This is a genomic window from Modestobacter sp. VKM Ac-2979 (assembly GCF_026967995.1).
Lineage (GTDB): Bacteria > Actinomycetota > Actinomycetes > Mycobacteriales > Geodermatophilaceae > Modestobacter.
This window is the reverse complement of sequence record NZ_JAPVBO010000003.1, coordinates 451,355-507,386: the sequence shown is the minus strand read 5'-3', so window position 1 is coordinate 507,386 and position 56,032 is coordinate 451,355. Positions and strand designations below refer to the sequence as shown.

The 56,032-nt window shown below is 68.0% G+C and carries 48 protein-coding genes, 8 pseudogenes, 1 riboswitch and 1 other annotated feature (1 of these 58 only partly in view); of the genes and pseudogenes, 29 read left to right on the top strand and 27 right to left on the bottom strand.

The genetic code is table 11. The features are described from left to right. Positions 1–1,387: the 5' portion of an ABC transporter substrate-binding protein gene (locus tag O2W15_RS11230; protein WP_269179483.1), read on the bottom strand. The gene continues 224 nt to the left of window position 1, outside the view; only the first 1,387 of its 1,611 coding nucleotides appear in the window; its start codon is at positions 1,385–1,387; its stop codon lies off the left edge, out of view. A 31-nt stretch (positions 1,388–1,418) separates the two neighbouring features. Further along, positions 1,419–1,604, bottom strand: a riboswitch (cobalamin riboswitch). Between the two features lie 216 nt (positions 1,605–1,820). Here O2W15_RS11230 and O2W15_RS24045 point away from each other — a divergent pair. Further along, a pseudogene (locus tag O2W15_RS24045) lies at positions 1,821–1,919 on the top strand (IS5/IS1182 family transposase); the annotation flags it as partial. A gap of 276 nt (positions 1,920–2,195) precedes the next feature. On the opposite strand, the gene O2W15_RS11225 reads toward O2W15_RS24045, so the two are convergent. Further along, positions 2,196–2,489: a DUF2218 domain-containing protein gene (locus tag O2W15_RS11225; protein ID WP_269179482.1), complete on the bottom strand. Its 294-nt coding sequence runs from the start codon at positions 2,487–2,489 to the stop codon at positions 2,196–2,198. Further along, entirely contained in the window at positions 2,486–3,124 is a 639-nt protein-coding gene (locus O2W15_RS11220) for a PadR family transcriptional regulator (protein ID WP_269179481.1), read from the bottom strand. The genes O2W15_RS11225 and O2W15_RS11220 overlap by 4 nt, the downstream gene beginning before the upstream one ends. Before the next feature lie 78 nt (positions 3,125–3,202). Between O2W15_RS11220 and O2W15_RS24040 the strand changes: the two genes are divergently transcribed. Continuing rightward, positions 3,203–3,778, top strand: a complete 576-nt coding sequence (locus O2W15_RS24040) for an SDR family NAD(P)-dependent oxidoreductase (RefSeq protein ID WP_442928880.1) — start codon at positions 3,203–3,205, stop codon at positions 3,776–3,778. Here O2W15_RS24040 and O2W15_RS24035 read toward each other — a convergent pair. The 5 genes and pseudogenes from O2W15_RS24035 to O2W15_RS11195 all read right to left on the bottom strand — a co-directional run. After that, positions 3,769–3,813 (bottom strand): annotated as a pseudogene (locus tag O2W15_RS24035) (hypothetical protein); the annotation flags it as partial. The gene O2W15_RS24040 and the pseudogene O2W15_RS24035 sit on opposite strands and share 10 nt — an antisense overlap. Before the next feature lie 184 nt (positions 3,814–3,997). Beyond that, positions 3,998–5,287, bottom strand: coding sequence for an Nramp family divalent metal transporter (locus O2W15_RS11210; protein ID WP_269179480.1), 1,290 nt, complete (start codon positions 5,285–5,287; stop codon positions 3,998–4,000). Between the two features lie 74 nt (positions 5,288–5,361). Next, complete coding sequence (locus tag O2W15_RS11205) at positions 5,362–5,649, bottom strand: hypothetical protein (RefSeq protein WP_269179479.1); 288 nt, start codon at positions 5,647–5,649, stop codon at positions 5,362–5,364. Next, on the bottom strand, positions 5,646–6,275 hold the full coding sequence (locus O2W15_RS11200; RefSeq protein ID WP_269179478.1) for a superoxide dismutase: 630 nt from the start codon (positions 6,273–6,275) through the stop codon (positions 5,646–5,648). The genes O2W15_RS11205 and O2W15_RS11200 overlap by 4 nt, the downstream gene beginning before the upstream one ends. 786 nt (positions 6,276–7,061) lie before the next feature. After that, positions 7,062–8,288 (bottom strand): Bcr/CflA family efflux MFS transporter, encoded by a 1,227-nt coding sequence (locus O2W15_RS11195; protein WP_269179477.1) that lies wholly within the window; start codon positions 8,286–8,288, stop codon positions 7,062–7,064. A 99-nt stretch (positions 8,289–8,387) separates the two neighbouring features. Between O2W15_RS11195 and O2W15_RS11190 the strand changes: the two genes are divergently transcribed. Further along, the gene (locus O2W15_RS11190; protein WP_269179476.1) at positions 8,388–9,008 is read left to right on the top strand and encodes a TetR/AcrR family transcriptional regulator; all 621 of its coding nucleotides are present in this window, start codon (positions 8,388–8,390) and stop codon (positions 9,006–9,008) included. A gap of 127 nt (positions 9,009–9,135) precedes the next feature. On the opposite strand, the gene O2W15_RS11185 is transcribed toward O2W15_RS11190, so the two are convergent. From O2W15_RS11185 to O2W15_RS11170, 4 genes are all read right to left on the bottom strand, one after another. Beyond that, positions 9,136–9,423: a TetR family transcriptional regulator gene (locus O2W15_RS11185; RefSeq protein ID WP_269179475.1), complete on the bottom strand. Its 288-nt coding sequence runs from the start codon at positions 9,421–9,423 to the stop codon at positions 9,136–9,138. A 202-nt stretch (positions 9,424–9,625) separates the two neighbouring features. Then, positions 9,626–10,795, bottom strand: coding sequence for a 3,4-dihydroxy-2-butanone-4-phosphate synthase (gene ribB, locus O2W15_RS11180; RefSeq protein WP_269179474.1), 1,170 nt, complete (start codon positions 10,793–10,795; stop codon positions 9,626–9,628). A 195-nt stretch (positions 10,796–10,990) separates the two neighbouring features. Then, complete coding sequence (locus O2W15_RS11175) at positions 10,991–12,352, bottom strand: aldehyde dehydrogenase family protein (protein ID WP_269179473.1); 1,362 nt, start codon at positions 12,350–12,352, stop codon at positions 10,991–10,993. Between the two features lie 2 nt (positions 12,353–12,354). Then, positions 12,355–13,101, bottom strand: a complete 747-nt coding sequence (locus tag O2W15_RS11170; RefSeq protein WP_269179472.1) for a gamma-glutamyl-gamma-aminobutyrate hydrolase family protein — start codon at positions 13,099–13,101, stop codon at positions 12,355–12,357. 614 nt (positions 13,102–13,715) lie between these two features. Between O2W15_RS11170 and O2W15_RS11165 the strand changes: the two genes are divergently transcribed. The 8 genes from O2W15_RS11165 to O2W15_RS11130 all read left to right on the top strand — a co-directional run bounded on the left by O2W15_RS11165 (position 13,716) and on the right by O2W15_RS11130 (position 21,937). Beyond that, a complete protein-coding gene (locus O2W15_RS11165) occupies positions 13,716–15,092 on the top strand; it encodes a pyridoxal phosphate-dependent decarboxylase family protein (RefSeq protein WP_269179471.1) in 1,377 nt (458 codons plus the stop codon). A gap of 36 nt (positions 15,093–15,128) precedes the next feature. Beyond that, a complete protein-coding gene (locus tag O2W15_RS11160; RefSeq protein WP_269179470.1) occupies positions 15,129–15,986 on the top strand; it encodes a fumarylacetoacetate hydrolase family protein in 858 nt (285 codons plus the stop codon). 2 nt (positions 15,987–15,988) lie between these two features. Beyond that, on the top strand, positions 15,989–16,378 hold the full coding sequence (locus O2W15_RS11155; RefSeq protein WP_269179469.1) for a cupin domain-containing protein: 390 nt from the start codon (positions 15,989–15,991) through the stop codon (positions 16,376–16,378). Continuing rightward, a complete protein-coding gene (locus O2W15_RS11150) occupies positions 16,375–16,992 on the top strand; it encodes a VOC family protein (RefSeq protein ID WP_269179468.1) in 618 nt (205 codons plus the stop codon). The genes O2W15_RS11155 and O2W15_RS11150 overlap by 4 nt, the downstream gene beginning before the upstream one ends. Continuing rightward, positions 16,989–17,732 carry an HpcH/HpaI aldolase family protein gene (locus O2W15_RS11145; RefSeq protein ID WP_269179467.1) on the top strand — a complete coding sequence of 248 codons (744 nt, stop codon included), beginning with the start codon at positions 16,989–16,991 and terminating at the stop codon, positions 17,730–17,732. The genes O2W15_RS11150 and O2W15_RS11145 overlap by 4 nt, the downstream gene beginning before the upstream one ends. A 197-nt stretch (positions 17,733–17,929) precedes the next feature. Beyond that, entirely contained in the window at positions 17,930–19,210 is a 1,281-nt protein-coding gene (locus O2W15_RS11140; RefSeq protein ID WP_269179466.1) for an NAD(P)/FAD-dependent oxidoreductase, read from the top strand. A gap of 529 nt (positions 19,211–19,739) precedes the next feature. Next, a complete protein-coding gene (locus tag O2W15_RS11135; RefSeq protein WP_269179465.1) occupies positions 19,740–20,498 on the top strand; it encodes a creatininase family protein in 759 nt (252 codons plus the stop codon). 869 nt (positions 20,499–21,367) lie between these two features. Beyond that, positions 21,368–21,937: a helix-turn-helix domain-containing protein gene (locus tag O2W15_RS11130; RefSeq protein WP_269179464.1), complete on the top strand. Its 570-nt coding sequence runs from the start codon at positions 21,368–21,370 to the stop codon at positions 21,935–21,937. 21 nt (positions 21,938–21,958) lie between these two features. On the opposite strand, the pseudogene O2W15_RS24030 reads toward O2W15_RS11130, so the two are convergent. The 4 genes and pseudogenes from O2W15_RS24030 to O2W15_RS11120 all read right to left on the bottom strand — a co-directional run. Then, positions 21,959–22,197 (bottom strand): annotated as a pseudogene (locus tag O2W15_RS24030) (hypothetical protein); the annotation flags it as partial. Between the two features lie 75 nt (positions 22,198–22,272). Then, positions 22,273–22,473, bottom strand: a pseudogene (locus O2W15_RS24025) (DDE-type integrase/transposase/recombinase); the annotation flags it as partial. Between the two features lie 98 nt (positions 22,474–22,571). Next, positions 22,572–22,697, bottom strand: a pseudogene (locus O2W15_RS24020) (IS3 family transposase); the annotation flags it as partial. Between the two features lie 80 nt (positions 22,698–22,777). Then, positions 22,778–22,890, bottom strand: a sequence feature (AL1L pseudoknot). Next, positions 22,851–23,162 carry a transposase gene (locus O2W15_RS11120; protein ID WP_269179463.1) on the bottom strand — a complete coding sequence of 104 codons (312 nt, stop codon included), beginning with the start codon at positions 23,160–23,162 and terminating at the stop codon, positions 22,851–22,853. It overlaps the preceding feature by 40 nt. 403 nt (positions 23,163–23,565) lie before the next feature. On the opposite strand from O2W15_RS11120, the gene O2W15_RS11115 reads away from it, so the two are divergent. The 5 genes from O2W15_RS11115 (at position 23,566) to O2W15_RS11095 (ending at position 28,941) form a co-directional block, all read left to right on the top strand. Further along, complete coding sequence (locus O2W15_RS11115) at positions 23,566–24,537, top strand: transporter substrate-binding domain-containing protein (RefSeq protein WP_269179462.1); 972 nt, start codon at positions 23,566–23,568, stop codon at positions 24,535–24,537. Positions 24,538–24,624: 87 nt separating this feature from the next. After that, positions 24,625–25,491: an amino acid ABC transporter permease gene (locus O2W15_RS11110; RefSeq protein WP_269179461.1), complete on the top strand. Its 867-nt coding sequence runs from the start codon at positions 24,625–24,627 to the stop codon at positions 25,489–25,491. A 5-nt stretch (positions 25,492–25,496) separates the two neighbouring features. Beyond that, positions 25,497–26,303: an amino acid ABC transporter ATP-binding protein gene (locus O2W15_RS11105; RefSeq protein WP_442928879.1), complete on the top strand. Its 807-nt coding sequence runs from the start codon at positions 25,497–25,499 to the stop codon at positions 26,301–26,303. A gap of 135 nt (positions 26,304–26,438) precedes the next feature. Then, positions 26,439–27,752, top strand: coding sequence for a glutamine synthetase family protein (locus O2W15_RS11100; RefSeq protein WP_269179460.1), 1,314 nt, complete (start codon positions 26,439–26,441; stop codon positions 27,750–27,752). After that, positions 27,745–28,941 carry a Bcr/CflA family efflux MFS transporter gene (locus O2W15_RS11095; RefSeq protein WP_269179459.1) on the top strand — a complete coding sequence of 399 codons (1,197 nt, stop codon included), beginning with the start codon at positions 27,745–27,747 and terminating at the stop codon, positions 28,939–28,941. The genes O2W15_RS11100 and O2W15_RS11095 overlap by 8 nt, the downstream gene beginning before the upstream one ends. 661 nt (positions 28,942–29,602) lie before the next feature. Here the strand turns inward: O2W15_RS11095 and O2W15_RS11090 are convergent. Next, complete coding sequence (locus O2W15_RS11090; RefSeq protein WP_269179458.1) at positions 29,603–30,568, bottom strand: helix-turn-helix domain-containing protein; 966 nt, start codon at positions 30,566–30,568, stop codon at positions 29,603–29,605. 224 nt (positions 30,569–30,792) lie between these two features. Between O2W15_RS11090 and O2W15_RS11085 the strand changes: the two genes are divergently transcribed. The 7 genes from O2W15_RS11085 to O2W15_RS11055 all read left to right on the top strand — a co-directional run bounded on the left by O2W15_RS11085 (position 30,793) and on the right by O2W15_RS11055 (position 37,191). Then, on the top strand, positions 30,793–31,599 hold the full coding sequence (locus tag O2W15_RS11085; protein WP_269179457.1) for an alpha/beta fold hydrolase: 807 nt from the start codon (positions 30,793–30,795) through the stop codon (positions 31,597–31,599). Positions 31,600–31,613: 14 nt separating this feature from the next. Continuing rightward, the gene (locus tag O2W15_RS11080; protein WP_269164429.1) at positions 31,614–32,945 is read left to right on the top strand and encodes an LLM class flavin-dependent oxidoreductase; all 1,332 of its coding nucleotides are present in this window, start codon (positions 31,614–31,616) and stop codon (positions 32,943–32,945) included. 29 nt (positions 32,946–32,974) lie between these two features. Then, complete coding sequence (locus O2W15_RS11075; RefSeq protein ID WP_269164430.1) at positions 32,975–33,262, top strand: hypothetical protein; 288 nt, start codon at positions 32,975–32,977, stop codon at positions 33,260–33,262. Positions 33,263–33,336: 74 nt separating this feature from the next. Further along, positions 33,337–34,359, top strand: coding sequence for an ornithine cyclodeaminase family protein (locus O2W15_RS11070; RefSeq protein WP_269179456.1), 1,023 nt, complete (start codon positions 33,337–33,339; stop codon positions 34,357–34,359). A 42-nt stretch (positions 34,360–34,401) separates the two neighbouring features. After that, positions 34,402–34,941: a flavin reductase family protein gene (locus O2W15_RS11065; RefSeq protein WP_269164432.1), complete on the top strand. Its 540-nt coding sequence runs from the start codon at positions 34,402–34,404 to the stop codon at positions 34,939–34,941. A gap of 15 nt (positions 34,942–34,956) precedes the next feature. Beyond that, positions 34,957–35,388: an ester cyclase gene (locus O2W15_RS11060; RefSeq protein ID WP_269179455.1), complete on the top strand. Its 432-nt coding sequence runs from the start codon at positions 34,957–34,959 to the stop codon at positions 35,386–35,388. 366 nt (positions 35,389–35,754) lie between these two features. Beyond that, positions 35,755–37,191 carry an aldehyde dehydrogenase family protein gene (locus O2W15_RS11055; RefSeq protein WP_269179454.1) on the top strand — a complete coding sequence of 479 codons (1,437 nt, stop codon included), beginning with the start codon at positions 35,755–35,757 and terminating at the stop codon, positions 37,189–37,191. Between the two features lie 59 nt (positions 37,192–37,250). Here the strand turns inward: O2W15_RS11055 and O2W15_RS11050 are convergent, their stop codons facing one another. Then, positions 37,251–40,331: an NAD-glutamate dehydrogenase domain-containing protein gene (locus tag O2W15_RS11050; RefSeq protein ID WP_269179453.1), complete on the bottom strand. Its 3,081-nt coding sequence runs from the start codon at positions 40,329–40,331 to the stop codon at positions 37,251–37,253. Then, positions 40,328–41,677, bottom strand: a complete 1,350-nt coding sequence (gene gabT, locus O2W15_RS11045; protein ID WP_269179452.1) for a 4-aminobutyrate--2-oxoglutarate transaminase — start codon at positions 41,675–41,677, stop codon at positions 40,328–40,330. Before gabT ends, O2W15_RS11050 begins: the two co-directional genes overlap by 4 nt. A gap of 135 nt (positions 41,678–41,812) precedes the next feature. Between gabT and O2W15_RS11040 the strand changes: the two genes are divergently transcribed. From O2W15_RS11040 to O2W15_RS11030, 3 genes are all read left to right on the top strand, one after another. Then, positions 41,813–43,327 (top strand): PucR family transcriptional regulator, encoded by a 1,515-nt coding sequence (locus tag O2W15_RS11040; protein ID WP_269179451.1) that lies wholly within the window; start codon positions 41,813–41,815, stop codon positions 43,325–43,327. Between the two features lie 313 nt (positions 43,328–43,640). Beyond that, complete coding sequence (locus tag O2W15_RS11035; protein ID WP_269179450.1) at positions 43,641–43,913, top strand: DoxX family protein; 273 nt, start codon at positions 43,641–43,643, stop codon at positions 43,911–43,913. A gap of 25 nt (positions 43,914–43,938) precedes the next feature. After that, positions 43,939–44,547, top strand: a complete 609-nt coding sequence (locus O2W15_RS11030; protein WP_269179449.1) for a nitroreductase family protein — start codon at positions 43,939–43,941, stop codon at positions 44,545–44,547. A gap of 247 nt (positions 44,548–44,794) precedes the next feature. Here O2W15_RS11030 and O2W15_RS11025 read toward each other — a convergent pair. After that, a pseudogene (locus O2W15_RS11025) lies at positions 44,795–45,998 on the bottom strand (IS30 family transposase). A gap of 402 nt (positions 45,999–46,400) precedes the next feature. On the opposite strand from O2W15_RS11025, the pseudogene O2W15_RS11020 reads away from it, so the two are divergent. Then, positions 46,401–46,686, top strand: a pseudogene (locus O2W15_RS11020) (integrase core domain-containing protein); the annotation flags it as partial. 67 nt (positions 46,687–46,753) lie between these two features. Then, positions 46,754–46,927, top strand: a pseudogene (locus O2W15_RS11015) (MoaF C-terminal domain-containing protein); the annotation flags it as partial. Positions 46,928–47,267: 340 nt separating this feature from the next. Here O2W15_RS11015 and O2W15_RS11010 read toward each other — a convergent pair. The 7 genes from O2W15_RS11010 to O2W15_RS10985 form a co-directional block, all read right to left on the bottom strand. Beyond that, complete coding sequence (locus O2W15_RS11010; RefSeq protein ID WP_269179448.1) at positions 47,268–47,744, bottom strand: riboflavin kinase; 477 nt, start codon at positions 47,742–47,744, stop codon at positions 47,268–47,270. Positions 47,745–48,480: 736 nt separating this feature from the next. Further along, positions 48,481–49,668 (bottom strand): IS110 family transposase, encoded by a 1,188-nt coding sequence (locus O2W15_RS11005; protein ID WP_269179447.1) that lies wholly within the window; start codon positions 49,666–49,668, stop codon positions 48,481–48,483. A 146-nt stretch (positions 49,669–49,814) separates the two neighbouring features. Further along, on the bottom strand, positions 49,815–50,150 hold the full coding sequence (locus tag O2W15_RS24015; RefSeq protein WP_442928878.1) for a GIY-YIG nuclease family protein: 336 nt from the start codon (positions 50,148–50,150) through the stop codon (positions 49,815–49,817). 49 nt (positions 50,151–50,199) lie between these two features. Further along, the gene (locus O2W15_RS11000; RefSeq protein WP_269179446.1) at positions 50,200–50,901 is read right to left on the bottom strand and encodes a response regulator transcription factor; all 702 of its coding nucleotides are present in this window, start codon (positions 50,899–50,901) and stop codon (positions 50,200–50,202) included. Next, positions 50,898–52,031, bottom strand: a complete 1,134-nt coding sequence (locus O2W15_RS10995; RefSeq protein ID WP_269179445.1) for a sensor histidine kinase — start codon at positions 52,029–52,031, stop codon at positions 50,898–50,900. Before O2W15_RS10995 ends, O2W15_RS11000 begins: the two co-directional genes overlap by 4 nt. Before the next feature lie 104 nt (positions 52,032–52,135). Continuing rightward, positions 52,136–54,670: an FtsX-like permease family protein gene (locus tag O2W15_RS10990; RefSeq protein WP_269179444.1), complete on the bottom strand. Its 2,535-nt coding sequence runs from the start codon at positions 54,668–54,670 to the stop codon at positions 52,136–52,138. Then, complete coding sequence (locus O2W15_RS10985; protein WP_269179443.1) at positions 54,667–55,377, bottom strand: ABC transporter ATP-binding protein; 711 nt, start codon at positions 55,375–55,377, stop codon at positions 54,667–54,669. The genes O2W15_RS10990 and O2W15_RS10985 overlap by 4 nt, the downstream gene beginning before the upstream one ends. 225 nt (positions 55,378–55,602) lie before the next feature. On the opposite strand from O2W15_RS10985, the gene O2W15_RS10980 reads away from it, so the two are divergent. Beyond that, entirely contained in the window at positions 55,603–55,893 is a 291-nt protein-coding gene (locus tag O2W15_RS10980; protein WP_269179442.1) for a hypothetical protein, read from the top strand. Positions 55,894–56,032: the final 139 nt, after the last annotated feature.

Below are 56,032 nucleotides of genomic sequence, written 5' to 3'. Positions count from 1 at the left end.
TGATACCGGGGTAGTTCTCCTCGGCGCCGGTGACGAACGTGTCGGCCAGCCCCTCGACCGGGCTGCCGCCGAAGGAGAGCAGCGAGCTGCCGACGATCGCGCCGTCCCAGTTCCCGCCCTCGCGCTCGGCGGTGATGTCGTCGACCTGTCTGACCTCGACGGCCACGCCCACCTCGCCGAGCTGGGTCTGCAGCGCCTCGGCGATGATCGTCGAGTCCGGTTGCTGGGGGTAGGAGAGCAGCCGCAGGCGCAGCGGCTGACCGTCCCGGGTGCGCACGCCGTCGTCGCCCTCGGTCCAGCCGGCCTCGTCGAGCAGCTGCCGCGCCCGGTCGAGGTCGGTCTCCTGCGTGTCGACGGCGTAGGGCAGCGTCGGCGAGAACACGCTGGTGGCGACGTCGGCCTGGCCGCTGAGCACGTCCTCGGCCAGTGCCCGGTAGTCGACCGCGGCGTTGATCGCCTGACGGACGCGGGCGTCGTCGAGGCCCGGCGTGCGGTTGTTCAGGGTCAAGGAGAACGTCGAGCCGGTCGGCTCGCCGGTGACCCATAAGGCGTCTTCGCGACCCTCCAGCGTGCGGGCGATCGCGGTCGGCATGTAGAGGGCGAGATCGGCCTCGCCGGTCTGCACCGCCTGCACCCGCGAGGTCGCCTCCGGGACGAACCGGATGGTCAGTGCGTCCAGCGCCGGTCCGCCGCTCCAGTGGCCGGGGAACGGCGTGAGCTCGGCGCTCTGCCCGTCCAGGCTCTCCACCACGTAGGGGCCGGTGTACAGCCCGGCATCGATCAGTGCGCTGGGGGCGTCGCCCGCGGTCAGGTACTCCTCGTAGGCGTCGACGTCGAACACCGGCACCATCGACTCGTCGGCCAGCACGTTGGGCAGCGTCGGCACCGGCGCGGTCGTCGTGAGCGTGACCTCCAGGTCGCCGGTGGCCTCCGCGCTGCGGAATGCGGACGCCCCCGCGAAGCCCGTGTTGTTCTCCGCGGTCCAGCGCAGCAGCTGGGCGAGCGCGTCGGCGTCCAGCGCCCGGCCGCTGGCGAACGCGACGCCCTCCCGGAGGGTGAGCGTCCAGGTCGTGTCGTCGGTCGACGTCAGCTCCTCGAGCACCCAGGGCGTGGGGCTATCGTCGCGCTCGGGGCGCATCAGCAGCTCGACGTAGCCGAACTCGGGGCCCCAGAAGGCGTTCTCCAGCGGGTCGAGGTCATCGATCGCGAAACTGGTGGCGATGGTCAGTGTCTGCTCGTCGCCGGCCGCGGCCGACTGGTCGCCCGCACCTCCGCCCGTGGTCGCGCAGGCGGTCAGCGCCAGCGTCGCGGCCAGGCCGGCGGCCCAGCGGCGGAGTCCGGCGCGGCGTACGCTGGCGGACGGGGACAGGACAGATCGCAGCGTCATGAGAGACGTCGCCTCCAGCACCTCGTGGATGACTACTTCGGGTGCCGTGGCCGGTCTCCTGGCTGACAGGTATCGGTCCTTCCCCACCTTCCCAGCCAGACGAATCCGGCCAGTGGCTGCCGCAGCACGGCATGGGGGAGAACCACCTGATCACAGTGGCGAGGGCCGCTCCGGTACCGCACCGGAATTCCCGAGCACCACGGCTGTCGCAACGTAGCAGCTTGCTGCGACCGAGTTGCAACAAGCAGGACCCGGTTCCAGAAATGCCGTGCGCGCGGATCAGTGGCGGGAGCGTCCGACGCTGATCCGCCGTGGCACGGCAGCGCCAGCCCGCAGCCCGGTGGCCCACGTGACGTCGGGGATGAGGAGAGCTTTTGGTCTGAGCGCCCACCCGGCTTCCGGTCTACCTGCGGCGTCTGGGGGGGGGGGGTCATTCGCCCTGCTGAAACAGTGGCGCGGAGTGGCCACCCGCTACGACAAGCACGCACTCATCTACCGCGGAGCCGTCGTCCTAGCAGCCATCCTCGCCTGAACCCGCACTTGACAGACACACCCTAGGGAGCGCCTTCCGGGGGTAGCGAGTCCAGCCGCAGACCGCGTGCGGTCGCCACCGGCAGCCAAGTGCCCGTGGTAGCCGCCGACCAGCACCGGCTGCACGCCACCGGCGAGCGGCAGCAGGTCGTTGAGCGGCATACCGAGCGGGACCCCAGGCAGCTGTCCGTCCGCTGGGAGACGAGCCGGGTTCGTTCCTGCGCGCTCGAGCACGAGCGGCCGGACGGCCCGGTCCGCTCCGGGCCCGAGCGGAGGCTCAGCCCCGGCGCCAGACGACCTCGAGTTCGTTGCGGGCGCCGAACCGTTCGAGGTGTGAGCCGACAACGGACTGGACCCGTTCGAGTTCTTCGGTGCCGGGTGCGGTGGCCAGCAGCTCGAGGGTTTCCTCGCGCGAGCGCAGCAGGCAGTCGCCAGCGTCCAGCACGATGCGGATGCCGTCGGGCTCCTGGCGGATCTCGCTGCGCCGGCCGAGGTGAGCGGCGAGTTGCTTCGCGTAGCGCTCGGGGCTCGCGGTGGCGACGTCGGCTCGGGCGGTGAGGGGGGCGGTCATTCGGCACCGCCGCCGGTCGCGGGCGTGTCGGGGCCGTCGGCGAGCAGCAGGTACAGCGCGCGGCGGGTGTCGGCGAGGACCTGGGCGGCTGCGGCGCGCTGCGCCTCGGTGCCCGTGCGGGCGATCTCCTTGACGGCGCCGTGCACGCCCATGGTGAGGCCGCGCAGGTCGGGGCCGGCGTCGCCGCCCTGGTCGTCGGCGAACGGGTCGCTCCAGGTGGGGCGGCGTTCTGCGACGTGGGTGTGGCCGGTGTCGGTGAGCGTGACCAGCTTGCGGCCGGACTCGGCGGTGACGGTGACCAGGCCCTCGTCCTCGAGCTGGCTGATGGTGGGGTAGATGGCGCCGGGGCTGGGGGTCCAGCGGCCGCCGCTGCGCTCGGCGATGGCCTGCATGAGCTGGTAGCCGTGCATGGGCTGCTGGGTGAGCAGCTGGAGCACGGCGGTGCGGACGTCGCCGCGTGGCCGGCGGCCACGGCCACCGGTGTGCCGACCATCGGGGTGCGGGCCGCCGCGGAAGGCGGCTCCGCGCTGGTGGCCGCCGCGGAAGGGGGCACCCTCGTCGGGGCCGGGGTGGCCGCTGCGGGGGTGGTGGAAGCGGGCGCCGGGGTGTCCGGCGTGTCCTCGCGTGGGATGCATGGTGTTCCTCCTGTTTGCGTATCGGATGACGCTAACGATACATCGCTAGCGTCATAGGTCAACCGGGAGATCGAGTGAGTGCGTTCACGCCGTGGTCCTGCGGCTGTCCCGCAGTGTCAGCGCACCCGCTGGAGGGGCCCCCTGGTGCGCGGAGCGCACGGGGCCCGGCCGCCACGACCGGCAGCGCGGCACGCGCCGTGGCCGGCGGACGAGGACGGGGCGCCGGAGGTGGGTACACCGCACGGCGGCCGCCCCGGGGAGACGACCGCCGTGCGGTGGGTGGGCGCCGAACGCGGAGCTCGAGGCCGGCGGCAAGGCCATGCTCGACGAGGTCGCCAGGCTGGTCCGCGTGCTGTGGCCGCTCCGGGAAGCCGCTTGACCGTGCCCGGCGATCTCCGGAGGACGCAGGTAGTCGTCATCGGCGGCAGCTCGGGCATCGGCCGCCGCGTCGCCGAGCTCGCCGCGGCGGCCGGTGCCGAGGTCCTGATATCCGGCCGGGACGAGGCCAAGCTTCGGACGGTCGTCGGGGAGCTGTACTCGGCGGGTATCCCGGTCACCGGATCGGTCGTGGACGCGCGGGACGACGACGGACTGGCGCGCTTCTTCGCCGGGGTGGGCCGCTTTGCGATCCGTTCCTGCCGACGCCAGGTGTAGATCGACTCCTGGCTTGTGCCCAGGTCCCGCGCCACGTCCACGACCGGTCGCCATGGGTCGAACAGATCGAGCGCCTTGCGCCGGAACTCCGGCGGACAACCACGTCTGCCCACGAACCCTCCTCAGGGTCACATGGTCAGGATCTCAGTGATCTCACTACACCGAAGCCGGGGCCGACCACAGCCTCACCGAGAGCCGCGGCGGGAGGGCAGGTAGCGCTCAGCCCAGGAGGAGGTCGACCAGCAGGTAGCCGTTGAGGCTGATGATCAGCGTGGCGACGACCGAGCCCGTGAGGGTGGTGACCCGCCGGTTGACCCAGCCGCCCATCAGGTCCTTGCGGGAGGTCAGCCACAGCAGCGGCACCAGCGCGAACGGGATGCCGAAGCAGAGCACCACCTGCGACCAGACCAGCGCCGTCGTCGGGTCGCCGCCCAGGCCCAGCACCAGCAGCGCCGGGGCGAGGGTGATCAGCCGGCGGGTCAGCACCGGGATGTGCCTGCGCAGGAAGCCGGCCATCACGACCTGACCGGCGTGCGTGCCGACCGAGGAACTGGCGAACCCGGCGGCGAGCAGGGCGATGGCGAAGGCCAGGGCCGCGCCGCTGCCGAGCTGGTCGCCCAGGCCGGCGTGCACGCTCTCCAGCGACTCGATGCCGTCGCCGGAGGTGAACAGCTGGGCGGCGATCACCAGCATCGCGGCGTTGACCAGCCCGGCCAGCCCCATCGCGATGAAGACGTCGATCCGCTGGGCGCGCAGCAGCCCGCGCCGTCCGGAGTGCGACCTCCCCGCGGTGACGGTGTCGCCGTACCGGCCCGGCGTCAGCGCGGAGTGCACGTAGATGACGTGCGGCATGACCGTGGCGCCCAGGATGCCGGTGGCCAGCAGCAGGCTGTCGGTGCCGGCGAAGCTGGGCACCATGCCGGAGGCGACGCCGCCCGGGTCGACCCCGGCGCCGATCAGCGTGTAGACGAACCCGCCACCGATCACCAGCAGCAGCCCGGTGATCACCCGCTCGAACGGCCGGAACCCCCGCGACTGGGCGGCCAGCAGGACGAACGCGACGATCGCGGTGATGATCCCGCCCATCCACAGCGGCACCCCGAACAGCAGGTTCAGGGCGACCGCCCCGCCGACGATCTCGGCCAGGTCGGTGGCGATCGCGACCGCCTCGGCCTGTGCCCACAGCCCCCAGGTGACCGGCCGGGGGAACCGCTCGCGGCAGCAGGTGGCCAGGTCCCGCCCGGTGGCCAGCCCCAGCTTGGCGGTGAGCGTCTGGATGAGCATCGCCATCAGGTTGGCCGCGACGATCACCCACAGCAGGGTGTAGCCGAAGGAGGCGCCGCCGGAGAAGTTCGTGGCGAAGTTGCCGGGGTCGACGTAGGCGACGGCGGCGACGAACGCCGGGCCGAGCATCGGCCACAGCCGCCGCTTGGTGGCCGGGGGCGCCGGTGGCCGGGCGTGCGGCAACGCACTGGTGAGGACGGCGGCCTCGGTCTTCGAGAGGAACACCCACCTACTCCTGAGGGCTCACGTACGGTTGCCGCCGGTGGGCGCATCCGCGTCGACCGGCGGCAACCTGCTGATCAAGGACGAGCGGCGCCGGTGGCGTGTTCGATCTGTACGGCCAGGTCCTGGACGCACTCGGCCTTGCTGCGGCCGGTCTCCGAGGCGTGTACGCCGAGGACCAGGTCGGCCAGCAGCATGGCGCCACCGGCGAGTGCGCCCTCGTCCGGGAAGGTCTGCAGCAGCGCTGCCGCCCCCTCCGCGTCCCCGCGGGAGCGGGCGGCGAGTACGCCGGCGACCCGCTGGGCGGCGTTCCCGAGCTGGACCAACTGTGCCGGGGGAGCGCCGCTGGGCCGGGGCCCGGTCACGCCGCCGGAACGATCAGGCCGTTGGTCGCTGTTCGCGCGGTCTGGAAGCGCTGCTGGACGTCGGCCCAGTTGGCCACGTTCCACCAGGCCTTCACGTAGTCGGCCTTGACGTTGCGGTACTGCAGGTAGAAGGCGTGCTCCCACATGTCGAGCATCAGCAGCGGCACCAGTCCGACGGGCAGGTTGCCCTGGTGGTCATAGAGCTGGCAGATCAGCAGCTTCTGTCCGACGGAGTCCCAGGCGAGGATCGACCAACCCGATCCCTGGATGCCCAGAGCGCTGGCGGCGAAGTGGGCGCGGAAGCCATCGAAGGAGCCGAACTGGTCGTCGATCGCCGCGGCCAGCTCACCGACCGGCTTGTCGCCGCCGTCGGGGCTCATGTTCGGCCAGAACACCGAGTGGTTGACGTGCCCGGCCAGGTTGAAGGCGAGGTTCTTCTCGTAGAGGTTGACCGGTCCGAGCTGGTCCTTGTCGCGGGCCTCGGCCAGCTGTTCCAGGGCGGTGTTCGCACCGGCCACGTAGGTCTGGTGGTGCTTGCTGTGGTGCAGCTCCATGATCTCGCCGCTGATGTGCGGGGAGAGCGCGCCGTAGTCGTAGGGCAGGTCGGGCAGGGCGTAGTCAGCCATCGGAGCCTCCTGTTGCGAGCGGTTTGCAACAACTTGTTGCAACGTATTCGCAGTAGCTCCCGACCGGCAAGTCGGCCACAGTCAGCAGTGTCGGATCGACCAGCGATCGTTCTGGCCGGTGTTTCGCGTGGCCCACCGCGTCGTGGCGCTGTTGTGCCTGACGTGTCTGCTGGCGAAGACCTGATCAGAATCCGTCCACGAACTCCCGGCGGCGCGTGAGCCTGGCCGGCACGCCGACCTGTCCGGGCTGGCCCGCAGACGCACGAGCGTGGAGGTCACCGGCTACGTCGGTGTCCGGCGAGCCGGCGAGCACCTGTCCGATGCGCTTCTGCGCCCGGCTGTGGCTATCGATCGCGGTTGGTCGACGAAGCGTTCACGCACGCCCGTCAGCGCGGTGGAGCGGGCCACCACGGGCGGTGGGCACCCGTGGGCGGACCAGGCGCGTCGGGGGTTCGCTCGGCAGGGCGGCCGGCGTGCGGTCTGTCCGGGAAGAAGCCAGGCGACCGGGTCAGCCCGAGCGGCGCAGACGGGTCATGGCGGTGTCAACCCGGCGGTCGAGGCACTGCAGTGATCGGCTTGATCGTGCGGAGCCTGCACTGGGACTTCCGGCGAACTCGGACATCGTCTGGAGAGGCGATCGACCACACCTGGGACGCGTTGTGGGAGCGGCTGGCTCAGGGAGAAGAGGGACCTGGGCACCGCTGATCTCGGGACGACGAGTGCTCGGGACACCACCGGAGGCGGTGCCCCGGCCACGCTGAGCGTTGTCTGCGGATGGGGGACCGCTCAACCCGCCGATACCGCAGTGGCCGACACCCCCGCCTCCGCGTGGCCGTCACCGATCGCTGGAGTGCTCGGGATCTGCCGGGTGATCACGACCGACACGAGGGCGAACGCCGCGACCAAGGCTGCCCACATCGCCGGGGTGCCGCTCGCGAGGAAGCCCGCGGCGACTGTCGCCACCGCACCCAGGCCGTACTGCGACGCACCGATCAGGGCCGCCGCCGAGCCGGTGCTCGACCGTACAGAGCTCATGCAGCAGCTCATCAACGCCGGTTCTGCCACGCCGAGACCGAAGAGGCTCACCGCCATGCCGGAGACCACCACCGGGAGCGGGGCGTTGAGGCCGGTCGCGACGACCGCGAGGAGCGGGCCGGCGAGAGCGATGCACCCTCCGGCGAGCGACTGCCGCCGGATCTCGATGGAGGCCGCCAGGCGGTGGGCGGCCACTGCGCCGAGCAGGAACGCCATCCCGGTGGTACCGAAGACCAGGCCGAAGGTGGCCGGGTCCAGCCCGTACCGGTCCTGGTAGACGTACGACGCGCCCCCGATGTAGGCGAAGAGCATCATGAAGAGCGCGGAGATCGCCGCCAGGGGCCGGACGAAGTCCGGTGACCGGAGCAGTTCGCGGTACGCGGACCGGATCGGTGCGGCAGCGAGCGGCGTCCGGTGCTCCGCCGGTAGGGACTCGTCCTGGAAGTACGCAACGCTCGCCGCCACGAACGCCCCGAGCAGGCCGAGCACGATGAACACCGAACGCCAGCCGAAGTGCTGCTCGAGGGCCCCTCCCGCCGCAGGGGCGACGACCGGGGCCAGTCCGGCCACCGTCATCAGCAACGCGTACAGGCGGGTCGCCGCCTGACCGACGACCCGGTCGCGGACCGAGCTGTTGGCGATGACCACGGCGAGGGCACCCCCGACCCCTTGCACGACCCGGCCGGCGACCAGTACGCCGATGGAGGGCGCCAGCGCCGCGAGGAGCGAACCCGCGGTGAACAGCCCGAGGCCGAGGAGGAGTGGCCGTCGTCGCCCGACGGCATCAGTGATCGGGCCCGCGACGAGCTGCCCCAGGCCGAGCACGAGCAGGAACCCGGTCAACGTCAGCTGCGTGACCCACACCGGAGCCGAGAACTCGGCGCTGATGGCCGGTAGCGAGGACAGGTACATGTCCGCAGCGAAGGGCAGCAGGGCCACGATCGCGGCGGTCGTGAGCGTGAAGGATCGAGGGACCATGTGGGTCATCGGAGTGTGTCCAACAGAAGAAGGGCCCAAGGGGAGTCCGCCACTACGTTAGCCCCAAAGTGATACGCCCGTATCGAATTGTGAGGACCTGTGACGAAGCGCATCGACGGACCTCCTCGCCAGGTCCGCGCCAGCCGGAAGCGCGTGGAGATCTTGCGTGCCGCGGTCATCCTGATGACCGCCCACGGCACGGCAGCGGTCACGCACCGGTCCGTCGCGCAGGCGGCAGGCGTCTCACTCGGTGCCATCCGGTACTACTTCGCGACACGAGAGGCGCTGCTGCTGGCGTGTGTCGACCACGTCGAGACCGAGCGGGCGACCGCCGCGGAGGACGTGCTCGCGACGGCGCAGCGCCGGCCCCCCGCAGACGCCGGAGAAGTCGCCGCGTTGCTCCTGACGGCGTACTACGGACCCCGCCAGGACGATGCGACGCTCGCCGGGACGCTCGGCTGGGTCGTGGACTGTGCCCGCGAGAGCGATGCCCTGTCGACCCGCGTGGCGCGTGCGCGTGCCGTCATGGACCGCCAGGTGGGCGACCTGCTCGACGCCTGCGACCGGAGTGAGGTGCCGGCGACCCTCGTCGGCGCGGTGATCGACGGCAGTGTCGTCACCGCGACGGCGGAAGGAGAGCGGGGGATCGCTGACCGGGCTCTTCGTGAACTCATCGGAATGCTGCAGATCGGCGCACGAGCGCGCGCCCACCCTCGGTGAGCCATCGGGGCAGAGGCCGGAGGGGTCGTCGAGGCGCTGGGCGGCGCTGTCACCTGGTTGCTCGCTCACGTCGTCCGCGTGACGCACCCGGGCGGTCGTGAGCGCTTCGGTGGGTGTCGTGCCGGCCTCAACGGGCCGCGCCATCAGAGCAGTGGCCCGCTCCGGATCGGCTTGGAAGACCGCACACCAGGTCGGCCGTGGAGTCGAACGCATCGTGCACCGCGCTGAGGGGGACACCTGCTTCCTTCGCGAGCGCACGGGTGGTCGGTGACCCGGCGCCCTCGCGCTCCCTCACCCGCATGGCGGCACCGGCCAACTCGACGCGGCGCTTCCGGCCGATCACCCGCAGGACCACGAGGGCCTGGACGCCGATGTGCACCGCGACCGCCGTGCAGACCGCCAGCACGGCGTGCACTGGCGAGGCCGGCCTGTCGTGCCTCGGCCAGCAGGGCTGCGGCGGCCTCAGACGCGAGCGTCCCTGCCGAATCCGCTGCGCTGCCCAGCGTCTCCCGGACGGCGGCCAGGAGGTCGGGAACGCCGGCCCTCTGGTCGAGGGAGGCCGCCGCGTACACCGACAGGCCGATGGGTGAGCGGCAACAAGCGGGCCACGGTCGTGCTCAACCGACCTGACCTTCCGCGCGGGCAGGGAGGTCGGTGAGCAGTCGTGCGTTGAGGACGCCGAGGTCGGTCAGGATGTGCCCCGCCGTGTCGCGATCGCAAGCGTCGATCGCACAGTCGACTCCTCCGTCTCCATCGGCGCTGCCGGGCTCAGGGGCCGATGACTCGTTGGCCTGCTGTGTGGCGCGTATGCCGACGATCGGTGCCTCGCGACCGGACAGGTAGAGCACCACGCCTCGTCCAGCCGCGGCGATCTGCTCGATCGCTGCATCCAGGTCCCCACCGCAGCGGTGGAGGCGACGCCCGATCACCTCACTGGACACGCAGTCGGGGTGGCCCCCGACCGGAACGTCCGAACCGTCAGGGAACCACCCATCCGCGTCGAGTCCCGCGACGAGCGCCAGGTGCGATTGGCCGCCTATCTGGTCGGCGTAGCCGACCGCCGTGAGCACCCCATGTCGAGTCGGCACTTGGGTGGTCAGAACGCGGCGAAGGTTGCCTTCCTGCGCACGACGGAAGGTCCGGAGCTCCTCGATCGTGATGATGGCGAGACCATGAACGTCGGCGAACACGCTGCAGCTTGCGGAGTCTCGCGTAGAGCCGTCGTCCTCCACCAGTACAGCCATCACGCCCGCAGGTTCTCTGCCGGCGAGACGAGCCAGGTCAACGGCGGCTTCGGTGTGTCCTGCCCGCACGAGAACGCCACCCTCCCGTGCACGCAGCGGCAGGAGATGCCCCGGCCGAATCAGATCGCCTGGCTCGGATGCGGGATCTGCCAGCAGGCGTGCCGTATGCGCACGGTCACGGGCAGAGATTCCCGTTGTGACGCCCGAACTCGCATCGACGCTGACCGCGAAAGCCGTCCCCAATCGCTCGTCATCCGGATGCACCATTGGCGGGATCCGCAACCGGGAGAGGGCCGCGTCGGTCATTGGCACACACACCAGGCCAGAGGTGTGCCGCACGATGAAGGCCATCCATTCCGGAGTGATGGCGTCGGCGGCGATGATCAGGGAGCCCTCGTTCTTCCCGTCCTCCCCGTCGATCACAACCACGGGGCGCCCCGCAGCAACACCACGAAGCGCCACGTCCACCGGCGTCAACGACACCCTCGCTGCGGAGGCGGTGAGGGTCCCCCGTCCAGCTGCTCTCGCCATCCACTGCTCCATCTCAGTCGAGCGTAAGGGAATGTAAGCCGACCGCTGACCGGCATGCGGAGTGCCGCATTTCCGAGCGTCCATGCCGACCTCGCGTCGGCGTCTGACCGCTCTCCTGCAGGAGGCATCGGCGTGAACTCAACACAACCAGGTACCCATGCCCTGCCGCCGGATCAACGCCGTTCGAAGCCTGTGCGGGAACGTGAGTCAAGCTGGTGAGGCGCGCCGCACCAGCTTGTGGTTGCAGAACTCGAGAATGCCGAGCCGTCCTAGTTCGCGACCGTGTCCCGACAGCTTGACGCCTCCGAACGGGAGATCCGGTTCAGAGTCTTCAGCGCAGTTGATGTAGACCATACCGACGTCAAGCTGGTCCGCGGTGTCGATGGCCCGCTGCTCGTCGGAGGTGAACACCGCAGCGCCGAGGCCGTACGGCGATTGATTCGCGAGTTCGATGGCCTCCTCGTCGCTGCCGGCACGATAGACGACTACGACGGGGCCGAAGACCTCCTCTGTCGCAATGTCCATGTCCAACGTCACGTCTGTGATCACAGCAGGGGAGATGAAGGCGCCAACCCCTGACAGGGCGCCTCCGGTGTGCAACTTTGCGCCCTGTGCGACGGCTCGTCGGATCTGTGCGTGAACATGCTCGGCTGCGGCACGCGATGCAAGGGGCGGCATCGCTGGGTCTGCTGCATGCTTGATCGCCTGTTGGACGAGCTCACTCACGATCGCGCCGTAATCGTCATCACGAACGATCACGCGTTTTGGCGAGTTGCAAGCTTGACCCATGTTCGCCATACGGGCGCCGTAGGCAACGCGCGCCGTCGTAGCCGGATCAGCAGTGTCGAGGATCAAGAACGGATCAGATCCGCCCAGTTCGAGGACGACCTTCTTGAGATGGCGACCGGCAGTTTCACCGATGACGGCTCCGACACGCTCGCTTCCGGTGAAGGAAACGCCCTGTACCCGAGAATCGGCGATCGCCTTCTCGACGTCCTCGTTGTCCAGCAACAGGGTGGAGTAGAGGTGCGGTGGAACTCCTGCATCCAGAAGCACTCTCTCGATCGCCGCGGCGCTCCGGGGACATGCCGGCGACGGCTTGACGACAACTGCATTGCCGAGAAGCAGGTTGGGTGCGATGAGCCGAGCAAGCTGGTAGTACGGGTAGTTCCAGGGCATGATGCCGAGAACGACACCGACTGGCCTCTTCAGGATCTCGGCTGTGCCACCCGACCGCGGCGTGAAGGCCTCGGACCTGAGCAGTGCGGCACCCTCCTCGGCGTAATACTCGAAGATGTCGGCCACCACCCCCACCTCGCCGACAGCGGAGTCGAGAGGCTTTCCCATCTCGAGGGACGCGTGCGCTGCCAGGTCATGTCGTCGCTCCCGCATCAGCTTCCCAACTGACCCAAGGCTCGCTGCGCGCTCCTCGAGCGGAAGGCGACGCCATGTCCGGTGTGCCTCGTCAGCGGCCGCGATGACTCGTTCGGCCTCAGTCCACTGCATGCTGTCGAACGATTCCACCACCGCCCCCGTCCGCGGATCGGTTACCCGATATGCGTTCTGCATGATCACGCCTCCTGATGGCCGTGCACGACCGCGCTCGTTCGACGCGACGCCGTGACAAAGGACTCGACAATAGAAAGACCTGTGGACGCTGGTCGGCGCTCCGGGTGCCACTGCACTCCGACGATGAAGTGGGAATCCGTACATTCGATCGCCTCGACGACTCCGTCTCCCGCGTGCGCGGTGGCGCGCAATCCTCTACCGAGCGTTGCGACTGCCTGGTGATGATGGGAAGGGACGTTGAGACTCGAACCGAGATCTCGCCACACGCGCGTGCCGGGGATCGTGTTCACGTAATGATCGACGAACTGCCCACTCAAGTGCATATCTGGTTCGTCGACCCGATCGGCCAAGTGCTGCTCCAACGTGCCACCGAGCGCGACGTTGATGATCTGCATGCCCCTGCAGATGCCGAGCACCGGCTTGCCACTGTCGATGGCCTTGAGCGTGAGAGCGATCTCAAGGCGGTCTCGGGCGCGGAGAGGGGTGTCGTTCGCCGGATGCGGATCGTGCCCGTAGGTCCGGGCATCGACATCGCGACCGCCGGCCACCACAACCCCGTCGACCAGCTCCACGATGCGATGCGCTTCAGCCAGCGTGGCGTCGGTCGACGCAGCCAGCACAGCGACGCCACCTGCCGCCTCTATGAGGTCTATGTACGGGGCGAAAAGCGCGTCGGTCAGCTCGTCTGGCCATCCCTCGGAACTCGTCAGACGACGGTCGAGGGCCATGGCGATCAGCGGACGCGTCATCGGTCCATCCCCACCACTTCGAACGTCCGTACCGTCCCATCACAGTCATGTCGACGACGTGGGCCGCAGATCCCGGGAGACGAGAGGGTGCAGCCCCGTTCGTCCGGTGCGATGGGAGTGACCGACCTACCTGCCGCCCGGCATCCGTCAGACGTCCCGTCAACGCGCCGCCACAGTGGAACCCGCGGTGCGGACCGTGCGCGCGGGCTGCTGTTGCAGGCAGAGATCGCAACGCCGTCGAGGTCGGGTGCGGGCTGGGGGGAGTCAGCTGGCGACATCACCTCGAAGCGGACCGGCACCTCTGCTCTGCTCGTCGGGCGGGTCGCGATCAGGTCCCCGGAACGGCCTCCGTCGATGAGCCTCACGTCGTCTCCACCTCACTGCTTCCCCAGTCAGTTGCCCGCCGCAGCTGCCGCATGCCGGGTCACAGTGCCACCCGGTGCTCACCGGAACTGATGTTCGCGGCGGGTGTGCACGCCTAGTGGCTGATCGTGCGCTAGCGGTTCATGAGTGTTGCGCGGAAAGTCGCGGGAGTTCTCGCCGACGCAGGCAGGATCGACGCAATCACCCGAGGAACAACCACATGAGCGGCCTCACGGAGGTGCACGAACGAGATGACTGACTTGCGAGAGTGGCTGCCCAAGGCAGTCGACGCGATCCAGGCCTGGGAATCCGGATTTGGTGAGTTCGAGACGCATCCGAGCACGGAGGTGCCGGATTCGGAGCTCGCCAGTGCTTTCGAGCGGCTCGTGGAACGTCTTGCCGACAACTATCCGTATGGCCATCCGCGTTACGTGGGTCAGATCCTCAAGCCGCCGCATCCCGCTGCGATCCTCGGCTACATGACCGCAATGCTGATCAACCCGAACAACCACGCGCTCGACGGGGGGCCGGCCACGGCCGCGATGGAAAAGGAGGTCGTGAGCAAGCTGGCGGTCATGTTCGGACTTCCTCAGCACCTCGGGCATCTCACCAGCAGCGGCACCATCGCCAACCTCGAAGCGTTGTGGGTCGCCCGCGAGTTGCTTCCCGGCAAGAAGGTCGCCTACAGCGCTGATGCGCATTACACCCATTCGCGAATGTGTGCCCTCATCGGCGTCGAGGGTGTCTCGATCAGCACTGACGAGCGTGGGCGCATGGACCTGAGCGCGTTGGAACGCGCCCTGTCCTCCGGCGACATCGGCACAGTGGTCGCGACCGTGGGGACCACCGGTCTGGGCAGCCTCGATCCGCTACCAGAGATCGTTGAGCTGGCCCGCCATCATGGCGTCCGAGTGCACGTGGACGCGGCGTACGGCGGGTTCTACGCTCTGATCGCCGACGACTCCGAGGACGGCGTCGAGAGTGGACCTTTCCGAGCCCTCGCGGATGTCGATAGCATCGTCGTCGACCCACACAAACACGGGCTCCAGCCGTACGGGTGTGGTGCGGTCCTCTTCCGGGACCCGTCCGTCGGTCGCTTGTACGTTCACGACTCGCCGTACACCTACTTCAGCTCGTCTGAGCTCCACCTCGGGGAGATCTCACTCGAGTGCAGCCGTGCTGGCGCGGCCGCGGCCGCGCTGTGGATGACGCTGGAAGTCCTTCCTCTCACCGATGAGGGACTGGGACAGGTCCTGCGCGCGAACCGTCGGGGAGCGCTTGCCTGGCATGAGCTGCTGGGCACGTCCCGCTCGCTGGTTCCCTATCAGGCTCCAGAACTCGACATCGTGAGCTACTTCCCGCGGCTTCCCACGCTGTCAGCGATCGCGGAAGCCAGCCAGGAACTCTTTGTCGTGGCCGGCTCCGGCGCCCCCGTCGAGCAGATCCACCTGGCGACGTTCAACGTCACCGCAGATGCGATGGGCAAGCGTCACGACGTGACGCTGGACGGGGAACAGGGCCGGATCCTGCGGAGCACCGTACTGAAGCCGGAGTCGGAGTACGCCATCCGGGGGATCCATCGCAGGCTCGAGGAGCTTGCCGGCAAGAACATCGCGGCACGGTTGTAATTCACAAGAGAACTCAGTTACGGAAGGCATCAACTGATGAAGCTAGCGAATGTGGCGGGTCGAGCTTCGGTTCTCATCGAGGGCCGCGTCCTGGATGTCGAACAGGCATCCGCGGGGCAACTCTCGAGCGACCCGATGACCCTGGCCGACCTCGACGTCCACCCCGAACTCCGGAGACTGGCTGCGAATGCCGATGCCGAGTCGCTGCCGCTGCCGCTGCTGGACCAGAAGGACTTGCAGGCCCCTGTTCCACGTCCGTCAAAGGTGATCGCCTTAGCGCTGAACTATGCCTCGCACGTCATCGAGTCGAAGAAGACGATGCCGGAAGAGCCTCACGTGATGGTGAAGTTCCCCACCAGCATCTGCGGTCCGTTCGACACGATCGTCGCTCCGCATGGTCGCCCCATGATCGACTTCGAGGCAGAGATCGTCGTGGTCATCGGTAGGACCTGCAAGGCCGTCAGCGAGGACCACGCGTGGGACGTGGTGGCTGGCATCATGGCCGGCAACGACATCTCGGACCGTGGCGAGCAGTTCCGTCCGCCCATCAAGCAGTTCTCGATGGCGAAGTCCTATGACACCTTCGGTCCGACCGGGCCGTCCCTGGTGACTCCTGATGAGTTCCCTGACCGTGATGACATCGGGCTCGACGGCTGGGTCGACGGTCTTCACACCCAGACCGCCAGGTCCAGCGACTTCATCTTCTCCGTGGCGCGGCAGATCGCGTGGCTGTCTCGCTTCTGCACCCTCAACGCCGGTGATCACATCTGGACCGGCACCACCGGCGGTGTAGGCGAGTCGCGAACCCCTGAACTCTGGCTCAAGGACGGATCCATCGTCGAGACCGAAGTCGACCTGGTCGGCCGCATGCGGAACCCTGTCAAGGTCGGCTGAGCATGCGGGTCATCAGGGACGTCATGCCGGCAGGGACGTATGGAGGGAACTTCTCTGGCGAAGTGTCGCTGGCGATGCTCCGTGCTGCAGCCGACGATTCCGAGCCGGACGTAGCGCTCGTGCGCTTCCTCGAGGGCGCCACCACTCATTGGCATTCCCATCCAGGCGGCCAGCTCTTCTGGGTGGTCGAGGGACGGGCTTTGGTCGGCACGAAAGGCGACGGTGCCATCGTGCTCCAGCCGGGCACGCTGATCGAGGCTCCGGGCGACGAGTCGCACTGGCACGGTGCCGCTCCAGGACTGGACACCACACTGCTCACCATCACGTGGGGAACCACCGTCTGGAGCGCCAACCCGGCCCCCAGTAGCCCGACAATGAAGGAGGAACCGTGAGCGACCGCGTTCTCGACCAGGGACTGGCCGGGCGGAAGATCGGCGTCAGTCACTTCGGTGTGAGCTGCCTGGACTTCCCGAAGATGCTGGACTTCTACACCCGCGTCGTCGGTCTCACCATCGCCGACGAAGGGCACATCAACGCGGGAGGTGGAACCGACCTCGCCTTCCTCACCACCGACCCGAACGAGCACCACCAGTTCGTCCTCGCCTCGAACCGACGCGACACCGTCATCGAGACCACGCCGGTGGAGGGCGGCAGCATCGGTTCGAACGTCTTCCAGGTGTCGTTCCGCGTGCGCGACCTGGACGCGCTCCGGCGTCTGAACCGCAGGTTGACCGAGGAGAACCTGTGTGGGCAGATGGCGATGGACCACGGCAATGCTTGGTCCCTGTACGTCCGTGACCCCGAGGGCAACGGGCTCGAGTTCTTCGTCGACACCCCTTGGTACGTCGCTCAGCCCTGTGCCGAGCCGTTCGATCTCGAAGAGTCGGACGAGACGATCATGGCCCGAACCGAGGCGTACATCCGTTCCCAGCCGGAAGGGCAGCCGGTCTCGGAGTGGGGTGCTGCACTCGCGAAGCGCATCCTCCAGGAGCAGGCGCGCCTATGACCCGAGACGAGCAGGTCGTCGGCTGGCTCGGATCCGCGTGCCATGGACCGACAAGGTGGGGAACGTTCGCGGTCTTCGGAGAACCGGGTGCGGCCGAGATCATGGCCGAACAGGGCTTTGACTTCTTGCTCGTCGACCTGCAGCACGGGCTCCTCGACTGGGCGGACGTCGCCACCTTCACCCGAGCGATCGAGAATGTGGGCGCCGCACCCCTGGTGCGCGTCCCGTCGGCCGATGCTGCTTCGGTCGGCCGTGCGTTGGACCTGGGTGCTTGGGCGGTCGTTGTCCCGATGATCGAGACGGGTGAACAGGCGAGGCAGATGGTCGCGGCCACGCAGTATCCCCCTCGGGGAACGCGGAGCTTCGGGCCGATTCGCGGCAGGGCGGCGGCCGACGACGCCGCGCGCTGCTTCGTGATGGTCGAGACGGTGGCCGGCGTCGAGAACGTTGACGAGATCGCTGCGGTCGATGGCATCCTCGGCGTCTTCGTCGGACCGACCGACCTCGGGATCAGTCTCGGTATCGGAAGCGCCTATGAGGTCGGCGAACCGAGCCATGACAACGCAATTCGGACGGTGGCTGACGCCTGCGCCCGAGCCGGGGTGGTGGCAGCTATCCAGACGGGCAGCTCTGCCGAGGCGACCGTGCGAGCCAGCCAAGGATTCAATCTCGTCAGCATGCGCAGCGATGCAGCGCTGCTGCGCGGTGCTGCGGCAGAGATGTTGAGCGCGGTTCGCTAGTCGCCTTCTCCGGGGCGTCCGCGCCGATCTGGGCCCGGTCGGGTCCTCGTCAACGATCGGCCGAGCGTGATGTGGGCTGGCGGGCGCCTCGTGGGTGGTTCGTCCCGGGTCAGAACGGATCGTCCCAGCGTTTACAGGGAGATGAATTGTCCGCAGCCAGGATCCACCAGCAGCATTCTGAGCAGGAGCCTCGGTTTGTGCCGCGTTCCGCGGACGCCGTGATCATCGGAGCGGGGGTCCTAGGTCTGCTCACCGCACTGGAACTGCGACGGGCAGGGATGTCGGTCGTGGTCCTCGACGCCGGTCTGGCGGGTAACGCTCAGTCCGGTAGCAATCTGGGTTTTGTCCGCCAACAAGGCCGCGGCACCAGCGAGACCACCCTCATGCGGCGCTCGACCGAGCTGTGGGGGCAGTTGCACGGCCGTCTCGGGGACCGTCTGGGCTGGACAGGCGGCGGTCATGCATCCGTCGGTCGTGACGCAGCGACCGAGACAGCGGTCCACTCATGGGCGCCGATCGCGCGCGAGCAGGGCATCCCCTTCGAGCTGTTCGGTCCCCGGGCGGCGGCTCAGCGCTTTCCATGGATGGGAGCAGGAGTTCGCGTGGTCGGCTTCACGCCGACCGACGGGCATCTTGATCCTGTCTTGGCGATGCAGGCCATTCGCGCCCTCGCGCTGTCCGAGGGCGTACAACTGCTTGAGAACGTTCCCGCGGTGTCCATGGACATCGCTGCTGGCAACGTGGTCGGCGTGCAGACGCCCGACGCGACCATTCGGGCTGGTGCCACCGTGCTCGCCGCTGGCATGTGGTCGTCGCGACTGCTGCGGCGCCACGGTGTGCACCTGCCTCAGTACACGGGAGTCGGCACCGTTGTGCGCACCGTGCCCGTGCCGCGCCTGACTCGCAGCACCGTGTGGGACCTGACCGGCGTCGGGATGCGGCAGGACGTGTCCGGACGGATCAACTTCGGGCTGGGACAGCACGTCGACATAGACGTCGGCTGGGAGGAAGTCTCCGCGGCACCGCGGCTCCTTCGCACCTACCTCGGGAGTTGGCGGACGCTACGCCTCCACGCAGGCAGACGGCTCGCTGGTGACGTCGGGTCGAGCCTGCGGCGCCTACCTCTGGCTGCGCTTCCACTTGACCGACCGGAGGCGAACCCCAAGCTGGTCGCAAGAGCTCGCAGAGAACTGGGGCGCCTCGTGCCAGGCCTCGGTGAGGGCGTCGAGATCGAGAGCGCTTGGGCAGGAACCATCGACAGCAGCGCTGACTTCCTGCCTGTGATCGGCGAGGTGGGACTGGGGGGCCTGGCTGTTCTCACTGGGATGAGTGGGCACGGGATGGGAATCGCGCCAGCCGCAGCCGAGGCGGTGGCACAGATCGTCGTGGCAGGGGACGCAAAGAGTGCAGACATCTCCGCCCTAGACCCTCGGAGACTCCGTGGATTCCGCGCCTACGACACACACGCACCGCGCTGATCGGGTTCGACCTCTTTCCAGGTGGTGACCCGCCAGGCAAATGAGGTCGTCCCGTTCGTCGACGCATCGGCCGTTCTCGAGCGGCAATTCCTGGCGAACCGGTTGAACTTCTGTTCCGGCGGCAGGTGCGCGAACGACCACGACGATCGTGTCGCAGCGGACGGTTCTGACCCTCTGATGCGAACCGGTGTGATACGAGTCGAGGTGGTTCCATTGTTCGCTCCATCATCCACCCGGACAATCTCTTCAGGCCATTCATGTGCTCCTCGTGAGACTCCGTCCGTCGCTGCGGCACCGGCGCGTTGAGAGCGTCGGGATCCGCGTTGCGGGTCGGGCTCTCGGCGCTTGCCGGGGCAGAGCACGCGTCCGTCGCAGCGCTTGACGGGGGAGCCAACTGGTCGAGGACGAGCCGTTGCCGGCAGGTCACTACAGAGCTATGATCGTTTCCTAGAAGAAACGAAACGATGATTTCCCGTACTTGGGTTCCCCGCCGCCGACGTAGGCAGTGGGGGTCGAGGAGGTGCCTTGGATGATCAAGCAATCAGGCGAAAGTCGGCAGCGTTGGCATCGCTGGGAGGAACTGAAGAGGCACGAGATCGCTGCCCTGGCGCCAGAGGCGCTGGTCGTCATCCCAGTGGGAGCCATCGAGCAGCACGGACCGTATCTCCCCACCGGCACCGACATCACCCTGTCGACGCGCGTCGTAGAGTTGGCGCTGGATCGCGTGGGTGTGCGAGCAGACGCGCCCTTCCTCTTCGCGCCATTCCTGCGTATCGGTTGTTCGGCACATCACCTGCCTTTCGGCGGGACCATCTCGCTGAGTCCGAAGCTGATGATCGACGTGCTGGTCGAGGCCATGCTGAGCATGACCGCGAGCGGCGTTCGCCGGATCGTGCTCGTGAACGGCCACGGAGGCAACACCGGTGTTTGTCATGCCGCTGCCTCTGACGCGGCGGCACGATCCGACCTCGTGATCGCGGCTGTGGACTACTGGGAGTTCGCCTCAGCCGCCGAGACCCTGCCGCAACCCGGCCATGCCGGGTGGTTCGAGACGTCCCTCATGCTCGCGGCCCGGCCAGACTGCGTGGCGGGAGACCGTGAACCTCGACCAGCCGATGAGGCGATGCAGCCCGGGCGCGGCATCTACGGGCGGGAGGTCTGGGCGGGGATCGACGGCTACACGGACCAGCCTGCGTCCGCGACCGCCGACCACGGCAGTGAGATCCTCGAGGGCATCGTGCATCAACTTGCCGATCGTCTCGTTGGCCTGGCTCAGGAAATGCGTTGACCCCAGGCGTGGTCGGGGAACGTGACACCGATGCGCACAGTCCACGAGCGACCTCGTCGTCTGCTGGTGTAGGCCGACTGCTCCCGACAGCGAGCATGAGGCTGGGGCGTGCATACGGCCCTGGTCTTTGAAACAGCGCGATTGCACGTCGTGGTGGCTGACGAGCGTGGTGCGATGGCGACTGATCGTCCCGACTGTCCGACTGTGGGTGCGCCAGGCAGCAGCGTCGGGGATGCGGCCGAGCTTCGTGAGGTCCATGTGCACCACCTCGCCGGGGTGGGATCGCTCGTAGCAAACCGCAGGCACCGTCGGGGCCCGGATCACCTCTCCGGTCACCGGGTCCAGCGCGGTCAGTTCGGGCTGCCCGCAGTGGACCAGAACGTGAAAGGCGGTGCGGAGCGGCACCGTCAACTCGGCCGGGGGCCGGCGCGGGCTGGTGTGCGGGCGGTTTGACCGGTCGACGAGCCTAGCCTCGCCCACGGGTTCGCAGCGGGTGGGCCACGTCCGGACGTAGTCGTAGGAGGTCCTGACACCCGTAGCGTCGTGAGCCTACCGCCAGCTGGCACCGGTACCGAGCGGCGATTAGCTTCCAGCGGTGGAGGACGGTTGTTCGGGCAGCACGGTGAGGACACGAGGACTTCCGAGCAGGTGTTGGGCTTCGGCAAGCCACACCTGGTTCAGGTTTCCCTTCCCTCGCGCCGGACCGACGCTCTGGCCCGATAGACCAGTTTGGTCGTGGCGCCCGGATGATCGGAGGTGGCCGGAAGACGGATGCTCTGCACCGGTGCGAGTGCCGTGTGGCAGGATCCAGAGGGTCAGCAGGGCCCACCCCTGTAGCGCGGGTCAGGGGACGGCGTCCGGAGGTTTGCTTGAACGGCCACCTAGAGTCGCTCGCCGGCAACGTCAAGCGGTTGCGCGAGACCCATGGTCTTTCGCTGTCTCAACTCAGCGAGCGCAGCGGTGTCGCCAAGGCAACCCTGTTCAAGGTCGAGCGCGGACGTACGAATCCCACACTGGACACGATGATCGCGATTGCCGAGACCTTCGATGTCTCCGTTCCCTCGCTCCTCGCCACGCAGCCCCGCGCGGAGGTGGAGATCGTGCGGGCAGGAGCGGGACAGGACATCAGCGACCAATCCACCGATGGCCGGCTGCTTCGGAGCCAGACGATCGGTGCTGGATCGCTGGAGATCCACGTGCAGACGTTCCGGGCCCACAGCCCAGAGACGTCGACCTCTCATGGCGCGGGGGCGCGGGAGCACGTCTTCGTGCGTAGCGGCTCGATCCGAGTTGGGCCCGTGGGCCACGAGGAGATCCTCGAAGGGGGCGACTACGCGACGTACCCGGCGGATCGCCTCCATCGCTGGGAGGCTCTGGCTGCTGACGCGTCAGTGTGGATCGTCCATACCTTCCCCCGTGCCGCCGCGTTCACCGAGTAACCATCCGGGACTGTTCCGAATTCAGTTGACTCGTCGAGTGCGGTGGTCAGGCCGCGGTGCCAGCGAGGTTGAGTGTCTGGTACACGACTGGGGTGGGCCTCCAAGTCGGCGATGCCGGCGACGGCGGTGGTAGGTCCGTTCGGTCCAGGTGATGATTGCCAGCCGTAGTCCTTCTCGAGTCAGCCACCGCTGCCGGTCAGCACGTTCTTCTGCAGGAGCGCCAAGAACGACTCCATGGGCGTGTTGTCCCCGCAGACACCCGACCCACCGAGCCGATCTGTTAGTTGCTCTCGATCGTCCGGACGAAGGCATTCGACCGGAACGCCCTTGTCTGAGTGGTGGACCAGCCCGCCGAGGTCCCGTCCGGTTCGGCGGCGGGTCCAGATGCCCATCTCGAGTGCGTCGAGTGCCAGGTCGGTGCGCAAGCTGCGGGACAGTTGCCAGCCGACCACCCGGCCGGAGTAGACGTCGGTGACGAAGGCGGCGTAGAGCCAGCCGGTGAAGGTCCGGCGGTAGGTGATGTCGGCGACCCACAGCTGGTCCGGGCCGTCGCGGTGAACGCCCGTTCAACCAGGTCCGGGCGGGTGTCTGGGGCCGAGCCGGGGATCGTGGTCCGTGGCCCCTTCGCCCGGGTGATGCCGCGGAGCCCGGCCGTGCGCATGAGCCGCTCCACCGTGCACCGAGCCACGGCGTGGCCCTGCCGGTGCAGCTGCGCGTGGACCTTGCGGGCGCCGTAGACCCCGAAGTTGTCCGCATGCACCGCTCGATCACCGGGGTGGTCGCCGCATCGCTCACCGACCGCGCCGACGGTGGCCGGGACCGGTGTGCGTAGTAAGTGCTCGGGCGATCTGCAGCGCCTCGCAGATCGGCTCGACCCCGTGCTCGGTCCGGTGGGCGTCGATGAACTCGACGATCACCGCTGAGGGCGGTCGAGCTCCGCCGCGAAGAAAACCGACGCACTCTTCAAGATCAGGTTCGCCCGGCGTAGCTCCTGGTTCTCCCGCTCCGCCAGCCGCGTCGCATCGTCTGTCGTGGTGCCGGGCCGGTGGCCTTCATCGATCTCGGCCTGGGTGACCCAGTTGCGCAGCGTCTCGGGGTTGGTCCCCAGCTGATCGCCGATGCGCTTCAACGCCCCGCTCCGCGTGGCCGGGTCACGCCGCGCGTCGACCGCCAGCCGGATCGCCCGCTCCCGCAGCTCGTCGGGGTATTTCCTCGGTGCCGCCATGACTCTCATCCTCACGTGGATTGAGAGCCTCCATCAGACCTGGGGCGGAACAGATCGTTCCGGCGAGACCGCAGCCGCACAGGCCAAGGAGCCCACCGAACCGGCGGCAGCCCTCTCGTCCGGTAACGAGGTGAGGGCAGGCGTACCCACACGGTCGCCCGACTGCCGGGGGAGCGACCTCACTGTCCGGTTCCCAGACCTGCCTGCACGTGGCTGAGCCGCTTGGCAGACATCCGACGAGCCCGAGAAAAGTCGGCGAACACGTAGTCATGAAGCGACCGCTGTGGATACCATACGAACCTCGTCGTGATCAGCGTCACCCTCACGTGGGGGATGTCGAGCGGTTTCACGCGGTCGCAGCCGAGGTCCACACCCATCCCGACCGACGGATTGGATACCAGCTATGAACGTGTTCCCGATGCGGGACCGGTGGTCCTTGCAGGGCCCCACGAAGACAGGGGCGGCGGCCCTTGCGGGCGCCCTCCTCCTCTCTCTCAGCGCCTGCGGCGACGAGGAGAGTGGATCAACCGGAGGTGCTTCCTCGTCCGGCGCCGCCACAGTCGACCAGTCACTTCGCGATCAACTTCCCGAGGAGATCGTGTCCCAGGGGTCGTTGGTCATCGCCGGCTCGTTCGACAACCCGCCGGTGATCTACGCGAGCGCGGCGAACGCAACGCAGCCCGACGGAATCGCCGCCGATCTGGCGGCCGAGATCGGCGAGCGCCTGGGTCTGGATGTCGAGTGGCGCAACACTCCCTTCCCTGGGCAGCTCCCGGGGATCGACAGTGGCGCGTTCGACATCGTCTGGGGTCAAGCCACACAGACCGAGGAGCGCGAAGCTGAGCTCTACGACATGATCCCGTTCTACGCCGCGCCCTTGTCCGTCCTCGTCGAGGAGGGCAATCCCAGCGGAGTGACCTCCTTCGCGACGATGTGCGGGGCCACGATCGGCGGCAGTGTCGGCTCCATCTTCGAGCGCTACGTACAGCTCGCCAACGAGCAGTTCTGTGCGGACAAGACCCCGATCGAGTACCAGGGGTACACCAAGGGCGAGGAGGTCGCCCTGCACTCGGGTGCCATCGATGCGGTCATCGACACGTTCCCGGTGAATTCCGATGCCGCGACCCGTTTGGACGGCGTGGAGGCCATCAAGCTCCCCGACGCGGGGGCCATCGACAGTGGTCTAGCCGGCATTGTGTTCTCCAAGACCGAGCCAGGCTTGTCCACCACCGTCGCCCAGGTGCTTCAGCAGCTTCACGAGGATGGGACCTACCAGCAGATCTTCGAGGACGAGGGTGTCTCGACGGCCATTCTCGATGCTGACCAGTTGATGGTCAACTATCTGACTGGTACGCCGGCCGGCGAGAAGCAGTAACTGTCAAGGACGAAGTCGGAGTCGGCCTCACCGGCCGACTCTGCTTCAGCTAGCAAAGTCCTGCGCATTCTTACGAAAGAAGCTCACATGCCCCCTTCCCTGTCCCAAGAAGAACTGACGGTTCACAGCGACACGGTCGACCCGGTCGTCGTACCACTGCGGCACCACGGCCGGAACAGCGTCGCGGCTGTTGCTGTGCTGGCTGTCCTGCTCATCGGCTACGGCTTCGTCTCGAATCCGTACATCGACTGGTCGATTGTTGGTGACTTCCTCGTTGACGGCTCGATCCTCGAGGGTCTTTCGGTCACCCTTCAACTGACCGTGATCTCCATCACCGTCGGGTTGATCTTCGCCGTCATCCTGGCTGTGATGCGAGTCTCGGACAGTCGCGTCCTACGTGGCATCGCGTGGGCCTACAGCTTCGTCTTTCGCGGCATCCCGATGATCGTCCTGCTCATCCTGGTAGGAAACCTCGGGCTGTTCGTCCAGGAACTGAGGATCGGTGTGCCCTTCACCGACATCACGTTCTACTCGGTCCGTGTCCAATCAGTGTTCACTCCGTTCGTGGCCTCCGTCGTCGCCCTGGTCCTCGTCGCGGCCGCGTACATGGCCGAGATCGTCCGCGGAGGGATCCTCTCCGTGCAGAGGTGGCAGTACGCAGCTGCCAAGGCGCTCGGCCTCAACGGGATGCAAACGCTCCGCTACGTCGTCCTGCCACAGGCGATGCGGGTCATCATCCCGCCGCTGGGCAACGAAGTCGTGAACACGGTGAAGGCGACAGCACTCGTCGCTGTCATCGCTGGCGGTGATCTGCTCACGATCGCGCAGAGCATATCCGGCGTGAACTACAAGGTGATCGAGCTCCTGATCGTCGCAACGATCTGGTACCTGCTCGTCATCAGCCTGTGGTCCGGCATCCAGTACTTCATCGAGCGAAAGACGGCAGAGAAGTGACCGCGTTGAGTGAGGACAAGTCGAGGACCAACATGCCAAACAGTGCGTGGGGCGCGACCGTCAAGTTCGAGCATGTGAGCAAGTCCTACGGTGACCAGCCCGTGCTCTTCGACATCAGTCTCGACGTGAAGTCTGGTGAGACGGTCTGCTTCATCGGCCCTTCAGGGTCAGGGAAGAGCACGCTTCTCCGCTGCATCAACCACCTCGAAGAAGTGAACCGCGGTCGCATCTGGGTCAGCGATGAGCTCGTCGGCTATCGAGAGGCCAACGACAAGCTGTACGAGTTTCGGGAGAAGGAAGCGTGTCGGAAGCGTCTGGACATCGGGATGGTGTTCCAGAGCTTCAATCTCTTCCCCCACCTGACGGCGGCGGAGAATGTCAGCTTGGCTCCGGTCATCGTCCGGAAGAAGAGCAAGGCCGCTGCGCGGGATCGCGCCTACGAGCTGCTGGAGCGTGTTGGCCTCAAGGGCAAGGAAGGCCACTACCCGTCGCAGCTGTCGGGCGGGCAGCAGCAACGAGTCGGAATCGCCCGAGCTCTGGCGATGGATCCGAAGCTGATGCTCTTCGACGAGCCAACCAGTGCCCTCGACCCGGAACTCGTGGGGGAGGTCCTCGCAGTCATCAACGATCTGGCGAAGTCAGGCGACATGACCATGATCGTGGTGACGCACGAGATGGGCTTCGCCCGCAAGGTGGCTGATCGGATCGTGTTCATGGATGCCGGCCGCGTCGTGGAGGTGGGCCCGCCTCAGGAGGTAATCGACAATCCGAGGCACGAGCGGACTCGGGCCTTCTTGGCGGCAGTGCTCTGAAGAGGTCATAGCCCGGCGTCGCCCGGTGCGGCCCTGATGGCCAACACAAGACTGGTCAGGCCGTCACGCAGGACTCCAACCGTCATGAACCGGCAGGGACGCTCACGCGCTCCCCGAGAAGCGAAGAAGTGTTGCATGGACGTACAGAAGACGACATCCGCCGACAGTGAGCGACTTACCGGCGAGGGACTCGCCTCACTCACAGACCGTGGCATCGGAGTCCTCCGAGCCATACACCCGGATCTGTTCGGCCGGCAGCGGGCCAAACAAATTCCGATCGAGCGCGGAAACAGCCTGAACGGGGCGCTCGCCTACTCCAAGATGGCGATGGCGGAGGACCTCATGGGAATTCCGCTGGACGCCCAGGACTTCCCTCAGCTCGCGTCCCACCCGGACGTCCACGCCAGAGTCGATGCGACCACAGTGAGGTTTCCCAACTGGGAACCTGACTGCGCCTGGTTGCTCTCGAGCTTGTGGGAGAAGGACGGCCCGTCGCCGCTGTGCGTACGGACCCAACTGAAGTCTGCTGGTGAGCAGCTGTTGGCGGACACGAGCCTCCGGGCCATTGCGGCTGGTGAGCCAGAGTTCTACCTGTTCGAGCAGGCAGATGGGCAGCCGTACTCCAAGCGGGGGAGTTCGTACACCGTGGACCGTGTGACCGACCCGCGAGGCGTGGTCGGCCGCATGCATCGGGCGCTCATCGACTTCGACATCGGTGTCACCGTGCTGTCGCGGGAGTTCTCGCCAGGACAGTTCGAGATCAACTTGCATCATGACGACGTTCTGGCGGCGGCCGACAAGGCATTCCTGCTCAAATGCGCTGTCAAGGACCTCGCATCGATCGAAGGTCTGAACGCGAATTTCATGGCGAAGCCCAGGAGTGGCTTGGAAGGTAACGGGCTCCACATCCATGTCTCGCTCTGGGATGGTGAGACCAATGCTTTCGCCAAGGATGGCGATGAGCTGTCGAACACAGCACTGGCCGCTATTGCCGGCCTGCAGACTCACGCTCCTGAGCTCATGGCCGTCGCGGCGCCAACTGTCAACTCCTATAAGCGGCTGACGGGTGAAGGCCTCAGCCCCAGGAACGGCTCATGGGGTAAGGACGACCGTCGGGCGTTCATCAGGATCCCGCCGGACATGGGTGCGGGTACGCGGATCGAGCTCCGTTGCGGAGATGCAAGCGCGTCGCCGCACCTGCTGTTCGCTGCGGCGCTGCACGCGATGCGCAGCGGAATCACCAATGAGATGCGACCCACGCGGGACGGAGGGGCCCTGCCCTCCAGCTTGGAGGAGGCCATACAGGCGTTCGAGGGGAGCGAGGTCATGAAAGCGGGGTTCGGTGAGGAGTTCGTCGGCGTCTACGCGGCGCTGAAGCGACGCGAGATAGCCGCGTTCCACAACCACGTCACCGACTGGGAGCGAGACCTATACGGCATCCATGCCTGACAGGCCGCGATCGGAGCTATCCGGCCGCCAGCTCGTTGCACTCGCTCTCCTCGCTTCCGGAGGGCCGATCGGTATCGACCTCTACCTCCCGGCCCTCCCGAGCATCGCGCACGACTTGAATGCCTCTACGGGATCGACCCAGCTGACCCTGTACTCTTTCCTGCTCGGCTTCTCCGGAGGCCAGCTGGTGACGGGTGTGCTCAGTGACAGATTCGGGCGTCGCCGCCTCCTGCTCTTCGGGAGTCTGGCGTTCGCGATCCTGGCAGCGGTTTGCACGGTGGTGCCCTCGGTCATGATCCTCGTGGTGGCCCGATTCTTCCATGGCGTCGCGGGGGCCATTGGTGCCGCAGTGTCGCGCGCCTACGTCCAAGATGTAGCGGGACGTAGTGCGGCTACATCAGTGTTCTCCTTCCTCGCCATGGTCAGTGGGATCGTCCCGGTACTAGCGCCCGTCCTTGGCGGCGCGATTCTGAGGATCGGGCCGTGGCCGGTGATCTTCTGGGCCGTCGCAGGACTTGGTGTCGTGACCTTTGTGTTGTCCTGGATGGTCCTGCCGGAGCCCGCGCTGCACAACGCGAACGACGCCCCTCGCCCAACGCGAGGCCTCCAGACGCTACTGAGTGACGGAGTGTTCCGAGTCAGCCTCGCGGCCATAGCGGCGGTCAGTGGGGTTCTGTTCCTGGTGCTTGCTCAAACGCCATTCCTGTTGCAGGAGACCTTCGGGCTGTCGGCAACTCATTACGCGTTGTCATTTGCCGCATGGTCTCTCGGTGCGGTGGCGTGCTCAACCGTGTCACGGCGCCTGTCAGGTGTCGTCCAACCAGCGACCATCATTGTCGCCGGCTTGGTGCTCTCGATGCTCTCAAGCTGTCTGCTAGTACTCGCACTGTCGTTGCCCCTACCGTTCTTGTTCGTCGAGCTGGCGTTTGCTGGGTGCATTGCACCGCTTGGGCTGGTGCTTCCCAACGCAACGGCCGTAGCCCTCTCTCGGCGACCCGCTCTGGCTGGAACCGCGAGCGGGATCCTCGGTGTCGTGCAATTCGGATCGTCGCTGGTTCTCGTACCCCTTGCGTTCTTACCGCATCCTTCACCGTTGGTGGCGGCGTGCGTCATGTTGGGGCTGTCGGCGGCTGGCTGCGGGGCTCATGTGCGCTATATGCGTGAATCGGTGCTGACCCAGCGTTCTTGAGTCCGGTCCTGTGCGGGTATTCGTCTCGCCGGCTCGACAGGTGCGCTGATCGGAATGCCTGGTCAGGGAGTGTCGATGCGATCGGGCCCATACCGTCAGAGGAGGACGAGGAGTTGCACTGGTGAAGGCGACCCCAGTGCACGAATCCCGAGGGCCCCTCTGTCCCGCGCTGACGCCGCCCTGACCTCCACGCCACCGCCGGCGGGTCGTAGCCGCGGGGGAGGGGACGGTTGGTCTGTCTCCTACCCCGCGGCGATGCTTACCGCCGCCTGGCCACACCGCCACAGCCGTGAACTGGCCGCCACCGGACCGCAGGTCTCGCCCACAGCTTTCGGCCGCGCGCACACCGGCGGCGGATATCGGCGCTCCTGCTGCGCGACCTCGTGCACCAGCGCGGGTGGACGGAACGCTGGTCCGGCTGCGGACGCCGGCCAGGTCGGCTGCGCACCCTCGAGTGGCCGCGCGGTGCTTGCACCGTTACCGAGTGGACCGGCCGTCGCAGGTCGATGGCGCGACCGGTGAGCAAGACGCGCCGCTACCAACGCGACCGGCCCGGCGCGCTGATCCACGTTGTCGTGAGGAGGCTGGGTAACGATCACCCGCTTGACCGACCTGCCCAGGCGCTGGAGCTGGAGCCGGTTCCCTTCTCAACGCCGGCCGCTCACATCGTGGCAGGTGGGTCCGAGACGACAGTCTTCCTGTACTCGCGCGGATTCACACCATAAGTCTCGTGGAAGACGCGAGCGAAGTAGGTCGGGTTCCGGAAACCCCACCGCTCAGCGACGACTCGAACGGGCGTGCCGAAGTCGAGCGGATCGGCCAGGTCGCGTCGGCACATCTCCAGTCGGCGATCGCGGATCCAACGTGAAACCGTCACGCCGACCCGACTGAAGAGGATGTGCAGTTGGCGCACGGAGATGTAGTTGGCGCCAGCTATCTGGGTGGGATCGAGGTCGGCGTCCGCTAGGTTCTCCATGATGAAGTTGCGAACCGACATCAACAACTCGATGTCTCTCAACGACTGTCCGACGTCGCTGGAGGTCAGGGTGTCGCCCATCAACGTGGTCGTGAGATCGATGACGGCGTTGACGATGGAGAGCCCCATGGGGGCCTGCAGGGCGTCCAAGTTGTCGGCGACGGCCCGCAAGAAACCTGCGTTGATCGCAGCGACACCCGACCGGCCGGAGATCTGGCTGCCTATGAGCATGCTGATGGAGCCGGGCGGCAGATTCAGCAACTGTTGCGGGAAGACCACGACGAGCATGCAGTTCAAACCCTCGGAGACGCGACGGTAGGGTCGCGCCGAGTCGGTGATGGTGATGTCCCCGGCGACCAGTTGACTCTCCCCGCGTTCATGACTCAGATGGCTGCTGCCGGCCATCTGGAGCGTGAGAGTGAAGCGAGGGTCTCGCGTCCGTTCGATCAGGGCCCTGGTTCGTTCGACGATGTGTCCGGTGGAGGTCACGACCGCCAGACGCACCCCGTTCACCTCGATGGCCTCGGCTTCCAGCCAGAAGCCGTCTGGCGCAACGGGAGTGATGCGCGTCGGGTTGACGAGAGAGTCTGAGTCCTGATTCCACAACGTGGCGTCGGTGTAGTGCCTCTTGGAGAAGTACCGGGCTGCCATCGTCACTCCTCTAACGTCCAGGCCGCGCGGGCGACATCAACCCCCGAGACGCGCCATGGGAGCCTATTCGACGACGATCTTGCCTCCGCACCGTCGTGGCGCCCAGGGTCTGGTTGCGCGCGGATGGTGGATATGGGTGCGCGCTAGGTCGTACGTCCCGGCACCGCTGCTCCATAGCGTTCTCCAGGTAGCGACGTACCCCGTCGGCCTGAAGGGAAGGTCTCATGACCGAAGATGCTAAGTGGGCGTTCTACACGGAGCCCTCGACGATCGACGTGCGCGGTGCTCAGGTCGCGTACCGGCGAGCGGGTCAGGGCGAGCCGGTGGTCTACTTCCACGGGGCGGGCCTGACGCGGCGCTGGTTGCCGTTCTACGAGGCGCTGTCCCACTCCACGGACCTCCTGGTGCCCGAGCACCCGGGTTTCGGAGACACTCCCATGCCCAAATGGCTGGAGTCCTTCGACGACCTCGTCCTGCACTACGCAGACCTCTTGGACGCTTTTGGGCTCGAGCGAGTCCATCTCGTCGGTCATTCGTTCGGCGGCTGGATCGCCGCTGAGTTCGCCAGCTTCTTCCCAGAACGGCTGCGGAGCCTCCAACTGGTCGCTCCGGCCGGCCTCAAGGGAGCGTTCCTGCACGACCCCTTCCGACAGGAAGGACACGAGGCGCTCGAGCGGGTCTTCAATGGCGAGGCCGACAGGTTCCCTGAGTACCTCGAAGGAGGCGAGCCTGTCGAGGAGACGGTGCAGGACTACAAGGAGCTGACGGGCCTCGCCCGCTTCGCCTGGAATCCGCGCTACGACCGCAAGCTCGACCGGCGCCTGGGACGAGTGGCAGTGCCCACCCAGATCGTGCTGCCTGATGACGACCGCGTGATCGACAAGTCTGTGGCGGCTCGGTACGCCGAGCTCATCCCTGGAGCAAAGGTGGTCGACATCCCTGGATCGAGCGTTCCGACCAGCCATGTCCCGTTCGTGCAGGAGCCGACGGCGCTCGCGTCGCTCCTGTCCGACTTCGTCCACTCGATCTGAGAGCGAGTCACGATATGTCTGAGCTCGAGTTCTATCTCTGGAATGGCAACAAGTACTCGTTCATCCCCCGTCGCGACCAGCTCGGCAAGTCGATCTTCATCACGACCTCGACGAAGTACTACGATCCGCTCCGCGGACAGCAGATCTTCGAGGACTTCATCGAGGATGCCGTCTTCGCTGAGCAACTCGGATACGACGGACTCGTCGTCCTCGAACAACACGGCGGTCCCAACGCCGTCGTGACCCAGCCGATCGTCCTCGCATCCGCGCTTGCCGCCCGAACCAGCAACATCCGCATCGGTACAGTCGGAGCGCTGCTCAACAGCTATCTCACGCCTATGAGGTACGCCGAGGAGGTCGCCGCGCTCGACATCCTCTCCCGCGGACGCTACTTCTTCGGTCTCCCCATGGGGATCGGGGCCAATTACCACTCGCTCGCCATGATGAATCCCACGGATGCGCGCGAACGCTACTACGAGGCGCACGAGTTCCTGAAGAGGGCCTTCACGGAGGAAGGCCCGTTCGACTTCGATGGGAAGTACTTCAGTGCTCCATACGCAAATCTCTGGCCCAAGCCGATGCAGCAGCCCTATCCAGAGGTGTGGGTACCCGCGGCCGGCTCCAAGGAGACCCTCCAGTTCGCTTCGCGTGAGCGGTACTGCTACATGGCCGTGCTGGTTCCGTGGCCGGTTCTCCAGAGGAACGCCGCGACCTTCCGGGAGCTCTGCCAGGCCGAGGGCTACGAGATGGATCCACGTCAGCTCGTGGCGCAGTCCTATGTTCATGTGGCTGAGACGGACAAGCAAGCCAGGCAGGAAGTCGAGGCTCACTACCTCTCGGTGCAGCAGAACTCCTTCGGCTCTCCGTTCCACGACTCGTTCCCGCCGGGCTACGCCAGCGAGGGCTCGCTGAGGGGCATGGCGCTGGGGGGCGGCTACCGAAGCAAGGACGCGTCTGAAACGACGATCGACGAGGCGATTGACAACTTCCAGCTGATCTGCGGGTCTGTTGAGACCGTTGCTGAGCGTATCGAGGAGTACACCTCCACTCTCGGCGCGGGCCGCCTTCTCGTCACCCAGGACGCATGGACCATGCCCTCGTGGATGGCTCGCAAGAACATGACGATGTTCGCCGAAGAGGTGATGCCCAAGTTCCGCGCCCGGACGGGCAAGCCGATCTGGGACACCGCCGAGGAGGGGGCGGCGTTCCGCACGAGAAGTGAGTACGGCGCGCGTGTCCAAGAGCCGATCTCCAAGCCCATGGCATGGGTCGACGGTCACGCCATCGACATCCGCACGAGCCACATCCCCGAGCTGCGCGTGCCGCTCGAGGACACCCAGAAGTAGTTGAAGTCGGACACCCCCAGGAGGTAGTCATGAGCATCGTCGTGACCGTGAACATCAAGAACGCCGATCAAGCGAGGATGAAGGAGGTCGATGCGAAGCACCCCGAGCTCCGCGAGAAGGTGATCGGCCTTCTCAAGAAGCACGGGAACATCTCTCACACACGCCTTGTGCGTGACGACGAGGTCCTGGACATCGATGAATGGCCCGACGAGGAGAGCCTTCGGGCTTTTCTCGCCGAAGCCGGCGGCTTGATTGCACAGCTGGCTGAGCTGCGAGGGACCGCCACGCCGGAGGACACGATCTGGCAGAAGCCGTGAGTCGAGGTGGCGTCCCTCAGGGGAGGGGCGCCACCTGCAGGTGCCGACCGAGGGCTACGTCAGGAGCGTAATCGATGAGGGCCGAAGCCAAATCCCCGACCGACCTGTCCGCGCGGCTCTATCTCAACGGCACCGCCGTGAATGCACTACTCGATCCGCAGACCGCAATCGACCTGATGCGTCAGACCCTGGTCGACTACGCACTCGGCAAGTCGGAGCAGTTGCACCGTCGCGAACTCGTGCCTTCATCGGGCGGGGGCGCGCTGGGCATGATGCCGGCCTATCAGGCAGCCCAGCACGAAGGGCAGAGCGGGGCGTACGCGGCCAAAGTGGTGTGCGTGGTACACCAGCCAGGCGAGGGTCCAAGTCACCATGGTCTGTGTCTCCTCTTCGACGGCAGGACTGGTGACCTCATCGCAATGTTGGACGCTGGGGCTGTCACCGCAATCCGAACCGCCGCCGTCACGGCGGTGGCAACCGACGCGTTGGCCCGCCCGAACGCTTCCGTCCTGACGGTGCTGGGCACGGGTCAACAAGCTCTTCCGCACATCGAAGCAATAGGGAAGGTGCGGACGCTGACCGACGTCCGCGTCTGGGGGCGGACAGAAGCGGCGGCGGAGCGAGTGGCGTCCGCCGCGCAGCGCCTGGGCTTCAAGGCGCGTCCGATGAGCGACGCCAGTGAGGCAGTCGCAGCGAGCGACGTAGTCGTCACACTGACCCCGGCTCGATCGCCGATCCTGCAGCACGCCTGGCTGTCGCCCGGCACCCATGTCAACGCAGTGGGCGCCAGCACGTCCCGCGGCGTCGAGCTGGACCCGCAGATCGTTTCCGAGGCTGCGGTCTTCGTCGATGACGTGGAGGCCGCCGTGGCAGATGCCGGTGACCTGCTGTTCGCCGCCGAGCACTCGACCTTCGAGCTCGATGCCATCAAGGGGACGATCGGAGACGTGCTGCTCGGCCGAGCGGTCGGGCGATCCGACCCAACTGCCGTCACCGTGTTCAAGTCTGTCGGACTCGCCGTGGAAGACCTGGCGGTTGCCCGGTTCCTCAACGGTCGCGCTCGTGAAGCCCATCAAGGAATTGTCGTCCCAGCGTAGGGGTGGCCATGCCACTACGCGGTGAGCGAAGGAGCCAAGGATATGGCGATGTCTGCAAGAGGCGTTGAGTCAACTGGTGTCAAGCCCAATGCAGCTGAGCTTGTCACCGCGATCAAGGGGACACACCGCGCCTTCCCCACGGGGGTGACGGTCGTGACAACGATCGTGGGGGGTGAACCGGTCGGGCTCGCGGTGAACGCTTTCTCCAGCGTCTCGTTGGATCCGCCGCTGGTGATGGTGTGCGTCTCCTCCACGTCTCGGACGCACCCTCATCTCTTTGTCGACAACCCTGTTGCCATCAACATCCTGGCTGCCCATCAGGAGTCGGTGGCGATGCTCTTCGCGATGTCCGAAGGCGACAAGTTCGCTGACCTGGACTGGCATGCCGGGCAGACCGGAGCACCGTTAGTCGACGGCGCTGCCGCGGCGTTCGAGGGTCGTGTCATCTCGCGGATCCCCGCAGGTACCCACACGATCTTCATCGTCGAAGTAGTGGCTGCAGGTGCCGAACCTCGCCAGGCTCCGCTGTTGTACTTCGGCGGCAAGTTCTTCGATCCGACCAGCTTGTTGGCGGACGACTGATCGTGGAGGGCACACATGGGTAACGATGGCGTCGTCGGCTGGATCCACTACGTCTGGGATCAGATCAACAAGAGTGCTGCTCAGGGGATGCACCAGTTCTTCACCGATGATTACGTTCGGCATGCTAGTGAAGCCGACTACAGCCGTGAGGAGTTCGTCGACACCTTGCGGGAGCGGCACCAGGCCTTCCCAGACCTGGTGTCCCGTATTGATGACGTCATCGTCGATGGCGATCGGCTCGCTTACCGGTGGTCCTCGACCGGGCATCATGAAGGCCCGTACCTCGGCGTTCCTCCGACAGGCAAGTTGGTCACCGCGTCCGGGATCACGATCAGCGCTTTGCGCGGCGGCAAGATCGCGGAGGAATGGGCTTCGTGGAACAAGGTCAGCGTGCTGCACAGCCTGGGAGTCCTCCCGATCTTCCCGCCGCGGAGCTCCGCCGGTTAGTCAACTCCGGCCAGACGAACTGGTCGCATCTGGTGACGGACCGATAGCGCCGCAGTGACCGGGGCATTGCCGCCGCAGCGCTCGATGGGGCGCTCGCGTTACGCGCTGGCGGTCCCGCCGGCGGGCGAGGTGAGCAGTCGAGAGGTTGGTCTACCCAACCACGTCAGGTCTCGGTGGTGCGCTTCCACCTCCCAGGAAGCCGTCCGAACTCGACGAGTTCGCCGTCGGGGCGGTGTGGGGTGATGCCGTGAGCCGATGTCAACGGGGCACCCTCCAGAGTTCGAGGTGGCCGAATCGGCGCCTTCCGCAGCACTCGGTAGGGGAGGCAGCGTTGAACAGGGAAGCCGCCGGGTCTGAGGAGGGTAAGTGTTGACAACGCCTTATTGGATTGCTGGAGCGCCGAGGTCCGGCGCCGAGGTCCTCGAAGTCACTTCGCCGCACGATGGGCGGGTCGCCGGAGAGACGACGTTGGCCACGCCCGGCGACATCGAGGACGCCGTCGATGCTGCGCACAACGCTCGTGCGGCGTCGGCGTCCACGCCGGCCCACGTCCGGGCCGCCGCCCTGGACCACGTTGCGCGGCGGCTCGCCGAACGTCGCGAAGAGATTGCTCAACTGATCACTGCCGAGTCGGGCAAGCCGCTGAAGTGGGCCCGGCTCGAGGTCGTCCGCGCTGCCTCGACGTTCCGCTGGGGAGCAGAAGAAGCGAGACGTTGGTCGGGGTCCCTGCAGCGGCTGGACACCGACCCGGCCGCCGCCGGGCGGATGGCGCTGATCCGGCGGGCGCCGCGCGGACCGCTTCTCGGTATAGCACCGTTCAACTTCCCGCTGAACCTGGTCGCCCACAAGGTCGCCCCGGCGCTGGCCGTCGGGGCGCCGATCGTACTCAAGCCTGCTCCGGCGACGCCGCTGTCCGCGCTTGCCCTCGGCGAGATCCTGAGCGAGACGGACCTGCCGCCCGGAGCCTGGTCGATACTGCCGGTGACGAACGAGGTGGCCGCCGGGCTGGTCCGGGATCCGCGGCTGCCCGTCGTCTCGTTCACCGGCTCCGTGCCCGTCGGCTGGTCCATCCGCGAGTCGGTCCCGCGCAAGCACGTGACCCTGGAGCTCGGCGGCAATGCCGCGGTTGTCGTCGCTCCCGATCAGGACGGTGACGCACTGGCGTGGGCGGCGTCCCGGATCGCCACCTTCGCCATGTACCAAGCCGGCCAGTCCTGCATCTCCGTCCAGCGGGTCTTCGCCCACCGTGACATCGCGGACGAGCTCACCGATCGAGTCGTCGAAGCCGTGCAGAAGCTCGTGACTGGCGCGCCCACTGACGACGCGACCGATGTCGGTCCCCTCATCGACGAGGCCGCTGCACGTCGGGTGGAAAGCTGGGTGGATGAGGCGGTCGCGGCCGGGGGGGCCGTCCTCACCGGTGGCACGCGAGAGGGGGCAACGTATGCGCCCACCGTGCTCAGTTCGGTGCCCGTCGATGCCAAGGTGGCCTGTGAGGAAGTCTTCGGCCCCGTCGTCGTGCTGGATGTGGTCGACTCGATCGACGAGGCCTTCGCGCGGGTCAACGACAGCCGTTTCGGCCTGCAGGCCGGCGTCTTCACGCGCGACCTGCAACTCGCATTCCGGGCCGCGCGAGAGCTCGAGGTCGGCGGTGTGGTGATCGGGGACGTGCCGAGCTTCCGGGCCGACCAGATGCCCTATGGAGGGCTCAAGGACTCCGGCACCGGACGAGAGGGTGTGTACGCGGCCATGGAGGACCTCACCGAGGAGCGGGTGCTGGTCCTGACGGGCATCGACCTGTAGGAGAAGTCCAGGGCCCGGTCCGATCGGACCGGGCCCTGGTGGTGTCGGCAAGAGCGGGATCAGGCCGCGGCCTGCCGAAGCCGGAGCAGCTCGTCGGTGAGAACGGCGAGCAACGCGACAGCGTTCTGCTGTGCCGTCGCGGCGGCGTCGCGAACAGCGGTGAACCGGCCGATCGCGGCTGAGTGCCGGTCCAGGAATCGGTCGACATCCCCGCCGTCGGCCAGCAGGCTGGCAGTGAGGGCACGGATGTGCTCGTCGAACTGCTCCCGCAGGACCGTCTTGGCGGCAAGCTCCCACGTCGAGTCGCCGGCCAGCTCGGCAGCCGGCACCCGGTCGATGCCGAGCGCGCGGCCGAGGGCCCAGTGGCGGTCGAGGACCCTGTAGACCGGCAGGCCAGTGGTCTCGACGAGCCCGGCCAGGTCAAGGGCATCGGCCCGAGATGCGAGAGCCGCAACACCGTCGGCGAGCTGAGCGCAGGCTCCAGCGGCCCGCAGCTGTTGCGCCATGGTGTCGTCGATGCAGTGCACGTCGGCCACCAACGCCGTCAGGGCCGGAACAGTCGCGGTGAGTGCGACCGGGTCGGGGTACCGGCGCAGCAACCTGTCGGCCACTCGCTCGGTGGCCCTCTGCGCTTCCGGTAAGGCCAGCCGCTCGACTGACGGCGGGACGTCCTCGTCGAGCATCGCCCAGACTGCGTCGAGCTTGAGCGCCTGCTGGGCGGCGGCGAATGCCCGTGCCGCGATCGGCGTGCCCACGCTGTGCCGCTCCTCCAGCCGGTGCAGGAAGCCGGGTCCGACCCGGTCGAGCAGGTCGCTGGCCAGCTGCGTCGCGGTGATCTCGCGGGCCAGTGGGTGCGCGGCGATCCGGTCGGGCCAGCGCTCACGCACGGCGCGCGGGAAGTACCGGAGGAGCACCCCGCGCAGTGCGGGGTCGTCGGGCAGGTCACTGCCGAGCAGCTCCTCGCGCACCAGGTTCTTGGAGTAGGCGAGCAGAACGGACGCCTCGGGCCGGGTGAGGCCGCCACCGGCCGCGCGCAGCCGTTCGACGTCGGCCTCCGACGGCAGGTGCTCCAGGCCGCGGTCCAGTCCGGCATGCTGCTCCAGGTCACGGATGAGGCCGGCGTGCCGATCGAGCAGGAACGGCGCACGTTCGGCGCACACCGTCAGCGCTCTCACCTGGTGAGCGGTGTCGGCGAGTACGGCCGTGGCCACCTCGTCGGTGAGCGTCCGGAGCAAGTCATCCCGCGCCCCGACGGACAGCTCGCCCTCTCTCACCGCATCGGCGAGGAGGATCTTCAGGTTGACCTCGCGGTCGGAGGTGTCCACACCGGCCGCGTTGTCGATGAAGTCGGTGTTCACCCGGACCCCGGCGCGAGCTGCAGCGATGCGGGCCCGCTGGGTCAACCCCAGGTTCCCGCCCTCGCCGATCAACCGGCAGCGCAAGGTCGCAGCCGTCACGCGCACACGCTCGTTGGTGCGGTCACCCACCTGAGCATCGGTCTCGTCGTCGGCCCGTACGTACGTGCCGATGCCGCCGTTCCAGAGGAGGTCGACAGGCGCGCGCAGCACGGCCTGGATGAGCTCGTCGGGCGTCAGCTCGTGCGCCTCCGTACCCAGCCGTCGGCGGACCTCTGGAGAGAGGAGCACCCGCTTGGCATCGCGTCGGTAGACCGCCCCACCCGGTGACAGCACCGAAGGGTCGTAGTCGGCCCACGACGACCCGGGAAGCGCAGCCAGCCGACGGCGTTCGGCGTAGGACGTCGGTAGGTCCGGGTCGGGGTCGAGGAACACGTGCCGGTGGTCGAACGCGGCGACCAGGCGGAGGCGCTCGTACAGCAGCATGCCGTTGCCGAACACGTCCCCGGACATGTCGCCGATCCCGACAGCGGTGATCTCGTCGACATCGGGGTCCACACCGAGTTCGCGCAGGTGCCGGCGCACTGCGACCCAGGCCCCCCGAGCAGTGATGCCCATGGCCTTGTGGTCGTAGCCGACCGACCCCCCCGACGCAAAGGCGTCGCCGAGCCAGAAGCCGCGCGCGACGGCGAGCTCGTTGGCGAGGTCGGAGAACGTCGCCGTCCCCTTGTCGGCGGCGACCACCAGGTAGGCGTCGTCTTGATCGAGGACGACGGTGCGCGCTGGGTGCACCACTCGGCCGTCCACCCGATTGTCGGTGATGTCGAGCAGACCCGCGACGAAGGACCGATACGCGTGCTCAACGGCAGTCTGGTCGCCGGCGCCGCGCACGACGAAGGCGCCCTTCGCGCCGGCAGGGACGATCACGGCGTTCTTCACGAGCTGCGCCTTCAACAAGCCGAGCACTTCGGTGCGGTAGTCCTCGGGACGGTCTGACCAGCGGAGGCCGCCACGGGCGACAGGCCCGCCGCGCAGGTGCAGACCCTCCACCGTGGGGGAGTGCACGAACGTCTCGACCCACGGTCTCGGGGCGGGGAGGAAGGTCAGCCGCGGGGACGCGATCTTGAGGGCGAGCTGGGCAGGTGGGCGACCGGCTGGGTCCTGGAAGGCGTTGGTACGGAGGACTGCGTCGAGGACATCACGCAGCCCGCGCAGGATGCGGTCCTCGTCGAGGCTCGTCGTGGCATCGAGCAGGGACTCGAGTTCCGCGCCTGCCGCAGCGGCTCCGGCAGCATCGCGAGCATCGGGGTCGTGACGCGCGAAGAACCGCCGGATCAGCGCCCGGGCGAAGCGTGGAGCGCCGAGCACCATCTGCTCGATGTAGGCGCGGGAGAGGCCGGTGCCGGTCTGCGCCAAATAGCGGCAGGCCGCGCGGAGCACGGTCACCTGCAGCACAGGCAGGCCCTCGGTCACCGTCAACTGTGCGAGCCCGTCCAGCTCCGTTTCTCCTGCCCACGCCGCAGCGAGTGCCTGACCGAGCGCGGCGAGCGCTGGCTCGGTCGCCACGTCCTCGGGCAGCAGCAGGTCGAGGAGCATCGCCGTACCGCCCACCTCAGGCAGCGGTCGGGCGTCGGCGACGCGGACCCCCAGCCGCTCGAACACCGGGACGACGTCGGCGAGCAGCGGGCGAGTGGAAGGCCACTCGACGACCGCCCCGACGAGCGGCCCCCGCCCGGCGGGAGCGGGCCGCAGCCGGACCCGGTCGTGGACCGGGTCGCCCTTCATGCCTGGGCGGCAAACGCGGCGTCGAGCACGTCGAGCGCCTCAGTAAGGAGAGACTCGCCGATGACCAGCGGTGGCAGGAAGCGCAGCACGTTCCCGTAGGTGCCGGCGGTCAGCACGATGACTCCCTCCGCATGACAGTGCTTCGCCACAGCGGCGGTGAGAGCCGGGTCCGGCTCAGTGCCGCCCGGCTTCACCAGTTCGATGGCGATCATGCCGCCGCGGCCGCGGACGTCCCCGATGGCCGGGAACTGTTCCTGCAGCGCCCGCAGCCGGGGGAGCATCGTTGCCTCGATGACTCGGGCCGAGTCATCGAGGCGGAGCTCCTTCATCGTCGCGATCGAGGCGAGAGCAGCCGCGCAGGCCAGGGGGTTACCGCCGTACGTTCCGCCGAGCCCACCCGTGTGCACCGCGTCCATCAGCTCGGCTCGGCCGGTGACAGCGGCAAGAGGCAGACCGCCTGCCATGCCCTTGGCCAGGGTGATCAGATCGGGGACGACGCCCTCGTGCTCGCTGGCGAACCAGTCGCCGGTGCGGCAGAACCCGGTCTGCACCTCGTCGGCGATGAAGACCGCTCCGGCCTCTCGCGCCCAGTCGGCGATGGCGGGCAGGAAACCGGGGGCCGGGACGACGAATCCACCCTCGCCCTGGATGGGCTCGATCAGGACCGCCGCCACGTTGGCTGCGCCGACCTGCGTCTCGATCTGGCGAATGGCGCGGATCGCGGCGTCGGCGCCGGTCAGACCAGCCGGGTCGCGAAACGGGTAGCTCATCGGCACGCGGTAGACCTCGGGCGCGAAGGGCCCGAACCCGTTCTTGTACGGCAGGTTCTTCGCCGTCAGGGCCATCGTGAGATTGGTCCGTCCGTGGTAAGCGTGGTCGAAGACCACCACCGCTGACCGGCCTGTCGCAACGCGGGCGATCTTCACCGCGTTCTCAACTGCCTCGGAGCCCGAGTTGAACAGCGCCGAGCGCTTGTCGTGATCGCCAGGGGTGACGCGAGCGAGCTCCTCGCAGACGGCGACGTAGCCTTCGTACGGCGTGACCATGAAGCACGTGTGGGTGAACGCCTCGACCTGTTCCTGGACGGCGGCCACCACGCGAGGCGCGGCGTTGCCGACGTTGACCACCGCGATGCCTGCGCCGAGGTCGATCAGCGAGTTGCCGTCGACATCCACCACGACACCGCCGCCGGCCCGCTCGACGAAGACCGGCAGGGTGGTCCCGACGCCGGCGGACACGGTGGCCGCGCGCCGGGCGCTGAGCGCCCGTGACCGAGGGCCAGGCACCTCCGTGACCAGTCGACGCTCCTGGGCGGGCGTCAGTGGAGAAACGAGCAGGTCGGTCACAGGAGCTCCTCGCCTGGGGGGACGGACTCCCTTGAGTCTCGGCAACGGAAGCCGAACCGAGTACGGTCAATCAGGCGTGTCGGCTTCCCCCGGATGTCCATTCCGGCACGGGGTCGACCCTTCTTGGGAGCTGACTTGCCAGTCACTGTTGCCGACCTGCTCACTCGGTCTGAGCTCGGCCTGGTGCTCCTGACCGCCGATGCGGTCGTCGACCGCCCGTTGTCGTGGGTCCACGTGAGCGAGCTGGCCGATCCCGCGCCGTTCCTCGAAGGTGGGGAACTGCTGCTGACGACGGGACTCGCGCTGCGCCAGGACCAACCGGCCGGCCCTTACGTGCGGCGGCTGGTCGACGCCGGTGTCGCGGCGCTCGGTTTCGGGACTGGCCTCGGGCAGGAGGCCGTCCTGCCCGAACTGCTGGCGGCCGCCGAGAAGAGCGGCCTGCCGGTCGTTGACGTGCCCCGAGGGACCCCCTTCATCGCCATCTCGCGCAGCGTCTCGGCGGCTCTCGCGGCCGACGAGTATGCCGCGGTCGCTCGATCGGCGGCGGTGCAGCAGGAGCTGACCCGGGCCGCAGTCGCGCCCGGTGCACCCGGCGCGCTGCTGGAGCGGCTCGCCCGCGCGATCGGCGGTTGGGCGCTGCTGCTCGACACGGTCGGGGCACCACTGGAAGCCGCCCCACCCGGCGCCGTCCGACATGCCCGCGTCCTGGGGACCGAGCTGGACCGCCTCCGTGGATCACGCGCACCGGCCAGTGCGGCGATCAGTGGACCCGAGGACACCGTGCTGGTGCAGTCGCTCGGTACGAACGCACGCATTCGCGGGTTCCTGGCGGTCGGCCGGTCCGGGAGCCTGCCGCCGACCGAGCGGCACGTCGTGAACGCCGCTGCGCTGCTGCTGACGTTGCGCATGGAGCAATCGCGGGGGCTGGACAGTGCCATGGCTGCTCTGCGTGCCGCGCTGCTGCGGCTGCTCCTGGCCGGCGAGGAACGCACAGTGTCCGGCGTGGTCGACGAACTGGGCCAGCAACTCCCTTCCGAGCCGCTCCGTGTCCTCACCGTGCTCGGCAGCGGCGAGCAGCGCTCCGCCGCGGTCGATGTGGCGGCCGACGCAGCGGCGCACGGGCGGGTGCCACTGTTCTCCGCGGAGCTCGACGACGCCTTGGTCCTCCTCACTTCGGCGGAGACCGGACTAGCGTCGCAACTCGACGTCCTGCCAGCGCGCGTCCCCGGCTCCGCCGTCGGCATGTCCCGGCCCGTCCGCTGGTCGGAACTCGTCGACGGCCTCCAACAGGCCCGCCAGGCCGCCCAACACGGCCGGGGGCGGACCACGGTCGTCGTCGACTTCGACGACCTGGCCACCCCCGGGCTCTCGGCCCTGCTCGAGCCGACGGCGACGCGGGCTTTCGCCGACTCACTTCTTGCGCCGCTGTTCGCCGCCGACCGTGCCGGCGCAGGTGACCTCGTCCACTCCGTCCGCGTGTGGTTGACGCATCACGGTCAGTGGGAGCCGGCCGCCGCGCAGCTCGGGGTGCACCGGCACACGCTGCGCAAGCGGGTGCGCCGTGCCGGTCAGCTGCTCGGACGCGACCTCGACGAGCCGGGGACCAGGGCCGAATTGTGGATCGCGCTACATCCGCCGGGGGCGAGCTGAATCGGCCGAAGTGATCCTCTCGAGCGTCGCGGTATCTTGCCGGGAGGCGCGAGCGTTGCGGGACCTGCTGTTCGTGGCGACGCCTGTGGCGAAGGCAGAACTGGTTGCGCCGTGCCGCGGTGTCGTCGTAGCGGTCATCGAAATCTTCGCGCGGGCGTCCCGCACGAGTGGGCGCTCAGCATCGACGAACACGGTGAACGCTCATTGATACGGTCGGAGGGAGATGGTCGGTGGTCTGTCACGCGTCGACCTGAGTCGGTGGTCGCGTCGATCGAGTGCTGTGGCAGTTGGCGCCTCATGGACGGACGCCCGCGTGAGGAACCGCCATGGCTTCCCCGCTCCCGCTCGGGATATCGCCGTCCTGCTCGTCCGCCTTGCCCTCCGCGCCGTGTTCTCGGCCCACGGCTGGCAGAGGCAGTACCTCAACGCCATCGACGGCACGGCCGCGTATCTCGACCGGGCCGGCGTACCCGCCACCTCGGCCGCCGCGTGGTTCGCCGCCATCGTGGAGCTCGTTGGCGGCGTCGCGCTCAGCCGCGGCCTCGGTGTGCCGATCGACCCATCGGGCTCCAGCTCGATCTGCTGATCCACAGGAAGGAAGGCCACATCCCATGACCCCGCTGATCTCCAAGGCGGCGACCACCGCCGAGCCACTCCATCCTCTGCTCGCCGAGCGGTGGAGCCCTCGCGCCCTCGACCCCCGGCACGATCTCGCGGTCGAGCAGCTGACCGCCGTGCTCGAGGCCGCCCGCTGGGCGCCCAGCGCGTCCAACACCCAGCCGTGGCGGTTCGCCGTCGCGCTCCGGGGGAGGGCCGAGTTCGCCGCTGTCCTCGATGCCCTGCGACCGGGCAACCAGGCGTGGGCGCACGGCGCCTCGGCCTTGATCGTCGCCGCGGCCGAGACGGTCGGTCCGGACGGCACGTCCCGGCCGTGGGCGGTGTACGACACCGGCCAGGCGGTGGCCCACCTGTCGGTGCAGGCCCAACATGAGGGCCTGGCCGTGCACCAGATGGGCGGCTTCGACCGGGATGGGGTCGCCGCCCTGCTGGCTGCCCCCGGCGTCGTCACTCCGCTCGTCGTGCTGGCTGTCGGACGCCGGGACGACGCGGTGCAGCTCGCCGAGCCGTTCGCCAGCCGGGAGACCGCCGCCCGAGACCGGCTGCCGCTCGATCAACTGCTACTGCCCCTCGGGGCGAGCCCCACGGCTCCTGCCGCCTGATCGCTCGGCCGCGAACTGCGAGGTGCCCCCACACGCTGCGGCTGGCAGAACCCCAGATCGGCGCCGATCGGGCCGCGCTGCCAGAGGCGGTTGATCTGCTCGGCGGGCCGCCGTGGCGGACGCCACCGCCGGCCAGCGGCAGCTGTTGGCGATGGTCAGCCGCGACGGCGGACTGGAGACCGTGCGCGAGTGCTGCGAGGACCGGGCCTGCCACGAACCTTGGTTCCCCGCGGTCCTCGCAACGGGGCTAAGACGCGTCCATTAGAGCGGCGACTCGTTCGGCGGGGGTGTCCCAGTCCAGGGATCGGCGCGGTCGGGTGTTGAGCTCGTCAGCGATGCGTTGGAGGGCGTCGCGGTCGTGCACCCGCAGGTCGGTTCCCTTGACGAGGTACTGACGCAGCAGGCCGTTGGTGTTCTCGTTCGAGCCGCGCTGCCAGGGTGAGCCGGCGTCGCAGAAGAGGACGCTCATCCCGGTGGCCGTGGTGAATGAGCGGTGCTCCGCCCTTTCAGCATTCTGGTCCCAGGTCAGGGACCGGCGCAGCGCATCGGGAAGGTCGGTGCTCTGTGCGACGAGGGCGTCGCGGACGGTGTCAGCGGTTCGCCCGCCGGTGAGGTGCCCGAGCAATAGGAATCTGCTCGAGCGCTCGACGGTCGTGGCGATCGCTGATGCGCTGGCCGCTCCCACGATCGGGTCCCCTTCCCAGTGTCCTGGGACGGCCCTGGCGTCGACCTCGGGCGGACGGGCGTCGATCGGGGTCATGGGGTCGACGAATCTGGGGGTGCGAGCGTTCGGATCGCGGCGTTGTCTGCGCGCGGCGCATCCGCGTCGCAGCTGGCGAGCCAGCTCGCGCTTGAGCTCGCCGGGGCATGGACGTAGATCGCCTGGCAGACGTCTCAGTGCTCACCCGCATCTCCAGATCGCCGGGGAAGTCCTTGATCAGCCTGTGACTGATCTGTTGCGGCTACCACTTCTTCCGTAGCCGGGCCTCGACGTAGGTCCCCAGCCCCCTGCCGTCGATGAGCTTCTGTTGCTTGGGACGGCGGCGCCGCTGCACCCAGGTGCGGTGCGCCCCGTAAGGTAGGTAGCCGCAGGTGGACGTGGTGTTGCGCGCCATTTCCCGGCTGATCGTGGACGGTGCGCGCCCGAGCTCGACGGCGATGGCGCGCATCGACAGCCCCGCCCGATGCAGGTCATGAAGTCGCTCCCGCTCGAGCAAACTCAAGTATTTGGAATGGATCGCCCGCTCGACCCGGGCCAGGTCGACCGGCTCGCCCTGCACGTAGCTGGCCCGTGGTGACGTCACGGCCGCCAATCTTTGCTCGGGGCGGTAGTGCACGATCCGGCCGTCGGGATAGATCCGGCCGCCGTAGAAGACGCGGATGCCTTGGTCCCAGTCCGCGGCCGAGCGTCGATCGACGCCCACCTGCTCGGCCGCTTCCGCGCGCGTCAGTCCCGCTGTGCGAAGCCGGGTGAACACCCTGCGCTTGGCATCGGCACTCTCGCCAGTGAAGATCCCCGCCTGGTGCGCCCACTTGTAACAGGTCACGCGGACGAACCCCAGCTCGTGGGCGACCGCGGAAACGTTTCCCCGCTCGACCAGCAGTAGGAAGAACCGAGCCATGTCTTCCTGGGTGTACTCGCGCGGTGCACGCCGGGATTGCGCGATGCCAGCTCGCTTCACCCACCGCTGACCCGCGTCGGGATGGACTCCAGCCGAGGTCGCAGCAGCCCGGATCGTCCCACCGCGATCCAGCACCTCGAAGAACCGGTCACGCTGCTCGTCGCTGTACTTCCTCGCCGGCATCACGCACACCTTCCACCTGGGGTGTTGTGAGGACCGCTGGGAACTAGACAATTCCGATCACACGCCTACGTCCGCGCTCTCCGCGACGCACAGCTGCGTGGCTCGATGGGCTGGGTCGGCGCCTGCGCGGACAACGCCGCCATGGAGTCGTTCTTCAGCCCGCTGCAGAAGAGCGTCCTCAACCGTCAGCGCTGGACCAACCGCGAACAACTGCGCCTGGCCATCGTCATCTGGATCGAGAGGACCTACCACCGCCGGCGGCGCCAAGACGCCCTCCGGCCGCATGACCCCCATCGAGTTCGAGACCCTGACCCAGGCCGCTCACGCGGCCTGACCACCCCTACCGAACCGAGTCAACTGAAGTCTGGGCAGTCCCCTGGTCAGTCCCGTACTTCTTCGGGTGGAGCGAGCACGTCCATCCTGTCGAGGCGATGCTGTTCGTCGACCTCGCCGACATGAGGACGTTCGGCCGCATGTACGGGTGGGAGCATCGGACCGGCGAGATCCTGCACCACCAGTTCGGTGCGCGCGGGATGCTGCTGAACACCACCGCACACCCCGACGTCGTCTCCTGAAGAACCGCGGAGCACGCTGCGAGTGGGATGAGCGGCTCCGCGGCCGTCGGAACGCCTCCGGCAGGATTGCCACGGACCGGCCCGGGTGCGCCTGGGCGGTTTGCGGCGGCATGGCGGCTCGAGCGATGCGGTCGACACCCCCGTCCTGCCGTCTGTCCAGGTCGCCGTCGGTGGCTGCGACGCCGTCGACGCGCTCGGCGGTGGTATCGCCCGTGACCGGCGAACGGCTCGTGAACGTCCCCGCGCCGCTGCTCGTCGGCGCCGGTCCAGAATACGGACCGCTGGAGGAGGTCCGCGCCAGTAGGTGACCGGTGGCTCCGCGTTGCGCCTGCGCCGGAGATCAACGAGGCGAGGGCAGCTCGGCGTTCACCCCGCTGAGCAGAACCTGAGTGCGTTCGACATCGGTCGAGATCGCTGTGACGAGGTCCGGCAGGTTGTCGAAGGCCTCGAGATCGCGCAGCTTGTGGAGCAACGTCACGACGAGTTCGCGGCCGTAGAGATCCCCGGAGAAGCCGAGCAGGTGAGCCTCGACGGTGCGGGTGGCGCCGGGGAACGTCGGGTTGTCGCCCACCGAGACCGCCGCGAGGTAACCCCCACCGCCGGGGCCTACGACCTCGACGGTTCCCGCGTAAACACCGTCCGGTGGTACCGCCGACGCGACCGTCTCCACGTTCGCTGTCGGCCAGCCCAGCTCGCGGCCACGGCGCTCGCCGTGGACCACCGTGCCCGACACGACGTACCTACCCGCCGCGGCTGTCCCGGCAGGTTGGGTGCGCTGCGCCATGGTCACCGGCTCCCGGCCGAGCGGGCTGGTCATCCCGGCACTGTATCGGAGGGCGCGCCGGGGGCAGCCCATGAGGCGGGAGACCTGCGCAGCCCAGGAAGGGCCGTACAGCAACCGGTACAGCAACGCGGTCTGAATCATGGCGGATGACCGTGGACGTCGGCGGACGTGGCAAGCCGCTGACCAGGACGAACTGCATCAGGGTGAACGACGACGGACCCCGCGCAGGAAACTGGGGGTCAAGGGGTCGCAGGTTCAAATCCTGTCAGCCCGACAAGAGAAGTCGCAGGTCAGGGGCCGTTTCCGGGAAATCGGGAACGGCCCCTGCTGCTGTTCCGGGTGGTTTGACCACCATTAGCCGACCCTGAGTTGCTCAGGACGGCGCCCAGGGTGGCCACGGCGTCGCGGGAGACGTCGGGGGAGACGTGCCCGTAGACGTCGCCGGTAATGGCGATGGAGGAGTGGCCGAGGATCTCGGAGACCACCTTCAGCGGACGCCGTGGCTGAGCATGGCGCTGACTGCGGAGTGCCGCAGGGGGTGGAGGCCGGCGTCGGGCAGGCCGGTTCCGGGAAGGCGGCCGCTGCTCGACCGCGTCCGGGTGAGGAGATCACGCCGGCGGCCATGTCCTTGGTCCTCCCGTACCTCGGGGCTACGGAAGATGGCTCGCGCCTGGTCTCAGCGGCGGGGTGTCCCGAACGGTTGATGTCGCCTGCATGTCGAATTGCCGGCCTGGGTGGTCGCGTTCGGGGGGTGTCCCTATGGGTTCGGTCAAGCCGGTTGAGGCTGGTGGGCGGTGCCGTCGCGGAGCATGGCGAACAGGACGTCGACCCGGCGTCGGGCGAGGCAGATGAGGGCGGCGTTGTGGCGTTTCCCGGCGGCGCGCTTGCGGTTGTAGTAGGCCCGTGAGGTCGGATCGGCCAGGGCGGCGAAGGCGGAGAGGAACAGTGCCCGCTTGAGCTGCTTGTTGCCTCCCTGGGGCGGGTGCTCGCCGCGGGTCGAGGAGCCCGAGCGGCGGGTGACCGGCGCCAGGCCGGCGTAGGCGGCCAGGTGTCCGGAGGTGGGTAAGGTGCTGCCGTCGCCGACTTCGAGCAGGATGCGGGCTGCGGTCCTGACCCCAACGGCGGGCATCGAGGTCAGGACCTTGGCAAGAGGGTGGGCATCGAGGATTCCTTCGACTTCCTCGGCGATCTGCCGCCGCTGGGCAGGCACCTGGGCTAGCGATTGGGCCAGCCGCGGGAGCACTTTCTCCGCGGCCGTGTTACCGGGAACGACCACCGTCTGCTCGTCGAGTGCGGCCAGCAGGGCGGTGACCAGTTGCTCCCCGGCGCGGGTGCGGCCTTGCGGGCCACGGTCAGCAGTCGCCGCCTGCCGGCCACGCGGAGTCCGGCGGGCCCGCCGAAGCGGGAGAGCAGTTCCAGTACGACCGTGGTGCTCACTCGAGGACCGAGCACCCGCTTGGCGGCGGGGTGGATCTGGGTGAGCAGCCCGCGGATGCGGTTGCTCAGCCGGGTTCTCCTCTTGAGCCTGGTCGTCGTCGAACCCGATCAGCACCCGGATCTCAGCCAGCACTTCCTCACCGGAATCGACTCGGCTCAGGGTGCGCGGCATGGTCCGGGCGGCCTCGGCGATGACGAAGGCGTCCCGGGCATCGGTCTTGGCTGATCCCGGGTGCAGGTCAGCGATCCGGCGCATCGCCAGCCCGGGCAGGTAGGCGACGTGGCAGCCCACGTCCCGGGCGACCGCGATCGGCAACGCCCCGATCGTGGCCGGCTGGTCGACCACCACCAGCACCTCACCGTGGGCCTGTAGCCCGGTGAACAGCTGACGCAGGCGCTGTTCGTCTTGAGGCAGGGCGGCATCGTGCAGCCGCTTCCCGCCGGGGTCCAGCGCCACCGCGTGATGGATGCCCTTGCCGACGTCCAGCCCGCAGAACACCGTGTAGCCGAGCTCGCTCATCGATGTGCCTCCTGCACCGATGCCCGTCCTGGCCAGTCGAGCACTGGATGCCGGCAGCCACGTTACGAAGACCTGCCCGAAGGCAGCCATTTCCCTATCAGCGGTCCACCAGTGCCACCAGGCCCGTACCAACACCCCCCGGATCATCAACGACAGGAGAAGTCAGTCATGCCGGACCAGGTGACCAGGAGCCCCCTCAGTGGGGACGCGAAAACGGTAAGGGGGGGCACTCCAGGAGATTGCCGACTTTCTCGGCGAGCACGTCCCGGACCTCCTCGGGCGTGGCGAAGAAGGACTCCCGTCGGGGATTGGCCTGGTTGAGCCGGCGAGGCGGCGAACGAGTTGTGCAGTTCGTTCTCCAGGGTCACCGCGTCATCGGAGAAGTACAGCCTGTGGATGTCGAACGGGAACGGGACCGATGCGTCGCCCAGCTCCCGGATCCGGTCCAGTGGCTCCAGTCGCCGGGTCATACCGATCTTCATCACCGACTTGCCGAACGCGCCGAGCCGACCACCACGACGCTCGCGATGCTCATTCGCCGGGGCTGACGAGTCCGGTCTCGTATCCGATGACCACGAGCTGGGCGCGGTCGCGCGCGTTCAGTTTGCCGAGGATGCGGCTGACGTGCGTCTTCGCGGTGAGCGGCGACATGTAGAGCGACTCGCCGATCTCGGAGTTGGTCTTGCCACGTGCGACCTCGGCGAGCACTTCCCGCTCGCGCTCGCTCAGGACATCGAGGGGACCCGAGTCCCCCGGCCAGCTGATCGGTCGGCGAACGAGGTCGGCGACCAACCGTTTCGTCATCGCTGGTGAGATGAGGACATCGCCGTCGGCGGCGGCGGCGATCGCCTCGAGGAGGAGTCGCGGCGGGGTGTCCTTGAGCAGGAAACCGGAGGCACCGACTCGGAGCGCCTCGTAGACGTACTCATCGAGCGCGAAGGTGGTGAGCACGAGCACCTTGGTGGCGCGGAGCTGTTCGTCTCCGCAGATCGCTCGCGTCGCCTCGAGCCCGTCCATGCGGGGCATGCGGATGTCCATCAGCACGACGTCGGGGCGTGTCCGCCGGGTCTGGGCGATCGCCTGCGCGCCGTCGCCGGCCTCACCGACGACCTCGATGCCGGGCTCGTTGGCGAGCAGTGCTGCGAACCCGCGACGCACCAACTCCTGGTCGTCGACGATCAGCACGCGGATGTTGCGCGTCGCCGTGGCAGGCGCGTCGGGCCGGGCGGTCATGCCCCCCGCCCGTCGGGCAGTTGGTAGGGCACGAACGCGCGCACCGCGAACCCACCGTCGTCGGCAGGTCCGGCGTGGACCGTGCCACCGAGGAGCTCCGCTCGCTCACGGATCGCGAGCAGACCTATGCCGGTGCCCGGCACAGCGACGCGTGCGGTGGCCGGGGCGTCGTTCGACACCGTGACGTGCACGCCGCCGTCCCCGTGCCGGAGCCGGACGACCGCGGGGACGGCGCCGGCGTGGCGGGCGACGTTGACCAGGCACTCGTGCACGATGCGGTGCACCGTCACCACGGTGCTCTCCGCCACCCCCGCAGGATAGTCACCGTCCTCGACCACCTCGACCGCCCTCGAGTGCCCGGCGGCAGCGACAACGACATCGCTGAGGGCGGTGGTTGCCGTCGGTACCGGGCGAAGCGGCACCGACTCGTCGGACCGCAGGAGCCCGAGGAGGGATCTCAGCTCGTCGAGCGATCGTCTGCCCACGTCGTTGATCTCGACGAGCGCAGAGTGAGCGGCGGCCGGATCGCGCTCGAACACATGGGCGGCGATGCCGGACTGGACGGTGATCGCCGACAGCGAATGGGCGACGATGTCATGCAGGTCGTACGCGATGCGAAGGCGTTCCGCCTGGAGCCGCTCGGCGACCTGGCGTTCCACTTCGTCGGCTCGACGCCGCAGGTCGGAGCGACGGGCGTCCGCGGCGGCGATCGGGAGCAGGAGAACGGCTGCGTCGGTGACCCATTCGAACCAGAACGGCTCACCACCGACCTGCGCTCCGGAGCCGGCGACGACGATCGCGACGAGCGATCCGAACCAGATGACAGAACGATCCTCGCTCCGGTACACGAGACGGAACAGCGCCACGGCGAGCAGCGGTAGCAACGCGATCGGGCTGGAGGTCCATGCGAGGGTGACGACGTCCAGCACACCGATCGCCACGACGGTGGCCCGACCGAACCGACCGGCGACGACGAGCAGCACTGCGGCTGCGACCGCGAGCGCGATGCCTGGGAGCTGCCGTCCGGCCACGACGTCCGGATCGGTGACCAACACGCCGATCGACACCGCCAACGCGGCGACGATCACAGCGAGATCTGTGCGACCGGCGCGGTGATCCGTGTGCGTCACGGCACGATCATCGTCGCAACCGATGACGGGCGGGTACTCCGCCGGGAGGTCCCTGCCCCTGGACCGGTCGTCGGCCGCCCGGCCCAGGTGCAGAGACTCTCGCATCAGCGGTCGCCGCGCACCAGCTCGAGCACGGGCGTCCGGGAGACCTGGAACGCGGGCCACGCTGCAGCGACCACGCCGGCTGCGACCGCAATGACGAGCGTCACCGCGAGACGGGTCCAGGGCATGACGACGGATGGGATCTCCGCGCCACCGGTGACGTCGATCAGCGCCCAGCCGAGGCCGGCTGCGACGGCGATGCCGATCGATGCCGCCACGAAAGACAGGAGTGCCACCTCGAGCCGCACGATACGACGCACCTCCCGGCGAGACGCGCCGACTGCTCGCAGCAGCCCGATCTCTCCAGAGCGTTCGTTGATCGCGAGCGCCGTGGTGTTGGCGACTCCGAGGAGCGCGATGAAGCTCGCCAGGATGAGCATCCCGTCGATGAAGTTCCCGAACGCCGCGATCTCGCTCCCGCTGTTGGCGATGTGTTCTTCTCGGGTCTCGAGGAACGACCCGGGCGCATCTCGGACCAGGGCACTCACGTCGTTCTCGGCGTCCGCCGCCGCTCCGTCGGCGAGGTCGACGAACACCAGTGCGTCGAGCAGATGACCGACCGCGGTGTCGAGTGTCGCGGCGTCGACGAAGTACGCCGGCGCTTCGAAACCGCCGGTGCTCCTCGCGACCACAGCGACGATCGGCGCTTCGATGGTCGATCGTTCGAACTGGATCTCCAGGGTCTCGCCAAGCCGCGCCGGGTCGTCACCGACCACAGCCACGCCTCCCGAGCTCAGGTCGGCGAGGTCACCGGCGATCGGGTCGAGGTCGACCATGGTGGGCAGGGCCGTCGGGTCGATGCCGCCGACCGCCTCGGCTGTTCCTGCCACGATCCCTTCGGCGAACGACAGCGCAGTGACCGCGTCGACGTCGGGCAGCGCTGCTATCCGGCCGGCCAGGGTGGGGTCGATCGTCGCGAAGTCGGGGGTCGCCGACGTGACCACCAGGTCCGCCCGCAGTCCCTCACGGACATCGGTCCCGATCCCGCTCGTCAGAGAGCTCGCGAAGATCGCGAAGATCGTCACCATCGCGGTGCCGAGCATGAGCGCGAGCGCTGTCGATGCCGATCGGCGTGGACTCCCAGCCAAGTTGCGCGCTGCGATCGTGCCGCTGACACCGGCGGTGCGGCGGGCAACCGGAGAGCTCCAACGCGCTGTTGCGGTCACGATCGCCGGGCCGCACAGCACGAGCGCCGGGACGATGGCAGCAGCGAGCACGAGCCACACCGGGCTCGAGCGCACCACGGCCAGAGCTCCTCCAGCGATCGCCGCCGCGGCGAGCACGAGTCCGCTGGCAGTCCGCACCGGGCTCACGACCCGGGGTTCCGCCGCGCTCTCGCGCAGCGCCTCGATCGGTGGTGTCGCCGCCGCGCGGCGAGCCGGGATCCATGCCGAGAGGATCGTTGCGCCGATTCCGACGGTCGCGGCGACCGCGATGGAGATCGGGCTCACGATCGACGGCCCGGTGAGCAGGCTGACCCCGGTGAGTCCGACGACCCAGCGCAGCACGCCCACTCCCGCGACCCCACACACGAGGCCGGCGAGCGTGGCGATCGTTCCGACGAACACCGCCTCGATCACCACTCCACCGAGGACCTGGCGTCGTTCCGCACCGATCGCACGCAGCAGTCCCGACTCCCGCCGGCGGCGGGCGACGGTGAGCGCGAACGTGTTGAAGATGATCGTCACGCCGATCAACACCGCGACCACGGCGAAGGCCAGGAGGAACACGGTCAGGAACTGCAGCGGTGACGTCGCGTCGTCCTGCATCGTCGCGATGTAGTCCGGTCCGTCGACGACCTCGGCGTCGGACAGCGCCGACAGTCGGCCGAGCACCTCGGCGCGGTCGGCACCCTCCGCGATGTCGACGAGCACCTCGGTCGGCGCCGCGAGGTCGAGCCAGGCGGGCACCGCTGCGTCGGGGAACAGCACCGTTCGCTGCAGCGGTGCCGTGTCCGCCGAACCGAACGTCGCGACACCGGTGACGGTCGCGTCGTGCATCCCCGTCGCGGTCAAGACCTGTACGACGTCACCCGGGTCCACGCCTGCGTCACCGGCGAGCGATCGATCGATCACGATCTCTCCGGCCTCGGTCGGTGCTCGCCCGCTCTCGAGCCGGAACGGATTGAGCGTCGGGTCGGCGATCCAGTTGCGGCCGAGGTCGCTCGCCGTGCCGGTTCCGACCGACGATCCGTCGACGACCAGCTTCGCGAAGCCGACCCATTGCGAGGCGGCCTCGTCGACGCCGTCGACCCCAGCCAAGCGCTCGGTGATGTCGGGATCCAGTGATCGCTGAACCGACCTGGCAGGATCTCCCGGTCCTCCGCCGGGCTCGCCTAGGGAGACGCCCTGCACCACGGCGTCCGTCCCGGCCATCGCTTCGGAGATGTCGCTGGCCGCTCGGCCGCGCAGCGAGTCCGACAGCACCAGCGTCGCGAGGAGGAACGCCACCGACAGTGTGATCGCCGTGCCCGTGAGCACGAACCGATTCCGCCCCGCGAACACGCTCCGGGCCGCGCTCCGGATCATCTGGCTCATCGGCCCAGGCCCTTCATCACGTCGAGCACCGAATCGGCCGACGGGCGGTCCATCACGTCGTGCACTCCGCCGTCGACGACGAACACGACGTGGTCGGCCCAGGCAGCGGCGTTGGGATCGTGCGTGACCATCACGATCGACTGACGGTGCTCGTCGACCGCTGATCGCAGGTGTCCGAGGATCTGCTGTCCGGACCGGGTGTCGAGGTTGCCGGTGGGCTCGTCGGCGAACACCACCTGTGGCCGAGCGACCAGCGCCCGGGCGACGGCGACGCGCTGTTGCTGGCCGCCCGAGAGCTCCGTCGGCCGATGGTGCATGCGATCACCGAGGCGCAGCATCGACACGACCTGATCGAGCACTCCATCGCTCGGCTGGCGGCCCGACAGGGTCAACGGCAGGAGGATGTTCTCCTTGGCCGTGAGCGTCGCCACGAGGTTGAACTCCTGGAAGACGAACCCGATCCGTTCTCGACGCAGCCGTGTCAACTCACGGTCGTCGAGGGTCGACAGATCCGTGTTGCCCACGAATGCGCGGCCCGACGTCAGTCGATCCAACCCGGCGGCGCAGTGCATCATCGTCGACTTCCCCGAACCCGACGGGCCCATCACAGCCGTGAACTTCCCCGCCGGGAACGCAATGGTGACGTCGTCGAGCGCGACGACGGCCGACTGGCCGGAGCCATATCGTTTGACGGCGCCGACGAGCATGGCCGCAGCGTCATCAGCGTTGGCTGACAGCGGGCTCCGGGACTGCCCATCGACGACTGTGGAATCTGGCTCTGGGGACACGAGACCTCCGAAGAATGGTTGGTGTCCACCACGATGACGGCGGCCGCCGGCCGCCGCGTCCACCCACAGGAGGCGACGCGTACTCGCACGGGAGTACATCCGCGACCGAGCCGTCGACCTCGGTGGCCGACGATTCGGCCGAGGATGACGGCGGTCGCGCTCGACGACCATGTTTCGCGCGACGGCCTCGACGTGATCTGGTCTGAACCGGCCGGTCGCCGTGATCGCGGAGGATCGCGCTTCGCCGTCACGACGCCGTTCACGATTGGGCGGGATCGGGCGCGCCGCTCGGGGTGGCCGTCTTCGAGGCGTCGGGCCGAGCGCCAGAGCCTTGCGCAGGAGTCGCACGGCGTCGAGGGCCATCACACAGTACGGACTTCGGCATTCAGCGACGATGTCGACACCGCGCGGGAGCACCTTCAGGGTCTCGGCTAGCTGCTCGATCGGGATCGAGGGGGCACCAACGGGCGGACCGCGCACAGCAGTGAGGCCGCGATGAAGGCGACCACCCCGATCAGCAGCGGCCGGCGAGGCGCCGACGAACTCGTGCACGTAGGTGGCGACGGTCAGCGGG

What these genes read in the sequence shown, in the direction of transcription:
- O2W15_RS11115 (WP_269179462.1), top strand. Translation starts at nt 23,566, where the DNA reads ATGAACGTGTTCCCGATGCGGGACCGGTGGTCCTTGCAGGGCCCCACG.
- O2W15_RS11090 (WP_269179458.1), bottom strand. Translation starts at nt 30,568, where the DNA reads ATGGCAGCCCGGTACTTCTCCAAGAGGCACTACACCGACGCCACGTTG.
- O2W15_RS11030 (WP_269179449.1), top strand. Translation starts at nt 43,939, where the DNA reads ATGACCCCGCTGATCTCCAAGGCGGCGACCACCGCCGAGCCACTCCAT.
- O2W15_RS11070 (WP_269179456.1), top strand. Translation starts at nt 33,337, where the DNA reads ATGAGGGCCGAAGCCAAATCCCCGACCGACCTGTCCGCGCGGCTCTAT.
- O2W15_RS11220 (WP_269179481.1), bottom strand. Translation starts at nt 3,124, where the DNA reads ATGCATCCCACGCGAGGACACGCCGGACACCCCGGCGCCCGCTTCCAC.
- O2W15_RS11175 (WP_269179473.1), bottom strand. Translation starts at nt 12,352, where the DNA reads ATGCAGAACGCATATCGGGTAACCGATCCGCGGACGGGGGCGGTGGTG.
- O2W15_RS11120 (WP_269179463.1), bottom strand. Translation starts at nt 23,162, where the DNA reads ATGGCGGCACCGAGGAAATACCCCGACGAGCTGCGGGAGCGGGCGATC.
- O2W15_RS11075 (WP_269164430.1), top strand. Translation starts at nt 32,975, where the DNA reads ATGAGCATCGTCGTGACCGTGAACATCAAGAACGCCGATCAAGCGAGG.
- O2W15_RS11155 (WP_269179469.1), top strand. Translation starts at nt 15,989, where the DNA reads ATGCGGGTCATCAGGGACGTCATGCCGGCAGGGACGTATGGAGGGAAC.
- O2W15_RS11050 (WP_269179453.1), bottom strand. Translation starts at nt 40,331, where the DNA reads ATGAAGGGCGACCCGGTCCACGACCGGGTCCGGCTGCGGCCCGCTCCC.
- O2W15_RS11010 (WP_269179448.1), bottom strand. Translation starts at nt 47,744, where the DNA reads ATGACCAGCCCGCTCGGCCGGGAGCCGGTGACCATGGCGCAGCGCACC.
- O2W15_RS10990 (WP_269179444.1), bottom strand. Translation starts at nt 54,670, where the DNA reads ATGAGCCAGATGATCCGGAGCGCGGCCCGGAGCGTGTTCGCGGGGCGG.
- O2W15_RS11200 (WP_269179478.1), bottom strand. Translation starts at nt 6,275, where the DNA reads ATGGCTGACTACGCCCTGCCCGACCTGCCCTACGACTACGGCGCGCTC.
- O2W15_RS11100 (WP_269179460.1), top strand. Translation starts at nt 26,439, where the DNA reads ATGGACGTACAGAAGACGACATCCGCCGACAGTGAGCGACTTACCGGC.
- O2W15_RS11060 (WP_269179455.1), top strand. Translation starts at nt 34,957, where the DNA reads ATGGGTAACGATGGCGTCGTCGGCTGGATCCACTACGTCTGGGATCAG.
- O2W15_RS11135 (WP_269179465.1), top strand. Translation starts at nt 19,740, where the DNA reads ATGATCAAGCAATCAGGCGAAAGTCGGCAGCGTTGGCATCGCTGGGAG.
- O2W15_RS24015 (WP_442928878.1), bottom strand. Translation starts at nt 50,150, where the DNA reads ATGAAGATCGGTATGACCCGGCGACTGGAGCCACTGGACCGGATCCGG.
- O2W15_RS11005 (WP_269179447.1), bottom strand. Translation starts at nt 49,668, where the DNA reads ATGAGCGAGCTCGGCTACACGGTGTTCTGCGGGCTGGACGTCGGCAAG.
- O2W15_RS10985 (WP_269179443.1), bottom strand. Translation starts at nt 55,377, where the DNA reads ATGCTCGTCGGCGCCGTCAAACGATATGGCTCCGGCCAGTCGGCCGTC.
- O2W15_RS11225 (WP_269179482.1), bottom strand. Translation starts at nt 2,489, where the DNA reads ATGACCGCCCCCCTCACCGCCCGAGCCGACGTCGCCACCGCGAGCCCC.
- O2W15_RS11110 (WP_269179461.1), top strand. Translation starts at nt 24,625, where the DNA reads ATGCCCCCTTCCCTGTCCCAAGAAGAACTGACGGTTCACAGCGACACG.
- O2W15_RS11170 (WP_269179472.1), bottom strand. Translation starts at nt 13,101, where the DNA reads ATGACGCGTCCGCTGATCGCCATGGCCCTCGACCGTCGTCTGACGAGT.
- O2W15_RS11165 (WP_269179471.1), top strand. Translation starts at nt 13,716, where the DNA reads ATGACTGACTTGCGAGAGTGGCTGCCCAAGGCAGTCGACGCGATCCAG.
- O2W15_RS11000 (WP_269179446.1), bottom strand. Translation starts at nt 50,901, where the DNA reads ATGACCGCCCGGCCCGACGCGCCTGCCACGGCGACGCGCAACATCCGC.
- O2W15_RS11195 (WP_269179477.1), bottom strand. Translation starts at nt 8,288, where the DNA reads ATGGTCCCTCGATCCTTCACGCTCACGACCGCCGCGATCGTGGCCCTG.
- O2W15_RS11080 (WP_269164429.1), top strand. Translation starts at nt 31,614, where the DNA reads ATGTCTGAGCTCGAGTTCTATCTCTGGAATGGCAACAAGTACTCGTTC.
- O2W15_RS11145 (WP_269179467.1), top strand. Translation starts at nt 16,989, where the DNA reads ATGACCCGAGACGAGCAGGTCGTCGGCTGGCTCGGATCCGCGTGCCAT.
- O2W15_RS11095 (WP_269179459.1), top strand. Translation starts at nt 27,745, where the DNA reads ATGCCTGACAGGCCGCGATCGGAGCTATCCGGCCGCCAGCTCGTTGCA.
- O2W15_RS10980 (WP_269179442.1), top strand. Translation starts at nt 55,603, where the DNA reads ATGACGGCGGTCGCGCTCGACGACCATGTTTCGCGCGACGGCCTCGAC.
- O2W15_RS11065 (WP_269164432.1), top strand. Translation starts at nt 34,402, where the DNA reads ATGGCGATGTCTGCAAGAGGCGTTGAGTCAACTGGTGTCAAGCCCAAT.
- O2W15_RS11160 (WP_269179470.1), top strand. Translation starts at nt 15,129, where the DNA reads ATGAAGCTAGCGAATGTGGCGGGTCGAGCTTCGGTTCTCATCGAGGGC.
- ribB (WP_269179474.1), bottom strand. Translation starts at nt 10,795, where the DNA reads ATGGAGCAGTGGATGGCGAGAGCAGCTGGACGGGGGACCCTCACCGCC.
- O2W15_RS11085 (WP_269179457.1), top strand. Translation starts at nt 30,793, where the DNA reads ATGACCGAAGATGCTAAGTGGGCGTTCTACACGGAGCCCTCGACGATC.